The sequence below is a fragment of the Mangrovicoccus algicola genome, from assembly GCF_014903745.1.
Classification (GTDB): Bacteria; Pseudomonadota; Alphaproteobacteria; order Rhodobacterales; family Rhodobacteraceae; genus Mangrovicoccus; species Mangrovicoccus algicola.
On record NZ_JACVXA010000006.1, the window covers coordinates 1 to 57671 of the forward strand.

Below are 57671 nucleotides of genomic sequence, written 5' to 3' on the forward strand. Positions count from 1 at the left end.
GCGGCGGCAGGCGCCCCCCCGGGGAAGGCCCCTCCGCTGCACCCGCGCCCTGCGCCCGTCGGCGCCGCGCGGTCTCCAGCGCGCGGGCCAGTCGCGCGGCGCGGTCCCCGTCCTGCCCGCCATGCTCAGTCATCGCCGGTCTCCCCCGGCGGCGCCAGCTGCAGGATCGTCTGCCCCTGCAGGTCCAGATCGCGCGGATCGCGCAGCGCCAGCAGCAGCGTCGCCCCCGCCGCCGACAATCCGGCCAGCAGGTCGCGCATCGCCGCCGCCCCCGCCCCGTCCAGCCCCGCCAAGGGCGCATCCAGGACATAGAGCCGGGGCTCCTGCGCCATCAGCATCGCCAGGTCCATGCGCCGCCGCTCGGCCCGGCCGAGCGAACGCGCGGGCTGTTCGGCGAGCGCCAGGAGCCGCACCTGCTGAAGCAGCCGTTCGGCGCTGTCGAGCAGCTCCCAGTCCCCGGATCGGCGCGCGAAAAGGCCCGGTCCGCGCCCCAGGCGGCGGCGCAGCGCGAGGCAGACGTGATCCAGCACCGACAGCCCGCCCAGGACCGCATCTCCGGCCAGGCTGCGCGCAATGCCCGCCCGTGCCCGTGCCGGGGCGCCCAGCCGTCCGATATCCTGCCCGGCTAGGAACACCTGCCCCGGCGCGGCGCGGCGCTGTCCCGAAACCAGGTCGAGACAGGCCGTCTTGCCGGTTCCGGGCGGCCCGCAGACAAGCCCCGTTCCGCCGCTCTCGAGCGTCCAGCCGACGCGCCGCCCCGCCCCTGCTTGCGGCAGGTCCAGCCCGCGCAGTTCCAGCAGGGTCGTGGTCATGGCCGTCCTCTCCCTCCGGGCCCGTCCGGTTGCGGCACGGTCCTTGCCCGCCTCAGCGTTCCGCGTCGCGCGGCAAAGTTCAAGCCCCGGCGGGAATCGGCTGGTTCCCCCGTTCCGCGCAAGCGCCATGCCGTCGCCACCGGCGGAGCGATGCGTTTGTGCAACAATCGGCGCCAATCCCCGCACATAGATGTAGGGGAAGAGCCGAAGCCAGCCCTCAAGATGACCGATTCCGCCGCGACCGGCCTCCGGCGCCACCGAGAAAACCCGGATGCAAGCAACTAATTCTTCTGACACGCTGCAGGGCCTGTGATATTTTTGCGGAAAGGCAGGCGCTGACCGGAAAACCGGCGGCAACAAATCAGGCAGGTGACGTCAATGAAACGTCTGGAGCAGCGGACAGGCTGGGCCGCCGTGATAACGGCGCTCTCCATCGTGATCTACGCATCCCTTTCCATACCGGCGACCGCACGGCAATACGCGGATTTCGTGATGGATGCCCGAACCGGCGAGGTGTTGCATTCGCAGAACGCCGATACCCGGCTCCACCCCGCATCGCTGACCAAGATGATGACGCTCTATGTCACTTTCGAGGCGGTCGAACGCGGCGAGATCTCGCTAGACACGAAGGTGCGCATCACCAAGGCGGCGGCGGCGGAACCGGCGTCAAAGCTGTATCTCAAGGCCGGCAGCACCATCGCCCTGCGCTACCTGATCCGCGCGGCGGCGGTGAAATCCGCCAATGACGCCGCCCATGCCATCGCCGATGCGGTGGGCGGCTCGGTCCCGGCCTTCGCCGACCGGATGAACCGCACCGCCCGGGCGCTGGGGATGAAGAACACCACCTTCAAGAACCCCCACGGGCTGACCACCGCCGGGCACCTGTCCACCGCCCGCGACATGTCGATCCTGGGGCGGCACCTGTTCTACGACTATCCCGAATATTACAACCTGTTCTCGCGCATCACCACCGATGCCGGGCTGACCACCGTCGCCAATACGAACCGGCGGCTGCTGTCGAGCTATCGCGGCGCGGACGGGATCAAGACCGGCTATACCAATGCCGCCGGCTCGAACCTGACCGCTTCGGCGGAACGCGGCGGCGTGCGGATCATCGCGACGGTCTTCGGCGGATCCTCCTCGGCGGCGCGCAACAAGCGGGTGGCCGAGCTTCTGGACCTGGGGTTCCGCAAGGCCCCCAAATACGCCAAGGTCGTGAAACCCGCCAAGCCCAACTATGCGGTGGCCAGCGCCCGCACCCTGGTGCGCACCAGCGCCGTGCCGCAGCCGCGCCCGGCCTTCATCGTCGCCATGGCCGCCGCGCGGGACAATATCGTCATCGCCTCCGCCGAGATCGACGCCGCGCTGGCGGAGGCGCAGGACGCGCTCGAGGATGCGGCCCCCGCGACCCCGGCCATGCCCGAGGAATTCGTGGCCCGCTCCTACGTGCCCGCGCCGCGACCCGAGGACCTGCTGCCAGCCGCCGCCGGCACGGACGCGGCGACCCTGGCCGCCCGCGCGGCGCTGGAGCAGGACACGGTCGCCGAAGCGGCCGACGGCATTGCCCCCGCCGAGCCCGCCGCCGCCGAGGCCGCGGTGGAACTGGCCATGGCAGAGCCCGCCGCCGAGGCGGCCCCCGCGCGCCCGCTGCGGCTGGAGATCGCCTCGGTGCTGGGCAAAATCACCTCGCCCGCCAGCCCGGCCGAGGCCAGCACCGCCCCTGCGGGCACCGTCTCCGCGGCAGAGGCCCCCGCCCCGGTCGAACTGGCCGCCGCCGAGGCCGTGCCGGTCCCCGATCCGCGCCCGGCCGTGACCTTCTCCACCTCCGACATGGCCTTCGCCGCGCAGCAGGATGCCGCGGATGCGCCGGTCACCGTCTCCACCCGCCAGGGCCCGGACAGCTGGGGGGTCGCGGTCGGCCGCTATTCCACCCGCTGGCAGGCGGAGCGGGTGCTGCTGACCACCGCGCTGCAGCAGGTCGACCTCCTGGGCAAGGCCCGCCGCTCGGTCGTGTCCAAGCCCACCGGCTACGAGGTGCAATTCGTCGGGCTCAGCGAGGCGGAGGCGGAACAGACCTGCCAGCGCCTGAGCGCGCGCGACCAGAAATGCGCGCCTTTCGGATCGTGACCGGCAGGTCCTGACCCGGAAGGACCGCGACAAGCGGATGACGGCGGCGGCGAAGAGCAATCCTTCGCCGCCGCTGCCGTTCCGGTGCCCTTTTGACGGGCAGCCGGGACGCCCGCGCGGCGGCATTCCTTACCAAAGGTAAAATCGGGGTTTGTCGCACTGGTTTCATGAATCATCATTAACCCGTGCGTTGAAATCGGTGGGGGGGTCCCATTCGCGGCCGGAATGAACGCGGCGCGATCCGGAGCGGGTCGCGGGCGGCTTTCCTGCGCGATGCGGCCTGCTTCGCCATCAGGACATTCCAGCGAAGAAGGCGACCCCCGTCCATGACCGTGATCTATTCCGAAGGCTTCGAAACAGACGGCAACGGCACCCGCTATGCGACCTCGGCGGCCGAATTCACCGACGGATCCGGGGATTTCTTCCTGCGCACCGACGGCAGCGACATCGGCAGCTTCTACCAGGTGACGGGCGGCGAAGGCGGGTTCTACTTTGCCGGGATGGACCTGGACGGCGAAGGCGCCTCCGCCTCGCAGGCCCTGACCATCACCGGCATCGACATCTCGGGCTTCACCGATCTGGGCCTGTCGGTCATGGTCGCCGAGGATGATGACGGCGACAACCAGGACTGGGATGCCGACAGCCGGTTCAGCGTCGAGTATGCCATCGACGGCGGCGCCTTCCAGACCGCGCTGGCCTTCGTCGCCTCGGGCACCAATACCGAGCCGATGCAGGATACCGACCTGGACGGGATCGGCGACGGCCCTGCCCTGTCGGAGGCCTTCGCCGCCTTCGCCGCGGCCCTGACCGGCACCGGCAGCACGCTGGACCTGCGCTTCTCGATGAGCAATCTCGATGCGGGCGACGAGGATGTCGCCTTCGACGCGATCGAGATCACCGGCACCGCCGCCGCCACGGGCGCCGCGCAGCTCGAGATCACCGAGATCTGGCCGGGCAATGCCGAGGGCGGCAACCTGACCGCCGACTGGTTCGAGATCACCAATGCCGGCGATGCCGCCTGGGTCTCGGGCGTGGATTTCGACCTTTATTACGACGATGACAGCGCCGATGCCTCGGTCGCCGACCCGATCGAGGGGATCGGCCAGATCCTCGCGGGCGAAAGCGTCGTGGTCGTCCTGGGCAATGCCGCGGATGCCGCCGAATTCGCCGCGCTCTGGGGCGAGGTGCTAGACCTGTCGGGCGTGCAGATCGGCTATTCCGACGGTTCGGGCCTGGGCCAGGGCGGCGATGCGGTCACCCTGTTCGAAGACCGGGACGGCACGCTAAGCCAGATCGGCATGGAGGCCTATCCCGATGCTGATGCCGCGGCAGGCGGCTCCTGGGACGTGGCCAACGGCGCCTTCTCGAGCGCCGGAACGACCGGCGGCCAGGGCAGCCCCGCCGCCGCCACCGCGGTTAATGACGCGGGCGAGGCCGCCATCGGCACGCCGGGCAATGCCCCGCTGGCAGAGGCGCCGGAAACCGCCTTCACGCTGGAGCTGTTCCATGTCGCCGACCAGGAGGGATCGGCCGCCTCGGTCGCCGATGCGCCGAACCTCTCGGCCGTTCTGGCGGCGCTGAAGGCGCAGGACCTGGGCGAAGACGGCATCGAGGACAACACGCTGTTCCTGTCCTCGGGCGACGCGATCATCCCGGGCGTCTTCTACTCCGCCTCCGAGGCGGTCTTCGGATCGGCGGGCATTGCCGACATCCAGATCCAGAACGAGCTGGGCATCCAGGCGATCGCCTTCGGCAACCACGAATTCGACATGGGCACGACCTCCATCGCCGCGCTGATCTCGGGCGAGGCCAATGGCGATTTCTCGGCCCTGACCGGTTCGGCGCTGGCGGGTCTGGACTTCACCGGCACCGCCATGTCCTACCTGTCGGCCAACCTGGACTTCTCCACCGATCCCGCTATGGCGGCGCTGGAGGTCGCGGGCGGCGGCGCCTCGACCGGCGGCACCGTAACCTCCTCGGTGGTCTTCGACGTCAACGGCGAACAGGTGGGCGTCGTCGGCGCCACCACGCCGACCCTGGCCTCCATCTCCTCGCCGGGCACGGTCGGCGTCCATCCCGAATGGGCGGGCACCAACCCCACCGATGCCGAACTCGACGCGCTGGCCGCGCTGATCCAGGAAGAGGTCGACGCGCTGCTGGCGGACAACCCGGCCATGAACAAGGTCGTCCTGCTGGCGCATATGCAGCAGATCGGCATCGAACAGAGCCTGGCCACGCGGCTGGAGAATGTCGACATCATCGTCGCGGGCGGGTCCAACACCCGGCTCTTCGACGAGGATGACCGGGTCCGCGACGGCGACAGCGTCCAGGGCGAATACCCGCAATTCTACACCAATGCCGGCGGCACCCAGACCGTGCTGGTCAATACCGACGGATCCTACAAGTACCTGGGCCGTCTGGTCATCGATTTCGACGCCGAGGGCAACATCATCCCCGGCAGCTACGACGCGGCCGTCTCGGGCGCCTATGCCACCGACGATCAGGGCGTGGCCGATCTGGATGCCGCGGATCTGGTGGACCCGGAAATCCAGGCCATCGCCGATGCGATCGAGGCGCAGATCATCGCCACCGAGGGCAATGTCTTCGGCTATTCCGAGGTGTTCCTGAACGGCAACCGTTCCGGCGCGGAGGGCGACAGCGACGGGGTGCGCACGCAGGAGACCAACCTGGGCAACCTGACCGCCGATGCCAATCTCTGGGCCGCGCAGCAGGTCGATGCCGAGGTGGTCCTGTCGATCAAGAACGGCGGCGGCATCCGCGCCTCCATCGGCGAGACGATCGTGCCGGCCGGCGGCACCGAGGCGGTGCGCAGCGCCAATGCCGAGCTGGTCGATGGCGAAGGCAACGTGATCAAGGGCGAAGGCGGCATCAGCCAGACCGACATCCAGACCGCGCTGGCCTTCAATAACGGGCTGGTCATCATGACCCTGACCGTCGAGGAGATCGTGGGCCTGCTGGAACATGGCGTCAGCGCCCTGCCCGGCGTGGCCGGCGCCTTCCCGCAGCTGTCGGGCGTGGAATTCTCCTTCGATCCCGACCTGCCCGCGGGCAGCCGCATCGAGGATGCCGCGCTGGTCGATGCCGAGGGCAACGTCATCGCCGCGCTGGTCGTGGATGGCGAGATCCAGTCCCCGGCCGATACCTACAAGATCGTCACGCTCGACTTCCTGTCCCAGCCGGCCTTCGACTCGGCGGGCAACTTCATCGGCGCGGGCGACGGCTATCCCTTCCCCAACACCAATACCGACCCCGCCCTGGGCGAGCTGGGCGACCCGGAGGTCGTCGCGCGGGTGGGCCGCACCTCCTTCACCGAGGAGGGCGACCGCGACGGTGCCGCGACCTTCGCCGAGAACGGATCGGAGCAGGACGCGCTGGCCGAATACCTGGCCGCCCATCACGGCACGGCCGAGACCGCCTATGACGAGGCGGACGAGACCGCGGCCGGGGATGATCGCATCCAGAACTTGAACCACCGCGACGGCGACATCTTCCCCGGCCAGGCTTCGGATGCGCCCGCGATCTTCTCCTACGGGCAGGATTTCGACAGCGAGACGACCAACGGCGCCAGCTATGTCGATACCGGCAACCCCGCCGAGGATCACGCGCTGGAAAACAACGAGGGCCAGGCGCCGGTCAATTCCGTCGTCTCGGGGCTCGACAAGAACGGCCAGCTGGGCTTCACCGCCTCCTATATCAACACCCGCAATGACGTGGGCCTGACCGATGGCGACTATGTCGGCGTGGCCAATTACGCGGGCACGGTCGGCGCCTACACCTCGGGCAGCCAGGGCTACGAGATCCACGATGCCGACGGCGCGATGCTGCTGACCTTCGAGACTGTCGACACGTCCAACGCCGCCGAGGTCACCGTGTCGCTGGATGTCTTCGTGCAGGAAACCGGCTGGGAGGAAGATGACGTGATCCGCATCGGCGTCGATACCGACGGCGATGGCGAGATGGACCTGTTCCTGCTGGACACGACCGGCAAGGATGTCAACGATCTGGGGCTCGAAGGCCGCTGGACGACGCTGAGCGCGACGGTGCCCGCCGCGGCCGCGCAGGCGGCGCTGATGGTCTATGTCGACAGCGACAGTTCCTCGGAATCGGTCTATATCGACAGCGTGAAGATCGAGACCGCGCCGCTGAGCGAGTTCCGTTTTGCCCAGAGCTTCGAGAACGAGGCGGCGCGCGCCGGGCTCTATTTCGACCAGGGCGATGCGAATGCGGATCACGACCTGGAAAACCAGTCCGATGACCGCCGCCGCCTGGTCGACAGCGAAGCCTCCGGCATCGCCACGACGGGCGAGCTGGCCTTCAACGCCCGTTTCGAGGACACCCGGCCCAGCCGCGACGGCATGACCGATGGCAGCCCCACCGGCGTCAGCTTCAACACCGGCTTCACCGGCGGGATGTCCGACGGCGTCAACGGCTACCAGTTCAAGGATACCGACGGCAATTTCGTGCTGGAATTCGAGCGGATCGAGAATATCGCCTCGGATCTGGTCACCGTCTCGCTGGATGTCTTCGTCAACGAGACCGACTGGGAGGCGCGCGACCGCATCGCCATCGGCGTCGACCTGGATGGCGACGGGGTGATCGACCAGTACCTGGCCGACACGACCGGCAAGCTGGTCGACGAGGTGATGACCGAAGGCCAGTGGATCACCTATTCCGCCGATATCGTCGCCCCCGACAGCGTGCAGCTGATCGTCGAGCATGATGCCAACTGGAAGGCGGAATCGATGATGATCGACAATGTCGTCATCGAGGGAAAGACCGGCGTCGCGGGCATCCCCGCCGCCCCCGCCCCCGAGGCGCAGTCGGGCCTGGCCCACAGCATCGCCTCCGTCACCTCGATCATGGGCGGCGCCGAGATCGTCGCCAAGGTCCATGGCCATGACACCCTGGCCATCGCCAATGGCGCGGGCGTGACCTTCTACAACATGGCCGACATCGCCAACCCGACGGCGACCTACCAGCTGGACCCGCTGCTGATGGGCGCCGACAGCGCGGCCGTCACCTCGGTCGCCGCTGCCGGAACGGGCGCCACCGCCGCCGTGGCCTTCGCGGTCCCGGCCGCCGATGTCACCGCCAATGGCACGGTCTATGTCGGCAACTACGTCAACGGGCCCTATACCGCGATCGAGGTCGGCGCCCTGCCCGACATGGTCGCCTTCTCGGCGGACGGCAGCTACCTGCTGGTCGCCAATGAGGGCCAGTCGGCCGATGCCGACAACGCCCCGGACGTGCTGCCCAATCCCGACGGCTCGATCTCGCTGATCGCGCTGGAGCGCGACGGCGACGGGCTGCTGACCGGCGGCTACACGATGGAAAGCTACGACTTCTCCGACGCCTCGATCACCGCCGAGGCGCTGGCGGCGAAGGGCATCCGCATCAATCCCGAGGCGCCTTCGGTCGCGGCGGATATCGAGCCCGAATTCATCACCGTGATCGGCAACTCGGCCTATATCTCGCTGCAGGAGAACAACGCCGTCGCGATCATCGAGGACATCACCACCTTCACCGGCTTCACCATCGACAACCTCGTCACCGCCGGTGAGGTCGACCACCTTCAGCTGGGCTTCGGCATCGACACCTCCGACGAGGATGGCGGCGCCGATATCGCCACCGCCGATGTCACCGGCCTGGCCATGCCCGACGGGCTGGTCGCCTTCGAGATCGGCGGGGTCACCTGGTTCGCCGGCGCCTCCGAGGGCGATACCCGCGGCACCGACGAGACCCGCGCCAAGGATGCCAATGTCGATCCCGACGCCTATTCGGCCGAGGATCTGGCCGACGGCAACCTGGGCCGCCTGACCGTGTCCACCACCGATGGCGATACCGATGGCGACGGCGATATCGACCAGCTGACCGCCTTCGGCACCCGCTCCTTCGCGATCTACGACGCCGAGGGGACCCGGGTCTTCGACTCGGGCGACCTGCTGGGGCGGATCGTGCTGGCCGAACAGGGCGAGGAGCGCTATCCCGACGGGCGCTCCGACAACAAGGGCGTGGAGCCCGAATATGTCGAATTCGGCGAGGTGGACGGCACCCCCTATCTCTTCGTCGGGCTGGAACGCGCGCAGAGCGTCGTGGTCTTCGACATCACCGATCCCCAGAACCCGGTCTATGACAGCTTCATCGACCTGCCGGATGTGGACGAGCCGGAGGGGCTGAAATTCGTCCCCGCCGCCGACAGCCCCACCGGCCAGCCGCTCCTGATGGTGGCGGGCGAGGCCAACAGCACGCTGGCCATCGTCGAGCTGGGCTCGACCACGCCCGAGCTGAGCATCGGCGCAGTCCAGGGATCGGGCGCCGAAAGCGAGATGACGGGCCAGCAGGTGAAGCTCAGCGGCGTCATCGTCGGCAATTACACCGCCGAGGGCGAGCTGGACGGGGTCTATCTGCAATCCACCGCCGCCGGGGCGGATGGCGATGCCGCCACCTCCGACGGGATCTTCGTCTATCTGGGCGACAGCCTGGCCGATCTGCCGGAGCTGGCCGAGGGCGACCTGGTGACCGTCACCGGCACGGTGGACGAGTATTTCGGCCAGACCCAGATCGACACCGTCACCAGCCTGACCGTCGAGGCGGCGGACCAGCTGGACCAGGTCGAGGCCGCGGTGATCAGCCTGGACGGCACCGGCAGCTATCTCTCCGCCGAGGGCTACGAGGCGGTCGAGGGGATGCTGGTGACCATCGAGGACACGCTCTATGTCAGCGAATACTACCAGCTGGCCCGCTTCGGGCAGGTGACGCTGACCGAGGGCGGCCGCCCCTATACCTACACCCAGCAGAACGCGCCGTCGGTCGAGGGCTATGCCGCCTGGCTGGAGGAGCTGGCCGGACGGCAGATCATCCTCGATGACAGCGGCAATATCGACAATGCCTATACCGGCGACGATGCGGTCATCCCCTATCCCGAGGGCGGACTGTCGGTGGACAACTATTTCCGCGGCGGCGACAGCGTCACCGGCCTGACCGGGGTGATGAGCTGGAGCTGGGCGGGGGCCTCGGGCACCGATGCCTGGCGCCTGCGCCCGACCGAGGCGGCCCCGGTCAGCTTCGAGGCGGAGAACCTGCGCGAGGAGACGCCCGTCGATGTTGGCGGCAGCCTGAAAGTGGCCAGCTTCAACGTGCTGAACTACTTCACCACGCTCGATGACGGGTCGCAGTCGGTCAATGGCGATCCGCGCGGCGCCTCCAGCCAGGCAGAGCTGGACGCCCAGACCGCCAAGCTGGTCGATGCCATGCTGGGCATGGGGGCGGATGTCTTCGGCCTGGTCGAGATCGAGAACGAGTTCGGCGACCAGAACGGGGATGGCCGCTTTGCCGTCCAGTACCTGGCCGATGCGCTGAACGAGGCGGCGGGTGCCGAGATCTACAGCTGGGTCGATCCCGGCCAGGGCACGGTGGACAGTTCCGACGTCATCACCGGCGCCTTCATCTACGACACCACCACGGTGGAGGTGACGGCCGGCAGCACGGTGGCGATCCTCAACGACGCCACCAGCCCGCTGGAATTCGACAACGCGGTCTTCGACGGGATCAACACCAACCGCGCCTCGCTGGCCGTCAGCTTCACCGAGCTGGCCACGGGCGAGAGCTTCACGGCGGTGATGAACCACTTCAAGTCGAAGGGCACGGTCAATTCCGCCGAGGGCAATGCCGATGCCGGGGACGGCGCGGGCGCCAACAACGCGATCCGCCTGCAGGCGGCGCAGGCGCTCGATGCCTGGCTGGCCACCGATCCCACCGGTTCGGGCGACACGCGCAGCCTGGTGATGGGCGATCTCAATGCCTATGCGCAGGAAGACCCGATCACCTGGCTGGAAGAGAACGGCTATGCCGATCTTGCCCGCGCCTTTGCCGGGGAGGACGCCTACAGCTATGTCTTCGACAGCCAGCTGGGCACGCTGGACTATGCGCTGGCCAATGCCGACATGTTCGACTTCGTCACCGGGGCGACGGAATGGCACATCAATGCCGACGAGATCCCCGTCTTCGACTATAATGACGACATTCTCGACGGCGGTGAATCCTCCTACGAGGAAGAGCCCGGCGGCACGGATCTGGCGCTGGACGGCCCCTGGCGGACCTCGGATCACGATCCGGTTCTGGTCGGGCTGGACCTCACCGCGGATGCGCTGCTCTGAGCACGAGCGGTCCGGACAGCGAAAGGCGCCCCTCGGGGCGCCTTTTTTCATGACGGATCACATCGGCCGGGTCATCGGCCGGACGGCCGGGTCATTCCCAGTCCTGCAATCGCGCGACATAGCGCGCCAGCGTGTCGATCTCCAGGTTCACCGCATCGCCCGCGCGGATCCCGCCCCAGGTCGTGTGCGCCCTGGTATGGGGGATGATGTTGACGCCGAATTCGCAGCCTTCCACCTCGTTCACCGTCAGCGAGGTGCCATTGAGCGCGACCGACCCCTTGGAGGCGACGAAGCGCGCCAGCTCCGGCATCGCGCGCAGCCGCAGGCGGGTGCTGTCGCCCTCCTCGGCCAGCGACACGACCTCGGCGATCCCGTCGACATGGCCCGACACGATATGACCGCCCAGCTCGTCGCCCACGCGCAGCGCGCGTTCCAGGTTGATGCGGCTGCCCTGCTGCCACGGACGGCGCGCCAGGCTGGTGCGCGAGACGGTTTCGGCCGAGAGATCGGCGGCGAACCAGCCTGCCCCCGGATCGCCGCCGCGCCCGGTCACCGTCAGGCAGATGCCGTCGCAGGCGATGGAGGCGCCGATCTCGATCCCTGCCGGGTCATAGGCGGTGGCGATGCGCACGGCGAGGTCGCCGCGCTGCTCCAGGCCGACCACCTGGCCGATATCGGTGATGATGCCGGTGAACATGAGCGTCTCTCCTGATTTGGCCCGCCGCGCCGGGGCGGCGGCCGGTCCCCTGCCCGAGAGTTCCCATGTCCCGCCGCCGGAGCCAAGGGCTTCTGCAGCAGATCGCGCCTATGACCGCGATGCCGCACCGATTGCCGCGCCCGCACGCAACGGCTTGATCCGCAGGCCCGGTTGCGGCCATTCTGCGGCAAACAAGAACGGCATGGCGGCCAGCGGTCCGGCCATGCCCAGATCAGAGGTGGAGTGCCCGCAATGGCATGGACAGTGACGGCACGGGCCCTGCGCCTGGCCCTCTTGATGACACTCGGCGCGGCCGTGGCGGGCTGCGGGCTGCCGCGATCGGGGCCGTCCAAATCGGAAGTCATGAACAGTTCCGTCCAGCGCAACGGCTCGGCCTATGTCGTCCTGACCTCGCGGGGCATCGCCAAGGCCGCCAATTACGCGCCGGCCCTGGGTTTCTCCTCCGGGTTCCGCAGCACCGGCGTGGTGGGCTCGGACACGATCCGCGCGGGCGACACGCTGGGCCTGACGATCTGGGAGAATGTCGACCAGGGGATCCTCAGCGCCACGGGAGCCCCGACGCCGCTGAACTCCGTGCAGGTCGATGGCGACGGCTATATCTTCGTGCCCTATGCGGGACGCATCCGGGCGGCGGGGCTGACCCCCGAGCAGCTGCGCAACACCATCACCAACTCGCTGCAGATGCAGACCCCCGACCCGCAGGTCATGGTCGCGCGCGAGGCCGGGGACGGCGCCACCGTCTCGGTGGCCGGATCGGTGGGGGCGCAGGGCGTCTATCCGATCGAACGTCCGACCCGCACGCTCAGCTCCATGCTGGCCCAGGCCGGCGGGCTGACCATCGAATCCGAGATTGCCCAGGTGACCGTCCTGCGCGGCGACCAGCGCGGCACGATCTGGTTCAACTCGCTGTTCCAGGCGCCGCAGAACGATATCGCGCTGCGCGGCGGCGACCGCATCCTGGTAGAGGCCGACAAGCGGTCCTATACCGCCCTGGGGGCCACCGGCGCCCAGACGAGGATCAATTTCAACAGCCAGGAACTGACCGCGATGGAGGCCCTGGCCCAGGTCGGCGGCCTGCAATCGAACACCGCCGACCCGACCGGCATCTTCGTCCTGCGCGAAGAACCCGAAAGCGTCGCGCGGGTCGTGACCGGGGATCCCGCGCTCTACGGGCCGCAGCAGGTGGTCTATGTCCTGAACCTGACCTCGGGCGAAGGCCTGTTCGTCGCCAAGGACTTCCAGATCCGCAACGATGACACGATCTACGTGACCGAAGCCCCCTGGGCGCAGTTCAACAAGGCGATGTCCACCTTCTTCGGCAGCCTGAATACCGCCGCATCCAGCCAGCAGCTGGCAACCGGCTTCTGACGACCGGCGGGGCCCCGCGCCCCGCCCGCAGACCGGCCATCGCGCGCCCGGATCGCAGACGCGGTCCGGGCGTCTGCATATCCGGCCTGCCCCGTCGCCACCGCCCCCGTCGCCACCGCATGCCGCGCGGCCATGAAAAAACCGCGCATCCCCGGGGATGCGCGGTCTCGTGATCGGGTGCGGTGCCCCGTGGCCGGGACGGGGCCGGAGGCCGTCCTACTCGGCGGCTTCCTTCGCCTCGCTGCCGGCATCCGGCGCGGATTTGCGGCTCCGGCTGCGCTTGGGCTTGGGCGCATCGGCCGCGGCCTCGCCGCCCTCGGCAGGCGCGCCCTCTTCGGATTTCGGCTTGCGGGTCCGGCGGCGGCGCGGCTTGGCGGCGCCGTCCTCGGGCGTGTCCACCAGGCCGGTATCGGCCGCGGCAGAGGCTTCGCCGGTCTCCATGACGCCCATCGCGCTTTCGGCCGCGGGCTCCGCCGTCTCGGGACGCCCGGCATCCGCCTCGGCGGCAGAGGGCGCAAGATCAGGCTGCGGCTGCGCAGACCGGTCTGCCCCGAAATCGGTATCCGGCGCTGCGCCCCCGCGCTGGTCATCGTCGCGCGATGCATTGCGCTGGTCGTCCTCGCGGGTCTGCCCGCGCTGATCGTCATTGCGGTCGCGCTGGCGGAACTGCGGCTGCTGGCCGTTCTCGCGGTTCTGGTTCTGGTTCTGCGCTTCCTGGCTTTCGCGGCGCGCCTCGGTTTCGCGCTGCGCCTCGCCCAGCATGCGGGTATAGTGCTCCGCGTGCTGCTGGAAGTTCTCGGTCGCGACGCGATCATTGCCCAGCTGCGCATCGCGCGCCAGCTGAAGGTACTTGTCGATGATCTGCTGCGGCGTGCCGCGCACCTTCCCCTCGGGACCGGAGCTGTCAAACACGCGGTTGACGATATTCCCGACCGAACGGTTACGGTTCGACTTCGACCGTGATCGTGACTTCGAAGATCTCATTTTACTGCGGGTTCCAGCCTTGTTCGAATTGTCCTTGGCCAAACTTAAATCTTCTCGGCCGCCCGGGCCGGTACGTCTTGAGCTGTTTGGCTTGGGGCTGAGGGGAGCCGCGCGGGCTCCACTACTCGGCAGAACGTACTAAGCATGGCACCGCCGGGGAAACAAGCACAAAAGCGGATCGGTCACGTCAAATCTGCAAAAAATTGAAGATAATCCGCGCAATTTCCGTGAAATCACGGGCGGATCGCCGCCACGACGCGATCGCGTCCGTCCAGATCCGGCAGGATGCGGATGGCGGAAAACCCGGCCCCGGCGCAAAGATCCGCGACATCCGGTCCCTGGGCCGCGCCGATTTCCAGCAGCAGCCGACCGCCGCCGGACAGGCGCGCAAAAGCCTGCGGCAGGATCGCGCGATAGGCGGCCAGCCCGTCGATACCCGGCGACAGCGCCATGGCCGGTTCCCAGCGGGTCACGTCCGGCGCCAGCGCCGCCAGCTCCGCCTCGGCGATATAGGGCGGGTTCGACACGATCAGGTCGAAAGGGCCCTCCGCCCCGGCCGTCCAGTCGCCCAGCCGGAAGGCGGCACGCCCCGCCAGCCCCAGCGATGCGGCATTGCCCCGCGCCACGTCCAGAGCGGCGGCGGAGGCATCCGTGGCCACGCCCGTGGCATCGGGCCATTCCGCCAGCAGCGTCAGCAGGATGCAGCCCGAGCCGGTGCCGATATCGAGGATCCGCGCGGCCGGCTGCCTCAGCGCCTCGAGGATCAGCGCCTCGGTCTCCGGGCGGGGGTCCAGCACATCCGGCGTCACGCGGAAACGGCGGCCGAAGAAGTCGCGGCGGCCGAGGATCTGCGCCACGGGCTGGCGGGCCGCGCGCGCGTCCAGCATTGCCCGGAACCGTGCCTCGGCCCCCTCGGGCCAGGGGTCGCGCTCGGCCAGGACCAGCCGCGAGGGGGTCAGCCCCAGCGCCTCCGCCGCCAGGCGCCGGACGTCGCGCGCCGGATCGGCCACGCCCGCCGCCGCCAGCCGCGCGATGGCGGCGCGCATCGCCGCGCCCACGGTCGGGCTCATGAGTCCAGCTCGGCCAGCCGCGCCGCCTGGTCCGAGGCGATCAGCGCATCGGTGATCTCGGTCAGATCCCCCGCCATCACCTGCTCCAGCCGGTAGAGGGTCAGGTTGATACGGTGATCGGTGACCCTGCCCTGCGGGAAATTGTAGGTGCGGATCCGTTCGGACCGGTCGCCCGATCCGACCTGGCTCTTGCGGTCGGCGGCGCGGGCGCTGTCGGCACGCTGGCGTTCCAGGTCGTAGAGCCGCGCGCGCAGCACCTGCATGGCGATGGCGCGGTTCTGGTGCTGGGACTTCTCCGAGGAGGTCACGACGATGCCCGTGGGAAGATGGGTGATGCGCACCGCCGAGTCGGTGGTGTTCACATGCTGCCCGCCCGCGCCCGAGGCGCGCATCGTGTCGATGCGGATGTCGTTCGGGTCGATCTGGATATCGACCTCCTCCGCCTCGGGCAGAACCGCGACGGTGGCGGCGGAGGTATGGATGCGTCCGCCCGATTCCGTCTCCGGCACGCGCTGCACGCGATGGACGCCGGATTCGAATTTCAGCCGGGCAAAGACGCCCTCGCCGGTCACATGGGCGGTGACTTCCTTGATCCCGCCCAGTTCCGTCTCGGCCAGTTCCAGCACCTCGAAGCGCCAGCCCTGGCCTTCGGAAAACCGCTGATACATGCGCAGCAGGTCGCCCGCGAAAAGCGCCGCCTCCTCGCCGCCGGTACCGGGGCGGATCTCGATCATGGCCGGGCGCGCATCGGCGGCGTCCTTGGGCAGGAGCGCCAGCTGGAGCGCATGCTCCGCCTCGGGAAGGGCCGCCTTCAGACGCGGCAGCTCCTCCTCGGCGAGGCTGCGCATCTCGGGATCCTCCAGCATCTCGCGCGCCTCCGCCATGTCGGCGACCAGCGCGCGCCAGGCCAGGATCTGGCCGATCACGGGTTTCAGGTCGCTGTATTCGCGGGACAGGCGGACGATTTCCCCGGCCCCCGCGCCGCTGGCGAGCTTGGCCTCGAGGAACTCGAACCGGCCGAGGATCTGGTCGAGCTTGTCTTCGGGTATCATGGACCGGCAATGCCCGCGCCCGCGCGCGCCGTCAAGACCGGCTCGCCGCCCTCAGGCCAGCGCCTCCAGCCAGTCCAGCACCCGGCGCCGGTTGACCCCCAGGTCGTAGGAGCCGAAGCGCAGCCGCGAATAGACCGCAACCGCCGTGCCCTCGGAAACCGGCCAGGCGATGACGGAAATGTAGTCGGGGAACCCGAAAAGCCGCGAGCGCGCCACATAGGTGACATGGCGGTCGCTGGGGCTGCCGGCCAGGCGCGTGACCCCCGGCGTCGCCTCCGCCACCGCGTCCAGCCGCGCCATCACCTCTTCCGGCGCGCCCGCGAAACGCGGCGCCGGGCCATCGGAGGGATCGCCGTCGCGCAGCAGGTAGGCACCGTCCTGGCCCTGATCCTCCACATTGCGCGGATCGACATGCCAGACCTGCGGATCGCTGGGCGCGAGCCGGACATAAAGCGAGAACAGGACGGCCACGGCCAGTCCGATCGCCACGAAGATGGTCACGAGTCGCATGGATCACCCCCAGAATCTGGTCCAAGACTAGCCTGACATGGGGCCGGACCCGCAGAGGGGGCACCGGACCAATTGTCCCATCACCGACCAGAGCCCGACCGGAGCCCGCCATGACCCAGACCCGCGACCCGATCTTCGACACCGCGCCCGGCCTGCCGCGCCTGCTGGAGATCATGCGACGGCTGCGCGATCCGGAAACCGGCTGCCCCTGGGACATCGCCCAGGATTTCGCCACCATCGCCCCCTACACGATCGAGGAGGCCTATGAGGTGGCCGACGCGATCGAGCGGCAGGCCTGGGGCGAATTGCAGGGCGAGCTGGGCGACCTGCTGCTGCAGACGGTCTATCACGCGCAGATGGCCGAGGAGGCGGGGCTGTTCGGCTTCGACGATGTGGCCGGGACGGTGGCGCAGAAGATGATCGACCGCCATCCGCATGTCTTCGGCGACGAGAGCCGCGACAAGACGCCCGACCAGCAGACCGCCGACTGGGAGACGATCAAGGCCGCCGAACGCGCGAACCGCGCCCGCGGCGGCGTGCTGGACGATGTGGCGCTGAACCTGCCGGGGCTGACGCGGGCGGTGAAATTGCAGCGCCGCGCGGCGCGCGTGGGCTTCGACTGGCCCGCGACCGATCAGGTTCTGGCCAAGATCGCGGAGGAAAGCGCCGAGCTGGTGGAGGCGCGCGACGAGCTGAGCCAGGCGGAGGTGACCGAGGAGATGGGCGACCTTCTCTTCGTCATGGCGAACCTCGCGCGGCATCTGGGCGTGGAGCCCGAGGAGGCGCTGCGCGCCGCCAATGCCAAGTTCACCCGCCGCTTCCGCGCCATCGAGGCAAGGCTGGCCGAAAGCGGCCGCCGCCCGGCCGAGTCGGACCTGGCCGAGATGGACGCGATCTGGGACAGCGTCAAACATGCGGAAAAAGCCGGGTGACCATCTGACAGGCATTGATTGACTAATTTGGTCATGTTTAAGTCGCGGCACATTTCGCACCCGGAGTTCGATCATGCGCCTGACATCCCTGACCGCCCTTGCCGCTCTCGCCGGAGGCTCCGCCTTCGCGCAGGAGGTGAATGTCTATTCCTACCGCCAGCCCGAGCTGATCGAGCCGATCTTCGATGTCTTCACCGAGGAAACCGGGATCGCCGTCAATGTCGCCTTCCTCAATGCCGGGATGGTCGAGCGGCTCCAGGCGGAGGGCGAGCGCAGCCCGGCGGACCTGGTCTTCACCGTCGATATCGCGCGGCTGATGGAAATCGTGGAGGCCGGTGTGATCCAGCCGGTCGATTCCGACATCCTGACCGCGGACATTCCCGCCGCCTTCCGCGACCCGGAGAACCGCTGGTTCGCCGTGACCAGCCGCGCGCGCGTCGTCTATGCCGCCAAGGACCGCGTCGCCGATGAGGACATCACCACCTATGAAGACCTGGCCGATCCCAAGTGGAAGGGCCGGATCTGCACCCGCCCGGGCACGCATGAATACAATGTCGCGCTGGCCGGGGCCTACCTGCTGCATCACGGCGAGGAAGCGACCCGCACCTGGCTGGAGGGGCTCAAGGCCAACCTCGCGAAGAAACCCCAGGGCAATGACCGCGCGCAGGTGAAATCCATCTGGGCCGGCGAATGCGACATCTCGCTGGGCAACACCTATTACATGGGCCAGATGCTTGCCGATCCCGAACAGAAGGACTGGGCCGAGAGCGTGCGGCTCCTGTTCCCGGTCTTCGAGAATGGCGGGACGCATGTGAACATCTCGGGCGTCGCCATGACCAAGGCCGCGCCCAATCGCGACAACGCGGTGAAGCTGATGGAATTCCTGGCCTCGCCGGAGGGCCAGCAGCTTTATGCGGAACTGAACAACGAATACCCGATCTCGCCGGAGACGCCGCCCTCGGATCTAGTCGCGTCCTGGGGAAGCTTCACCCCCGACACGCTGGAGCTGAAGGACCTCGCGGCCGCCCGTCCGCCCGCGCTGCGCCTGATCGAAGAGGTCGATTTCGACGGCTGATCCCGGCCGCGGCCGCCTGCGGGACCCGCTTCGCGGCGGGTTTGCGCAGGTCTGCCACGGTTTCGCCATGCAATGACCCCGCCCATGCCCCGGGCTCTCCGCGACGATGCCATCCGCGGGGGGGACAAGGGGTCATCGCAAGGACGCGATGCAGAAGGTCCCGGGGCCGCGCATTCACAGCCCCCACGGGCAAGGCTCCGGGACCTCCAACCCTTTCCCCAGGCTCCCCGCAGACCCGCCCGCCCTGCCGCTCCGCCCGGGCCATGGCGCGCGCCGATCGCGCATCCTGCCGGCGGCTGCGCCGGAGGGCGCCGCGCAGCGGGCAGACCCCGAAGGTACCGCGGGGCCGCCCCCGTCTTCAGATGATCTCGTCCTCGTCGAACATCGAGGCGGCGTCCAGCTGGGCCGAGAGGCTCTCGATCCGGCGGACCGCGCCATCGGCCTCGACATCGGCGATATGGAACAGCGCGTCGCCCTCGTTGACGATCGGCAGGTTGGTGCGCCCGATGATCAGCCCGCCCGCCGTGGCGCGCAGCTCTGCCTCCGCCTCGCCGAACGGGTCGGAGATGATGCCCAGAAGATCGCCTTCCGCCACCATTTCGCCGCAGCTCTTGAAGGCGCGCATCAGCCCGCCGGCGGGCGCGCGCTCCCATTCGGTCTTGGAGGCGCGCAGGGGCGCCGCCGAGGGAATGGGCACGCCGCGCTTGGGAATCATCCCCAGCCCGTGCATCACGCGCAGCACCCCGGCGACCCCGGCGCGCGCGGACATCTCGTCGAAGCGCAGCCCCTCGCCCGCCTCGTAGAGCAGGATATCCACCCCCGCCGCCTGAGCGGCGGCGCGCAGGCTGCCCTCGCGCAGCTTGGAGCGGATCACCACCGGCGCGCCGAAGGCCTCGGCATGGGCGATGGTCTCCGGCTTGCCGGGGCTGACCCGGATCTGGGGCATGTTCATGCGGTGGATCGCGGCCGAATGCAGGTCGATCCCCAGATCGGCGCGGCCGACGATCTCGGTCATGAACAGATGCGACAGCCGCCCCGCCAGCGATCCGGTCTCCGATCCGGGGAAGGACCGGTTGAGATCGCGGCGGTCCGGCAGGTAGCGGGAATGGTTGAGGAAGCCGAAGGTGTTGACGATGGGGATCACCATCAGCGTGCCCGAGATCCGGTCAAGCTGCGGGCTGCGCAGGAGCCTGCGGGCAATTTCCACGCCGATCACCTCGTCGCCATGCACGGCGGCCGAGACGAACAGCACGGGCCCGTCCCTGCGGCCATGGACGACATGCACCGACATGCTGACGGGCGTATGGTCCGACAGGACGCTGACCGGCAGGTCGACGGTGCGGCGCGAGCCCGGCGGGATCCGCTGGCTGCCGATCTGGAAGGAGGGGCGGTTGGTCAAGGCATGTGTCCCGGAACTGGTCGGGACGAGCAAAGCACCCCGCCCGGCATCTGGCAAGATCCGGCAGGGCACGGCCGTCGCCGCGCCCCGCGATTGCCTCTCAGAGGGATTCGGAGGAGGGCAGCGCCGGGGCCAGCGACGTGCTGTTCAGCAACCCGCGCAGGAAGCCCAGATCCGGCACGGCGCTTTCGGTGACGCGGCGCGACAGGGTGACGACCTCGCCGTTCTCCAGCCCGTAGCGCTCGATATTCGAGACCGACCCGCCCTCGGTGAAGCGGATGGCGACCACCTGCCGCTCGATCGTCTCGGGCTTGCGCCAGGCATAGGTGGCATTGCGGGAGGCGACGAAATACCAGACATCGTCGCGACGGAAATCGTCCAGCGGCGGCGCCCCGACCTTTTCCTCGACGCTTTCGCGCGTGTCCGAGCCGGGCTCGATCTCGGCAAGCTGCATGTCGGTGGGGACATATCCGTAATCGTCGTACATGGTCGTGCAGGAGACCAGTCCCGACATGGCCACCGCCAGTCCGGCACCCCGCATTGCACTCGTGATCCGACCCATCGCCTGTACTTCCGTCCGTTCCGTTCCCGCAGGCGGCCCGGTCCGGCCGGCTTGCCCGCATGCTGCTGTCCGAGTTATCCAAGCCGGCGCGCCACTGCAAGGAAGGATCATGTCATGAGCGACAGCAGCGAAAGCCGAATCGACGGAACCCAGGTCGTCCTGTCCCGGCTGCCGCGCGAGGGCGCGGCTTTTTCCCTGCAGCCGTCGCCCGAGGTCCAGGAGGCGCTGCGCGCCGATCTGGGGCTGGACGGGCTGCGCAAGCTGCGCTTCGAGGGGCGGCTCCTGCCCGAGGGCAAGCGCGACTGGCGGCTGGAGGCGCATCTCGGCGCCACCGTCATCCAGCCCTGCACGGTCACCCTGGCCCCGGTCACCACGCGGCTGGAGGAGGACCTGTCCCGGCGCTATCTCGCGGATTGGCAAGATCCCGAGACGGGCGCGGAAACCGAGATGCCCGAAGATGATACGGCCGGTCCCCTGCCCCGGCAGCTGGACCTCGCCGAGGTCATGCACGAGGCGCTGGCGCTGGCCCTGCCGCTCTATCCCCGCGCCGAGGGGGCGGGATTCGCCGATACCGCCGTCACCGAACCGGGCAAGGCGCCCATGACCGACGAGGAGGCGAAGCCCTTCGCCGGGCTCGCGGCGCTGCGCGGAAAGCTTGCCGATGGCGGCGATGACGGGGATTCCGGCGAAGAATAGCCCCGCAGCGCGCCGGAACCACAAAAAACGGTTGCACTTCTGCCCGAGAAGAGTATTGAACCGGTCTCGTTTTCAGGGCTGGTCAGCCGCGGGCTCCGGCCCCGTTGCCGTCCCTATCCGCCGGGCCTGTGCGCCCAGAACGCAAACCAACCCGGGCACGCCCCGGCCCACCTGAGGTTGAGACATGGCCGTCCCCCAGAATAAAGTCACCAAATCCCGCCGCAACATGCGCCGTTCGCATGACGCGCTGACCGCCGGCAACCCCGCGGAATGCCCGAATTGCGGCGAGCTCAAGCGCCCGCACCACGTCTGCGGCGCCTGCGGCCACTATGACGACCGAGAAGTCGTCGCGGCTGCCGAGGAAGTCGATCTCGAAGACGACGCGGCATAAGCCACGGCCCCGATACAGGACATGACGAAGACGGCGCAGCCCGCGAAGGGCAACGGCGACTCTGGAAACATCGTCCTGTCCATTGACGCGATGGGCGGGGACAAGGGCCCCGCCATGGTCATGAGCGGCCTTCACAAGGCGCTGCAGCGCAATGCGCGGCTGCGCTTTCTCGTGCATGGCGACAGCGCCGTGCTGGAGCCGCTGGCCGCCAAGCATCGCCTCCTGCGGGAGCGGTGCGAGATCCGCCATGCCGCCGACGTGGTCACGATGGACTCCAAGCCGAGCCACGTGATGCGTCACGGCAAGGGGACCTCGATGTGGGCCGCCGTCGATGCCGTGCGCGACGGCGAGGCCCGCGCCTGCGTCTCCTGCGGCAATACCGGCGCGCTGATGGCGCTGTCGATGATCCGGCTGCGCAAGCTGCCCGGCGTCAACCGTCCCGCCATCGCCTGCCTCTGGCCCTCCCGCAATCCCGCCGGCTTCAACGTCATGCTGGATGTCGGCGCCGATATACGCGCCGAGGCGGAGGACCTGGTCCAATACGCCCTGATGGGCGCCTTCTATGCCCAGATCGCCCTTGAACTCGAGAAGCCGCGCATCGGCCTGCTGAATGTCGGCACCGAGGAGCACAAGGGCCGCGCGGAACTGAAGGTCGCCCATGACATGCTGCTCGAGGCCGCGCAGAGCGGCCTCTTCGAGTATGTCGGCTATGTCGAGGGCGGCGACATTCCCTCCGCCCGCACCGATGTCATCGTCACCGACGGGTTCACCGGCAACATCGCGCTCAAGACCGGCGAGGGCACGGCCCGGCTGGTCTCGGACCTTCTGAAACAGGCCTTCCGCCATTCCATCCTGTCCCGTCTGGCCTCGCTTCTGGCGCTGACCTCGCTGCTGCGGCTGCGCAGGCGCATCGACCCCCGCCGGGTCAATGGCGGCGTGTTCCTGGGGCTGAACGGCACGGTGGTGAAATCCCACGGCTCCTCGGATGCCACCGGCATCGAGGCGGCGGTGCGCCTGGCCCATGAGCTGGCGCGCGCGGATCTGCCCGGCCAGCTGGCGCATCGGGTTGCATCCGTCGAGGAGGCGCGCCAAGGTGCCGCACAAGTCGGGCAGCTATACGGTAACCAGAAATGACAAGACGCGCGATGATCCGGGGGGTGGGCCACTGCCTGCCCGAACGCATCGTCCCCAACAGCTATTTCGAGGGGCTGCTCGATACCTCGGACGAGTGGATCCGCACCCGCTCGGGGATCGAGCGGCGCCATTTCGCCGCCGAGGGACAGACCACCTCGGACCTGGCCGCAGAGGCCGCGCGGGCCGCGCTTGCCGATGCGGGGCTTCGGCCCGACGATATCGACGCGATCGTGGTCGCGACCTCCACCCCGGACCTGACCTTTCCCTCCTGCGCCACGATGGTGCAGGCGCAGCTGGGCATGACGCGCGGCTTCGCCTATGACATCCAGGCGGTCTGCGCGGGCTTCATCTTCGCGCTGACCAATGCAAACGGGCTGATCCTTTCGGGCCAGGCCGAGCGGGTGCTGGTCATCGGGGCCGAGACATTCTCGCGCATCATGGACTGGACCGACCGCGCGACCTGCGTCCTGTTCGGCGACGGCGCGGGGGCGCTGGTTCTGGAGGCCGCGGAGGGCACCGGAACCGTGGCGGATCGCGGCATCCTCGCCTCCGACCTCAATTCCGACGGGCGCTACAAGGACATCCTCTATGTGGATGGCGGCGTCTCGGGCACCCAGACCACCGGGCATCTGCGCATGCAGGGCAAGGAAGTCTTCCGCCACGCGGTCGAGAAACTGGCCCAGACCGCCCAGACATCGCTGGGAAAGCTGGGGCTGACCGGCGCCGATATCGACTGGATCGTGCCGCACCAGGCCAATCTGCGCATCATCAAGGGCACCGCCAAGAAACTGGACGTGCCGATGGAGCGGGTGATCGTCACCGTGCAGGATCACGGCAACACCTCTGCCGCCTCGATTCCGCTGGCCCTTTCGGTCGGCAAGGCCGAGGGCAAGATCACCCCCGGCGACCTGATCGTGGCCGAGGCGATCGGCGGCGGACTGGCCTGGGGGTCCGCCATCATCCGGTGGTAAACCCGCCAAAGCTCCAAGCCATTGAGTTCCGGGCATATTGACTCTCGATCAAAGCCGTTCCTATGGTCGGTGAACCGCAGACGGCAGATCAACGGGGGGACAGAATGACCGGAAAGACACTGACGCGGATGGATCTGAGCGAGGCCGTGTTCCGCGAGGTCGGCCTGTCGCGCAACGAATCGGCGCAGCTGGTCGAGGCCGTGCTGGCCCATCTCAGCGACGCGCTGGCCGGGGGCGACAGCGTCAAGATCTCCTCCTTCGGGACATTCAATGTCCGCGAGAAGGCGGCCCGGGTCGGGCGCAACCCCAAGACCGGCCAGGAGGTTCCGATCCATCCCCGCCGCGTGCTGACCTTCCGCCCGTCGCATCTGATGAAGGAACGGGTGGCACAGGGTAACCGCTCGGAAACCTGATCACGGTTAAGCACGGAACTGAATCGCACCGCCGGATGGCGGGGCCTGGCAAGATGTCGCGCCGATCCCCCGGGACCGGCCGGTCCTCGGGGTTCTGAGATGGAAAAGTCGCCGGACGCCTTCCGCACCATATCCGAAGTGTCCAAATGGCTGGACACGCCCACCCATGTGCTGCGCTTCTGGGAAAGCCGGTTTCCCCAGGTCGCGCCGGTCCAGCGTGCCGGCGGACGGCGCTACTATCGCCCCGAGGACATGCAACTGCTGGGCGGGATCAAGGAGATGCTGCATGTCCGCGGCCAGAGCATCCGCGAAGTGCAGCAGATCCTCGCCGAAAGCGGCAGCGCCGCCGTAACCGCGCTTTCCCCGCCGCTGGCGCGCGAGGCCGCGACCGTCCCCCCGGCGCCGCGCCTGACCTTCGCCGCCGCGGCCGACGATACGGAGCCGACACCGGCGGCCTCCCCGGCCCCCCCGGAGGACAGCCCCGGAGATTTCGCCGCGGCCTATGCCGCAGTCTCCGCCGACGAGGACATGCCGCAATCCGCCGGGCCGGAACAGGACGGCGCCGCATCCGAGGATCCCGACACCCTCGCGGCGGCCGAGGATGCCGACGCGCAGCCGGAAGGACACCCCCCCTCCGCGGAACCGCCATCACCGGGCGGTCCCGCCGATGCCGCGGCGTCGCAACCTGCGGCGGAAATGCCGGTGGAGGGCGTGTCCGGCCGCTCCGCCACGGCCCACGCGGATGGCAGGCCAGCGCCCCGGCCGTCCCCGGACCATGAATCGGAATCCAGCGCCGAAACGGCAGAGGAGGATGAACTCCCCTCCCCCGAAGATGGCGACGCCCCAGATCCAACCGCAGCCGGGGACGGGATGGCGCCGCTGGCCCCGTTTTCCCAGGAACACGATCTGGCACCTGCCGGCGCGACGTTGGCCGCCGCCGGAGATCTCGATGAAACCGGCCCCGTTGATCCGGAGACGGACGAACCGGTCGGCGATGACGGCCCCGTATTCGCGCATCGGCGATCGCAGGGAGAGGATCCGGCACAGGGGGAGGATGGGCCCGGGGATGACAATCCGACCGACGCCGCCCCGGATACCGGGAGCCCCGGGAAAGCCGGTTCCATGGAAGACACCGTGTCCCAGCCGCTTTTCGCGCGCCGCTGGCAGCGCTCGGCAGCCGCATCCGCGCCGGTCCAGTTCCCCGCGGCCGAGGAGGGCGGGTTCCGGTCGCGCCGCGCCGCGCCGCCGCAGGACCGTCCCCGCATCCAGGGTTTCTTCATCAACGAGCTCGACCAGGACATGCGCCCGCCCCCCGCCACCAGCGCGGAGCGGGACGAAACGGGGCCCGGCACCGGGTTCTCTGCACTGGATTCCCGTTCCGCCGAAGCCCCGGCAGGGGCGATCCCGGCCGCGCCGGCCGCGGGCGCACGTCCCGTGCTGCCGCGCGATCCCTCCGATCCCGCCCCGGGTGCTGCCTGCCTGCCTTCCGCCGCTTCCGGGCTTCGCGGCCTCGAGTCCGCTCTCTTGCGGGCGCGCCTCGGCGAAGAGGCCCTTGCCCGTCAGGCCCAGCGGCTGGCCGCCCTGCGCGACCGGATGCAGGCCGCATAGAATCGGCGAAAAAACTGTCTTTTTCGCCTTGCAGCTGCCGGAGAAAACAGTAGAAGAGCCAAACGGTCGGGCCATGGCGCAGCCTGGTTAGCGCGTCCGTCTGGGGGACGGAAGGTCGTGAGTTCGAATCTCGCTGGCCCGACCAAATAACCGCACGATACCCGATGTGGAGGATCCATGACCGCGCATACCGGACAGGGGGTTCTGCCACGTCAGGCGCTGGCCGATCTGGTCGAGCGGGGCGTCATCGCACCGCTGCAACCGCTGGTCGAGGGCCAGATCCAGCCCGCGTCGCTGGACCTGCGGCTCGGCCATACCGCCTACCGCCTGCGCGCCTCGTTCCTTGCCGGAAGGGACTCGCGCATTTCCGCCCGCCTTCCCGATTTCCTCATGCACCGCATCGACCTCTCCGATGGCGCCGTGCTGGAAAAGGGCTGCGTCTACCTCGTCCCGCTGATGGAGCGGCTGCGCATGCCGCCCGGGCTGGAAGGGGTCGCAAATGCCAAGAGCTCGACCGGGCGGCTGGACCTTCTGACACGGCTGGTCACCGATCACGGGACCGAATTCGACCGCATCCCCGCAGGCTATGACGGCCCGCTCTATGCCGAGATCTGCCCGCGCAGCTTTTCCGTGCTGGTGCGCCCGGGCATGCGGCTGAACCAGCTGCGCCTGCGCGCGGGCCGCGCGGTGCTGGAGGATGCCGAACTGGCGGCGCGCCATGCGGCCGAGCCGCTGGTCGATGGCGGCCCGGCGGTGATCTCGGACGGGCTGGGATTTTCCGTCGATCTCGAACCGGGTCCCGGCGGGCTGGTCGGCTATCGCGCCAAACCGCATTCGGGGGTGATCGACCTCGACCGGCTGGGCAGCTATCCGGTGCGCGAGTTCTGGGAAAGGCTGGAAACCGAGGACCGGCGGCTGATCCTCGATCCCGGGGCCTTCTACATCCTGGTCAGCCGGGAGTCGGTGACGATCCCGCCCGATTGCGCCGCCGAGATGGCCCCGTATTTCGCCATGGTCGGCGAATTCCGCGTGCATTACGCGGGGTTCTTCGATCCCGGTTTCGGGCATCACGAGGCGGGCGGGCATGGCGCGCGCGGCGTTCTCGAGGTGCGCTGCCACGAGGCGCCATTCGCGCTCGATCACGGGCAGGTCGTCGGGCGGCTGATCTATGAACGGATGACCGAACGGCCGGATCTGCTCTACGGGGCCGATCTGGCCTCGAATTACCAGGGACAGGGGCTGAAGCTGGCCAAGCATTTCGCCCCCGACCCCCATAGCGGACCGACCCCATGACCGAAGAACGTTTCTCGTCCCTGACCCAGCTGGGCGGCAGCACCGAATTGCCGGCCAGCCCCGAAACGGCCAGGCTGGAACGCGTGCCCAATGCCCGCGCCTCGATGGATTACGTGGTCCGTTTCACCTGCCCGGAATTCACCTCGCTCTGCCCGATGACCGGCCAGCCCGATTTCGCGCATCTGACGATCGACTACGTCCCCGACCAGTGGCTGGTGGAATCGAAGTCGCTGAAGCTGTTCCTGGGATCCTTCCGCAATCATGGCTCGTTCCACGAGGATTGCACGCTGATGGTCGCGGCGCGGCTGGTGGAGACGCTGGCGCCGCGCTGGCTGCGCATCGGCGGCTACTGGTATCCGCGCGGCGGCATCCCGATCGACGTGTTCTGGCAGACCGGGCCGGTGCCCGAAGGCGTCTGGATCCCCGATCAGGGCGTGCCGCCCTATCGCGGCCGCGGCTGAGGCTCAGACCGCCAGCGCCGCCAGTCCGATGCGCCGCCCCTCGCTGAGCAGCACGTTATAGGCGCGGCAGGCAGAGGGGCTGGCCATCGGCTCCACCCCGATCCCGGCCGCCTCCAGCGGCGTCTTCAGCGCGGCGGGCAGATAGGCCATCTCGGCCCCCGTGCCCAGCAGCAGCACGTCCAGCCCCTCGGCCCGATCCAGGATGTCGGCGAGGTCGCCATAGCCTTCCCAGCCCCGGCGCAGCCCCGGCAGGACCAGAAGCCCGCCGCGGATCACCTCGCCGCCGATGCGGAAGAATCCCGGGCCGTAGCCCTCGACCGGCGGGGTGTCGCGATAATCGATTTCGGTCAGGCGCATGCGCTTTCCTCCTGTCCCCTTCTAGCGCGGAACCGGCGCCAGGCGAAGCCCCCCGGCCTCACTCCAGCGGCAGGCCCAGCAGCACCGCCACCGCGATCAGCAGATAGGCGCTGCGCCGGTACAGGCGTTCGCGGGCCGGGTCGAACAGCGCCTGGCCCAGCCTGCAGCCTGCGGCATAGGGCAGAAGCTGCAGCAGGCCCAGCCCGATGGCCTGCGCGCTCAGCAGCCCCTGGAAGGCCAGCTGCGGCAGCAGCAGCAGCGACAGGAAGGTCAGGAAGACCAGCGTGTTCGCCCGGTTTGCCGCCGCGCTGCCCTGCCCGCCCAGATGGAACAGGATGACCACCGGCCCGCTCAGCCCGGTTGCGCCGCCCACAATCCCCGTCGCCGCGCCCACCGCCGCCCGCGCCAGCCGTCCCGGCACCGCGCGATAGCGCCAGCCGGTCATCAGTCCGGCCAGGGTCAGCGCGACGCAGGCCGAGGTGATCCAGCGCAGCGCCAGCGGATCGGTGCTGCGCAGCACCCAGATCCCCAGCGGCGCCGTCAGGAAGGCCGCTGCGACCATCAGCAGGGTCGGCCCCGGCTCCACCTGCCGGATGGCGCGGGGCACCACCGTCACCAGAGAGGCCAGCGCCGACAGCGACAGGCCCGCCACCGCCACCGACGGGTCGACCCAGACCGTTGCCAGCGGCATGTAGATCAGCGCCGCCCCGAAACCGGCGAATCCATAGACCAGCCCGGCGGCGAAGGTGACCAGCAGGACCGGAAGAAGCCCCGGCAGCGCGAGGGTCGCGTGGATCAGCTCTGTCATCGGGGCGGTCCTTGCAATGGCCCCCCTCGCCTAGCGGGGACACCGGGAGGCGTCCAGAGCCAGAGCGGCCGCGCCCGTCAGTCCAGCGCCTGCTCCAGTCCGGCGCGCACCGCCGCCTCGCTGTCCAGGGCCAGCGCCTTGCGCCCGGCAGCGGCGGCAATGGCCGGATGCCGGATGATCCGCACCGCCCCCCCGCGCGGGGCGGCAAGCACCTGCAGCAGATGCGGCGCCAGGTCCATGTCGCCCCACCAGCCGTGAAAGCGCGGATCGCAGCCGGGCGGGGCGCGATAGGCCAGCGTCACGGGCTGCACCCGCAGCCCGGGCAGGTCGCGCAGCGCGGCGAACATGGCACTGCGGAACCGCAGAACGCGGCGGCCGTCGCTGCTGGTCCCCTCGGGAAACAGCACCAGCCGATGCCCGGCCGCCAGCCGGTCGCGCAGCCGCGCCGCCTGGGCCGCCGCCTGCCGCCTGTCGCGCGCGATGAAGACGGTTCCGGTCGCCCGCGCCAGAAGCCCGATCCCCGGCCAGCCCGCGACCTCCGACTTGGCGACGAAATAGACCGGGCCGCGCGCGTTGAGCACGAAGATGTCCAGCCAGGACACGTGATTTGCCACGACCAGCCGCGCCGCCGGATCCTCCGGCCCCTCGACCTGCCACCGCAGCCCCAGCAGCCGCAGGACGATCCGGCAGACAGCGACCGTGACCCGGGGCGACAGCGGCCGGTCCTTGCGGCGCAATGGCCGCTCGAACAGCCGCAGCGCCAGGAGCAACCCCAGCCCCCCCGTCAGCACCAGCGCGATCGGCGGCACCCGCAGCATCACGCGGGCCCAATCCCGCACCCCGGCAGGCGGGCGCGCCACGGGCGGGTCCTGCGACTGCCAGGTGACGCCGTTCACGCGCCCAGCCCCTTGGTATAGATCGCCCGCTGGCGCGCATTCATGCGCGCCACGTCCAGCACCAGGCAGATATCGGTGGTGTTGAAATCGCGATCCACGAAGGCGCCGTCCCCGACGAAACCGCCGAGCCGCAGATAGGCCTTGATCAGCGCCGGGACCTCGCGCATGGCGGCCACCTTGTCGATCTCCGCCTCCGGCATCCGGTCCATCGGTTCGTAGACGCCGGGCAGCGTGCGCACCCGCAGATCCTCCGGGGCCAGGTGGCGGTGATGCAGCAGCGACAGCGGCGCCGCGAGCCGATCCGGGTCCGTGCCGTGGAAGCTGGCCGTGCCGAAGAGAATCTCGACCCCCTGCTCCAGCGTATAGGCGGCCAGCCCCGTCCAAAGGTGGAACATCGCCGCCCCGCCGCGATAATCGCGATGCAGGCAGGACCGCCCGAGTTCCAGCAGCCTGCGCCCCGACGCCTTCAGGACCGACAGGTCATACTCGCCGTCGCCGTAGAACCCGCCCGTGCGCTCGATGCGATCCCCCGGAAGCAGCCGGTAGACCCCGATCACCTGCTCCGCCGGGCTGCCGCCCCGCGCGAGATCAAGCACCAGCATGTGATCGAAGACCGGGTCGAACCGGTCGCGCTCCAGCCGGGCCTGGTGATCGGCCATCGGCCCGCCGGCGCCCAGTTCCTCGACGAACACCTCGTAGCGCAGCCTCTGCGCGGCACGGATCTCCTCCTCGCTGCGGGCAAGGCGGACCTGGAAATTCGGGGCGCGGGGGGGCACGGGCCCGGGGGAAGGCGGCAGCATCGCGGCTCCTACAAAATTACCACATTCGCCGCTGCGCAGCTGTCGTTGCTTGACGCGGGCAAATCTCTCTCCCTAAGGTTGAGCGGTGGGCCGCCGAAGCTCAGGGATCGATTTCAAGCTGCAGATCGACGGCCGTCCCTTCGATAACGACCTTGCCTGCATGTTCGAAATTAACCGTGATTTTACCATTTATGTTCGATTGAACCTGACCGAGCCCCCAATCGGGGCGGGTCGGATGACGAACCAGCATGCCCGGTTCCAGCAGTCCGTTCATCATGAGCGCCACCTCGGGAGGAAATACGTGGAATGTCCAATAATGCCCATGATCTGACTGCCTTGCTGGGGTCCCGCATCTGTCACGACCTGATAAGCCCGCTGGGCGCGATCGGCAACGGTCTGGAACTTCTGTCCATGACCGGCAGCGGCGGCGCCGAGATGGCCCTTATCGCCGAAAGCGTCGCCAATGCCAATGCGCGCGTGCGGTTCTACCGGGTGGCCTATGGTGCGGCAGCGGGCGATCACAGCATGGGCCGCTCCGAGATCGCCAGCATCCTGGAGGACGTCACCCGCGGCAGCCGCACGCGGATCGCCTGGAACAGCCCCGAGCCCGCGCTGCGCGCCGAGGTGAAGCTGGCCTTCCTCCTGATCCAGTGCCTGGAGACGGCCATGCCCTATGGCGGCGAGATCGTCGTGACCCGCGACGGCCCGGCATGGAGCATCCATGGCCGGGCCGAGAAGCTGAAGATCCTGCCGCAGCTGTGGCAGGGGTTGCAGGAAGAGGCCGCCGCCGCACCGGGCCTGCCGGAGATCACCCCGGCCCAGGTGCAATTCGCGCTGGCGCCGCAGACCATGCGCGCGCTGGGGCGCACGCCGCGGCTGCAGATCCGCGAAACCGACATCCTGCTCGGCTACTGACCCGGCCTGGCTGCGACCGGGCCGCGGGATCAGGCCCGCACCGTGCCATCCCCCGTCACGAGGTACTTGAAGCTGGTCAGCTGCGCCGCCCCGACCGGGCCGCGCGCATGCAGCTTGCCCGTGGCGATGCCGATCTCGGCGCCCATGCCGAATTCGCCGCCATCGGCGAACTGCGTGGAGGCGTTGCGCATCAGGATGGCGCTGTCGAGCCGCGCGAAGAACTCCGCCGCCACGCCGTCATCCTCGGTCAGCACGCAATCCGTATGGTTGGAGCCGTAGGTGCGGATATGGGCAATCGCCTCGTCCACGCCCTCGACGACCCGCGCCGCGACGATCATGTCCAGGAATTCGCGCCCGAAATCCCCGTCCTCGGCCGGGACCGTGCCCGGCACGGATTGCAGCGCGGGATCGGCGCGCACCTCCACGCCCGCGGCGACCAGATCCTCGATCAGGGCGGTTCCGTGGGCTTCGATGAAACCGCGGTCCAGCAGCAGGCATTCCACCGCGCCGCAGATGCCGGTGCGCCGCGTCTTGGCATTCATCACCACCCGGCGCGCCTTTTCGGGATCGGCGGCCTGATCGACATAGATATGGCAGATGCCCTCGAGATGGGCAAAGACCGGCACCCGCGCCTCGCGCTGCACCAGCCCGACCAGCCCCTTGCCGCCGCGCGGTACGATCACGTCGATATGGTCGGTCATGCGCAGCATCTCGCCCACGGCCTCCCGGTCGCGCACGGGCACCAGCTGGATCGCCTCCAGCGGTAGCTTGGCGGCGCGCAGCCCGGCCTGAAGGCAGGCATGGATCGCCCCCGAGCTGTGGAAGCTTTCGGACCCGCCGCGCAGGATCACCGCATTGCCCGATTTCAGGCACAGCGCCCCGGCATCGGCCGTCACGTTGGGCCGACTTTCATAGATCACGCCGATCACGCCGATCGGCGTGCGGACGCGGCGGATATGGATGCCCGAGGGCCGGTCCCATTCCTCCATGACCTCGCCCACCGGGTCGTCCTGGGCAGCGACGGCCCGCAGCCCGGCCACGATACCCTCGATGCGCGACTCGTCCAGCCGCAGCCGGTCCATCATCGCCTCGGTCAGGCCCTTTTCGCGCCCGTACTCCAAATCGAGGGCATTGGCCTGAAGGATCTCGTCGCGCCGGTTCCAGACCGCATCCGCCGCGGCGTCCAGCGCCCGGGCCTTGCGCTCTGGTCCCGCCGTGGCCAGTTCGAGTGCGGCGCCGCGTGCGCGCAGCCCCATCGAAGCCATCAGCTCGGACACCGTTTCAAGATCCTTCATAACACCATATCATCCCTGTGGATAAGCGCAGCTCTTCCCGAATAGCCCAGAATTTCGGCAATGTCACGAGATTGTCGCCCGGCGATGGCCCCGATCTCGGCCGAGGTATAGCGGCTCAGCCCGATGCCGATGCGGGTCCCGTCCCGCCCGCGGATCGTCACCGGCTCCCCCCGGCCGAAGGCGCCCGCGACCTCCGTCACCCCGGCCGGAAGCAGCGATTTTCCCCGCCCGAGCGCCTGCCGGGCCCCGTCGTCGACGATCACCTCGCCGCGCGGTTTCATGGCCAGAATCCATGCCTTGCGGGCCGTTGCCGGGTCCGTCTGGGCACGGAACCACGTCGAGGCGGCGCCCTCGGCAAGGGCCCGCAGCGGGTTGGGCCGCGCCCCCAGCGTGATGGCCATGTCGCAGCCCGCCGCCATGGCGGTGCGGGCCGCCATCAGCTTGGTGATCATCCCGCCCTTGGACAGGCCCGACACGCCCTCCCCGGCCATTGCCTCTATTTCAGGCGTCAGTTCCTCGACCAGGTCGAAGCGCCGGGCGCTCGGGTCCACCTGGGGATTGGCGGTATAGAGCCCGTCCACGTCCGACAGCAGCACCAGCTGGTCCGCCCCGGCCACGACCGCGACCTGGGCGGCCAGGCGGTCATTGTCGCCATAGCGGATCTCGTCCGTGGCCACGGTGTCGTTCTCGTTGACCACCGGCACCACGCCCAGGGTCAGAAGCTGGTTGAGCGTGGCGCGGCTGTTGAGGTAGCGGCGGCGGTCCTCGCTATCGGCCAGCGTGACCAGCACCTGTCCCGAATGCAGCCCATGGGCCGACAGCACCTCTTCGTAGGCGCGGGCCAGCTGCACCTGCCCGACCGCGGCCGCGGCCTGCGCCTGCTCCAGCGGCAGGGCTCCGTCGGGCAGCCCCAGCACCCGCCGCCCCAGCGCGATGGAGCCGGAGGAGACCAGCACCAATTCGGCCCCCTGTCCGCGCAGCCAGGCGACATCCGCGGCCAGGGTTTCCAGCCAGTCCCGGCGCAACCCGCTGGCGCGGTCGACCAGAAGGGCCGAACCGATCTTGACGACAAGCCGCCGCGCCCGGGTCAGGGACGCCATTTTTCCGGCTCTTCCTTCGACACCCTCTCGCGCAGGCGGTCGTCGTCGATCTGTCCGCGCACGGCGCGCAGCACCTCCTGCAGCCCCTCGCCGGTCACGCCGGAAAAGGCCAGGACCGGGCCGCCCGCGGCCTCTTGCAGCTCTGCCAGCCGTTCCGCCCGTTCCTCGTCATCCAGCGCGTCGATCTTGTTCAGCGCCGTCACCCGCGGCTTGCCCGCCAGGGCGCCGCCATACATGTCCAGTTCGGTGACGATGGTGCGGTAATCATCGGCCACCGTCTCGGAGGTGCCGTCGACGAGATGCAGCAGCACCGCGCAGCGTTCGACATGGCCGAGGAACAGGTCGCCCAGCCCGCGGCCCTCATGCGCGCCCTCGATCAGGCCGGGAATGTCGGCCATCACGAATTCGGAATTGTCGATTCCCACGACCCCCAGATTGGGATGCAGCGTGGTGAACGGGTAGTCGGCGATCTTCGGCCGCGCATTCGAGGTGGCGGCCAGGAAGGTCGACTTGCCGGCATTGGGCAGCCCCAGCAGGCCGGCATCGGCAATCAGCTTCAGCCGCAGCCAGATCGTGCGCTCCACCCCGGGCTGGCCGGGATTGGCATTGCGCGGCGCCTGATTGGTGGCCGTCTTGAAATGCAGGTTGCCCCAGCCGCCATTGCCGCCGCGGCACAGCACGACACGCTGGCCCAGCTCGGTCAGGTCGGCAATCACCGTCTCCTCGTCTTCCTCGAGGATCTCGGTTCCGACGGGGACGCGCAGCACGATGTCCTCGCCCGATTTGCCGGTGCGCTGGCGGCCCATGCCGCCCTGGCCGTTCTGGGCGAAGAAATGCTGCTGGTAGCGGAAGTCGATCAGCGTGTTCAGCCCGTCGACGGCTTCGACCACGACATCGCCGCCATGCCCGCCATCGCCGCCATCCGGGCCGCCGTATTCCACGTATTTCTCGCGCCGGAAGGACACGGCGCCGTTGCCCCCGGAACCGGAGCGCAGATAGACTTTGGCAAGATCGAGAAATTTCATCGGACAGTCCTGAAACGGAGGTTGAAGCGGCGATATCCCCTTCGCCGCGGAGTCTCAAGCCTCGGGGGTGGCGTTTTCGCGCGGCATGCACCGGCGCGCGGTTCAGCAGGGCCGGTCCGGCAGGGATGCGACGGGCGGCCGGGCGGGACCGCCGGGGGGCCAGTCGCCGGGCGCCAGCCTCAGGCAGACAAGCTCCACCGGCGCCCGCCAGTATTCGCTATGGACGACATCGCGGCCGAGCGCGCGGAAGCCCAGCCTGTCCAGCACCCGCGCCGAAGCGGCATTGCCGACGAGGTAATCCGCGCCGATCGCGCCGCCGCCCTCGGCGAAATGGCGCTCGATCATCGCCGCCGCCGCCTCGGTCGCGATCCCCTGCCCCCAGGCCTCGGGGCGCAGCCAGTAGCCCAGCGGCCCGCTGAGCGAGACCGCGCCCAGCGGCGCGCCCCCGCATTCGATGATGCGCCGCGCCTTCAGCCTCCGGCTCTGGAGAACCCATTCCGCGGCCTCGTCATGACCGTAGGGGCACGGCACGCCGCGCAGCCAGCGATGCACCTCGGGGCGGGCGATCTGGGCGGCGATCCACCCGGCATCGGCAGGCTGCGCCTGGCGCAGCACCAGCCGCCGGGTCAGGATCGGCCCGGTCATGTCAGGCGGCCGCGGCGAGCCTGCGCAGGTAGGTCCAGGTCGGCAGCATCCGGTTCTGCGCCAGGCAATAGGCCTCGGCATCGCCGATATATTCGAACCCGGCATGGGTCAGGACCCGGGCGCTCTGCGGATTGCCCTGGAAGACCGAGGCATAGACCGTGTCGAGCCCCAGCGGGTTCGACCCAAGCAGCGCCTCGACCGCCTCGGAAGCATAGCCGGCATTCCAGAAGGCCGGCCCGACCCAATAGCTGATCTCGGCCTTGCCGGTATCGATCCGCGTCAGGGTGACGACGCCCAGGAATTCGCTCAGCCCCGTGCGGCTGCCATCGAGAACCCAGGTCTCGTCGCCGCGATCTGGCGCGGTCGCGCGGGCGACATAGGCTTCCGCCGCGCCGGGCGGCAGCGGATGCGGGATCGCGGGCGTCATCTGCGCCACGCGGGCATCCCCGGCATATAGCGCCCAGAGCCCGGCATCCGAAATGCGGATCGGCCGCAGGTCGAAGCGCGTCGCCCCGATCGCGGGCAGCGGCGCAAGTGTCGTCTGTTCCATCCTGTCCTCCCAGGATCCGCCATGCGGATCGGCGCCGGCCATCGGCGCTCTCCCCCGCGCGGCAAGCTGGCGCAAAAATGTTAATGCCCGGTGCGTCCGGAACGCAAAAGGGGACCGGCGCTGCCGCCGGTCCCCTGCATTCCTGGTCAGCCGGGGTCCGGCTTACTCGGCGGCCTCGGCCACCGGCAGGACGGAAATGAAGGTGCGGCCCTTGAGGCCCTTGTGGAAGGTCACCTTGCCTTCGCTGGTCGCGAAGATGGTGTGATCCTTGCCCAGACCGACATTCTCGCCCGGCCACCACTGCGTGCCGCGCTGGCGGGCGATGATGTTGCCGGGGATGACGGCTTCGCCGCCGAATTTCTTGATGCCGAGGCGGCGACCGATGGAATCGCGACCGTTACGGGACGAACCGCCAGCTTTCTTGTGTGCCATGGGGTGGTACTCCTCGTGCTACGGTTATTCCGCCGCGGCCGGGGCGCCGGCGGGCAGGATTTCGGTGATCTTCACCTGGGTCAGCTTCTGGCGGTGACCGCGGGTGCGCTTCGACGAATGCTTCCGGCGGCGCTTGACGAAGGAGATGACCTTGTCGGCCTTCACCTGCTCGACAACCTCGGCCTTGACGACCGCGCCCGACACCAGCGGAGCGCCGATCACCAGCTCGTCGCCGCCGATCATCAGGATTTCGTTGAACTGGACGGTTTCGCCAGCGGAGGCGGTCAGCTTCTCGATGCGCAGAACGTCGCCGTTCTGGACCCGATACTGCTTGCCGCCGGTCTTGAGGACCGCAAACATGTGTCTACCCTTTTTCGGTTTCGCGTCCATGGGTCCCGCCCGGGGCGGCGTTCATGCGCGTTGCGCACCTTCGGACTGCGTGCCTTTCGGCTGAGAATCCCCGCCTCGTGACGGGAAACCGCCTGATGCCGCAAAACCCCCGGCCTGTCAAGCGCGGAGGGTCACAGATCCTGCGACAGCATCATCTGCCCCAGAGCCTGCCCCGTGGCGCGCGAGGTCTCGGCGAACATCTCGTCGAAGGCGGCGAAGAGCGCCGCGTTGAACACATGCCCGGCCTCGCTTTCGCTGAAGGCGATATAGGCCTCCATGTCGTCGGAGGCCAGCGGCGCATAGGCGAGCCCGGCGAAGGAATAGACCCAGTCGGTCGTGGCCTCGCGGATCTCGGGTTCCTGCGCCAGCGCATCTGCCAGCGGGTCCGGTGCCGCGCCGCCGCCCGCGCCCTCGTTCAGCCCCTGAAGGAAGGCGACGCTGGCATTCAGCGCCCCCACCACATTGGCATCGATCAGGCCGTTGACCTCGACGAAGCGTTCCAGCTGTCCGTAGAAGGGCGCCGCCCCGGAGCGCAGCGTCTCGACCCGTTCCAGGCTGGCCTCCTCCACGCCCTCCTCCAGAAGCGCGCGGCGGGCCGACAGCTCCAGCTCGACGATCCGTCCGCCCTGCTCGGACCCGAAGAAGGCCTCCACCCGCCCGGCGACATCATCGGACAGCGCAGTCTCCAGGGACGCGCCCAGCCGGTCTTCCCAGCGGGCGGGATCGTTGATTCCCGCCACGATGCGCGCCCAGGCTGTTCCGCCGCGCCCGTCCAGCAGGTCGCGATCCAGCTCGGCGCCGTGGCGGCGGCTCTCCTCGGCCATGATTTCCAGCAATTCGCCGATGCGCACCGTCTCGAGGATCTTCTCGGCCCCCAGCGCGGACTGGGCCGCCGCCCCCAGGGGCAGCGCGGCGACAATGGCGGCGGCGAACAGGCGTGCGATCATGGCGGAACCCTCCGGAAGCTCTCGGAAAACATATGCCCGCCGACGACGTCGCGGCAAGAAGCGGGGCGGCGGAAATTTTCTGCGATTCCCCCCCTTGCAGGTCCCGCGGCCTTTCTTTAAGCAGCCGGAACCTGCGCGGAGAGGTGCCGGAGTGGTCGAACGGGGCGGATTCGAAATCCGTTGACCCTCTCTGAGGGTCCCAGGGTTCGAATCCCTGTCTCTCCGCCAGTTACCCCCTTCGGACATTCCGCCGGAATGCCGATCCGGGGCATCCTCCTCAAGACCCTCCGCAGCGCATTATCCCGCCACGCCCGTGGCGATGCATGCCGATCCCTGACATCCGTCCCGGCCTTGCCCATGGACGCCACCCTCTCGCGGCGCCCGGGGCAGCGGGCGGAGTGGATCAGCCGATCGCCGCGCGGTAGAGATGCCAGGTCGCATGTCCGAGCACCGGCAGCGCCACCAGCAACCCCAGGAAGGCCGGCAGCATCGCCAGGAACAGCATGGCCGTGACCAGCACCGCCCAGCCCAGCATGGTGCGCGGATTTTCCATCACCGCCCGAAGGCTGGTGATGGTCGCGGTGACGTAATCGACTTCGCGATCCAGAAGCATCGGCATGCCGAAGACGGTCAGCGAAAACAGCACCCCGGCCAGGCCCGCCCCCGCCGCCGAGCCGATGCCCAGCAGCATCAGCCCGCCGGGCGACAGGAAGACCTCCCAGCTGGTGAAGACATTGACCATGGTCATCCGCCCCATGAACAGCGCGAAGAGCATATGCGCCAGCAGGACCCAGAACAGGAAGATCCCCATGACCAGCACCGCCAGGGACGGGATCTGTCGCCCCGCCTCGCGGCGCATCACGCCCAGGATGCCCGACCAGTCCAGCGCCGCGCCGCGTTCCAGCCGACGGCTGACCTCGTAGAGCCCGACCGCCGCGAAGGGCCCGATCAGCGGAAAGCCCAGGGCCGCCAGGATCAGCCAGTAGCTCTGCCCGGTGGCGATGGTGATCCAGTACATGGCCAGCCCGCCCAGCGCGTAGACCCCGCCGAAGAACAGCCCGTAAACCGGCGCGGCGCGGAAATCCTGCCAGCCGCGCAGGAGGCTGCGGCGCAGGTCCTCGGCATCCAGCGCGCGCAGCCGCGGCGCGCCATGCGGCAGGGGGCGCGCCCCTGCATCCAGCTCTGTCATGATGTCCTCCCCGTCATCGCGAACCGCGTGCCTTGACGCAGCGTCTGCGGGAATCGGGGAGGTTGTCAAATGCCGCCGCCCCGGCCGGGCCGCGGCGCTAGTCCTGCGCCCCGTCCGCGGCCCGGCCGCGGAAGCCGGTGGCGACGACGAACTTCTCGGAACTGTCGGAACGGCTGGCGGCCGGCTTGACATGCACCACCTTGTCGAAGCGCTGCTTCAGCGTGGCCTGCAGCCCCTGCTCCGCCCCGCCGGCCAGCACCTTGGCGACGAAGGTGCCGCCCGGGGTGAGCACGTCGAAGGCCAGTTCGGCCGCCGCCTCGACCAGCGCGATGATGCGCAGGTGGTCGGTCTGCTTGTGGCCCGAACTGGCGGCGGCCATGTCCGACATCACCACATCCGCCTCGCCGCCGAGCCAGCCCTTGACCAGGTCGTCCGCGCCTTCGGACAGGAAATCCAGCTGGTGCAGCTCCGCCCCCGCGATCGGCTCCACCTCCTGCAGGTCGACGCCCAGGATGGTGCCGACGCGCTTGCCGGATTTCTCGCCGAGCGCGTTGATGCGCTGCACCGCCACCTGGCACCAGCCGCCCGGCGCGCAGCCCAGATCGACCACCCGCGCCCCGGGCACCAGGAAGCGGTACTTGTCGTCGATCTCGGAGATCTTGTAGGCCGCACGCCCGCGGAACCCCTCGCGCCGGGCGCGCTGGACATAGGGGTCGTTGAGCTGGCGCTCCAGCCAGAGGGTGGAGCTGAGCTTGCGCCCGCGCGCCGTCTTCACCTTGACGCGCAGGTCGCGCTGGCCGCGGCCGCTGCTTCCGGGTTTCTTCGCCACGTTGGGTCCTTCAGATCGTCTGTCCGGCCGCCAGGGCCGGTTTCGGCGTCGCCGGTTCCAGCACGCCATCGGCGCGCATCTGCGCGTAAAGCAGCCCCTCGCGCAAGCCCCGATCCGCCGCCAGCAGGTGGTCGGTCGGCCAGGTCCGCAATAGCGCCTGCAGGATCGCGACCCCCGGCATGATCAGCGTGTGCCTGTCGCGCCCGATGCGCGGATCGCAGCGCCGCCCGGCAGGACCCAGCGACAGGTATTCGCGGATCACGCCGTTGATCTGGTCCGAGGTCATGTCCAGCCCGTCGACCAGCCCGCGGTCATAGCGTTTCAGCCCCAGGAAGGAGGCGGCGACGGTGGTGATCGTGCCGGAGGTGCCGACGATCTGGAACCCCTTGCGGTCATGGTCGCGGCCATAGGGCAGGAAATCCGAAAGATGTTCCTCGAAATGGCAGGACATCAGCGCGAAACAGCCGCAATCATCCTCCACGTCGATGAACTGGTCGCGCAGCGTCGCCACGCCCAGCGGCACGGAAATCCAGTCGACCACCCGCACCTGCCCGGTATCGCCGGTCAGCGACCCCCCATGCATGTCGAGGATCGCCTCGCGGCGGCGCACCGGCGCCACATCCGAAAGGTCGAGCCAGACAAGCTCCGTCGAGCCGCCGCCGATATCGACCACGAGCAGCTGCTCGGTCTCGGGCTTGACCAGCGGCGCACAGGAGATGACCGCCAGGCGCGCCTCCTCCTCGGCCGAGATCACGTCGATGGACAGCCCGGTCTCGCGGCGGACGGCCTCTATGAAAGCCTTGGAATTGCTGGCGCGCCGACAGGCCTCGGTCGCGACCAGCCGCATCCGGCGGACATTGTGCTGGGCCAGCTTGCGGCGGCAGATGCGCAGGGCGTTGATCGTGCGCTGGATGGCGGGCCGCGACAGGCGCCCCGACCCTTCCAGCCCGACCCCCAGCTGCACCGCCTTGGAGAAGCTGTCGATCACGTCGAGCGTCCCGGAGCGCGGCTGGGCCAGAAGCATGCGGCAACTGTTGGTCCCCAGGTCGAGCGCCGCATAGACCTCGTCCGGGTTTGCATGGGGAACCGGCGGCGCAGCAGTCCTGCGCGCCAGGCCGGATACCCCGGTGGTCTTGGGCGGCATCATTGCCTCCGATGTCACAGGTTGGTCACGAATCTAGCCACCAAAGGCCCACGTTGCAAGCGCGCAACGGGTCAACTGTCGCGTTATCGGCTGTATTCGCTTTGCAAATGCCGCCCCCTCGACCATGCCGCGTGCCGGGACAGCCCCGGGGACCGTCCCCCGCCGCGGCCCGCGGCGTCGGACCTCCGCGCCCGGGATCCGGCCATGCGCCCCGGGGCCATCCGCAGCGGCACCGCGAAACCGCAGGGCGCATCGCCAGCATTCGGCAGGATCGCCGCGGCGCGCCCGGCCCCGGCCGTCGAAAGGCCGCGACATGCGGCCGGGCCACCCGGCCGGGGGTCAGGAATGTTCCTCGGCCGCGGTCGCGGCGAGGGCGCGCGAATAGGCCTTCAGCGCGTCGAGGTGATGCAGCGCACCGACGATCTCGGGCTCGCCCGCGCCATCGGCGCGGATCACCGGCAGGATCGCGGTATCGCCCTGGTCGAATAGCGGCATGGCGCGGTGCAGCGTCTCGGACTGGTCGATGGCGATGCCCGCCCCCAGAAGCTCTTCCAGCGCGGCGCGGGGGGCGGCCGTGGGACTTTCGATCGGCCGCATCACCGCCGAGACCCGGAACATTGCCAGGATGTAGCGCTGCGGCCCGTCCGCCAGGCTGATCCCGCGCCGCTCCAGCTGGGTCAGGAAGAAGGACCGCGCCACCATGCGGCTGGCCAGCGCCGAGGACAGCGACACCGATGTCATCACGGCGATCCCCACCTGCCAATCGCCGGTCAGTTCGAAGACGATCAGCGTGGTGGAGATCGGCGCGCCCAGAACCGCCGCCGCCACCGCCCCCGTGCCCGCCAGCGCATAGACCCCCTCGCTGCCCGAGATGTCGGGAAAGACCGCGGTGGCGATATGGCCGAAGGCCAGCCCGGTCAGCGCCCCCATCATCAGCGAGGGCGAGAAGACGCCGCCGCCCATCCGCCCCGCGAAAGTGACCGAGACCGCCGCCGCCTTGACCAGCGCGAAGACCACCGCCGCGCCCAGTGTCAGCTGTCCGGTCAGGGCCGCCGCCGTGGTTTCGTAGCCCACCCCGATCACATGCGGGAACCAGATCGCCATCAGGCCCAGCATCGCCCCGGACACGCCCGGACGCAGCCAGCGCGGCATGCCCGTGGCCCCCTGCACGCGCCCGGCGACCTCTTCCGCAAAGAAGATCGAGCGCATCAGCACCACCGCCACCAGCCCGCAGACCAGCCCCAGCAGCAGGAAGGCCGGCAATTCCTCGTAGAAGTTCAGCGCGCCGGGCTCGGGCAGGCGGAATTCCGTGACATTGCCGTATTCCAGCCGGTTGACCACCGTCCCCGCGACCGAGGCAATGGCGATCGGGGCGAAGGCATGGACCGCGAAATGGCGCAGCACCACCTCCAGCGCGAAGAGCGCCCCGGCGATCGGCGCGTTGAAACTGGCCGAGACCGCCGCCGCGACCGCGCAGCCCAGAAGGTCGCGCCCGGTCATGCCGTCGGCGCGCAGCCGCCGCGACACCCAGGAGGAGATCGTTCCCGCCAGATGGACCACCGGCCCCTCGCGCCCGGTGGAGCCGCCGGTGGACAGCGTGACCAGCGAAGCGGCCGCCGAGGCCAGACCCTCGCGCATCTCCACCCGGCCTTCCTTCAGGGCCGCGCCCTCGATCACATCCGCCACCGAGCGGACCCGCCCGTCCGGCGTGAACCGGTGCAGGATCTGCCCGACGATCAGCCCGCCGATGACCGGCACGGCCAGCAGCCAGTACCAGGGCAGGGTCTCGGCGATGCTGTGCAGATGGACGTCATGGGTGGTGTAGACGAGGATCTGCAGCTGCTCGATCCCCTTGCGGAAGGCCAGCGTGACCATCCCCGAGGCGATGCCGACGAGAAGAGCGATGAACCAGAACTGCACGCGGTCCGGACCGCGGCGGCGCAGCACCTGCCAGCCCTCGCGGCAGGCGCCCCCCGCCTCTTCCAGCTGATCGCGCAGGAACCCGCGCTGCCCCGCCAAAGCCTCTCCTCCCGGTCCGGTGATCTCCGGATGGAGGGGACCAGAGCGGACACGCCGTGTAAAGGGACGGGTCTGTCGCATCATCCGCGCGCTTCCCCGGTGCGGAACCGCCTGATCGGGTTGATGAATCGGGCCACCCATGCGATTCGGGACGACATGGCCCTTGCTTCTCTCGCGACAAGTGGGAATGACGCAACGTCAATGCAGATGCGGGATTTTCGGCGAAGTGTCGCTTTTTGACCAAATGCAAGCTTTTTTGGATGACCGGTTGCGGCACCCGATGTAAGGTGGCCACATAAGCAGAGCAGTCGCGGTACGAAAAGTCCGCAGGACAACAGACAGGCAGACAGAGATATGACCCTTAATCTCGTGATGCCCGACCAGGACGAGCTGAAGCCGAAGATCACGGTTTTCGGCGTCGGTGGGGCTGGCGGCAACGCCGTCAACAACATGATCGAAAAGCAGCTTGAAGGCGTGGAATTCGTGGTCGCGAATACCGATGCCCAGGCGCTGTCGCAAAGCAAGTCCGTGGCCCGGGTCCAGATGGGCGTCCGCGTGACCGAGGGACTTGGCGCCGGTGCGCGGCCCGCCGTGGGGGCGGCGGCCGCGGAGGAGACGATCGAGGAGATCGTCGATCACCTGGTCGGCAGCCACATGTGCTTCATCACCGCGGGGATGGGCGGCGGCACCGGCACCGGCGCCGCGCCGATCATCGCGCAGGCCGCGCGCGAGCTGGGGGTCCTGACCGTGGGCGTGGTCACGAAGCCCTTCCAGTTCGAGGGCTCCAAGCGGATGCGCAAGGCCGAGGAGGGCGTCGAGGCGCTCCAGAAGGTCGTCGACACGCTGATCATCATCCCCAACCAGAACCTGTTCCGCCTGGCCAACGAGAAGACCACCTTCACGGAAGCGTTCTCGCTGGCGGATGACGTGCTGTACCAGGGCGTGAAGGGCGTCACCGACCTGATGGTGCGCCCGGGCCTGATCAACCTCGACTTCGCCGATGTCCGCGCCGTCATGGACGAGATGGGCAAGGCGATGATGGGCACCGGCGAGGCCTCGGGCGAGGATCGCGCGATCCAGGCGGCCGAGAAGGCGATTGCCAACCCGCTCCTGGACGAGATCAGCCTCAAGGGCGCGAAGGGCGTGCTGATCAACATCACCGGCGGCGCCGACATGACGCTGTTCGAACTCGACGAGGCGGCCAACCGCATCCGCGAGGAAGTCGATGCCGATGCCAACATCATCGTCGGCTCGACGCTGGATGACACGCTGGACGGCGCGATGCGCGTTTCGGTCGTGGCGACCGGCATCGACGCGGTCGCCAAGACCGAGGAAGTCCCGACCCCGCGCCGCCGCCTGGCGGAGCCGCTGACCCAGCAGGTCTCGGTGGAGCAGGAGGGCGAGGCCGCCGCGCTTGACCAGCCCGTGCCGGCCGTCGCCGCCGACACGGCCCGCGAGGAACCGACCCTGTTCCAGGACCTGGACCCGCAGGTTCCGGCCGCCCAGGCCGAGGATGATGACGGGCTGCCGCCGCCCGCATACGATCCCGAACGTGCCATGGCGGCGCCGGTGCCGCCGCAGGCCCCGGCCGCCACCCGACCTGCAGGGGCCGGAACGCCGACCCCCGAGGCGCTGGCGCGGCTGCAGGCCGCCGTGCGCAAGGACCCGGCCGCCGCGCAATCCCGTCCCGCCGCGCCCCAGGCCCCGCAGGCCGACAAGTCGCGCTTCGGCATCAACTCGCTGATCAACCGCATGACCGGCCATTCCGGCGCGGATCACGGACGCCCGGCCGCGGCCGCAGGCAACCGCCAGGTCCAGGAAGAAGCGGTCGAAACCGACGAGGAAGCCGACCGGATCGAGATCCCGGCCTTCCTGCGCCGCCAGGCCAACTGAGCCCCGGCGGATCGGAACGGACAGCAAGGGGTCGGCCGCAGGGTCGGCCCCTTTCCTTTTGCCCCGGCCCCGGCGCGATGCGCCCGGCCGCAACGCGAAACGGCCGGGCGATTGCCCGGCCGTTTGCAGTTTCAAGGATGTGACCGCCGGGCGGCCCCGGCCTCAGGCGCGGCGACGCGCCAGCGCGCCGATCCCGGCCAGGCCGCCCAGCAGCAGCATGGCGGAAGCGGGCAGCGGAACGGGCGACGGCTGGATCGAGACATCATAGCTGAAGCTGTTGGTCGCCGCGTTTTCCCATTCCAGGATGACGTAGAACAGCCCCGAGGTCAGATCGGTCGACAGATCCAGGTATTGCAGCGTGCCTGCCGGGGTCGTCAGCATGGTGCTTTCGGCCTTGGCGTCATCGGCGCTGATGGTGGCATCCTCCGAGATATAGGCCGTGATCGCGCCGTAAAGCGCCGTCTCGGAGAAGTTGAGCGTCAGGTTGACGTTCTGCCCGCTGCTGGCCGGATCATAGTTGAACCCCAGCACGGCGCTGGTATCGCCCCCGGCCTTCTGGGTCCGCACATCGACGGAGGCAATGTCGCCCGGCGCCAGAAGCGTGCCGTAGACATCGCCGTCGGCGATGGAGGATTCGTAGACCGGCGACTGTACATCGAAGACGGTGGCCGCGCCGGCAGCGCCGGCGGAGAGGCCGAGAGCGGCTGCGAGGGGTACGAGGGCGCGTGAAAAAGTCATGACTTGAACTCCAAAAAGGTCTGCTGGCGATAAATGTCGCCAAACCACCCTATAGATCAAAGTTACTTTTACTTCATAGTTAATAAGTGAGGTAATTCCGGGACTTACCCGCCCGGATACATGGCCCATATCCCTAAGGATATGGGCCGCGGCACCGCCTTTGCGCGCGGGCGCCTCCACCGCCGCGATCGGGTCCGTCCGGTCGCCTCTGCCGGGATCAGCCGCGCGAATCGGCGATCAGCCTCAGCACCTCGGATGCGGCCTGCGGGATGTTCGTGCCCGGCCCGAAGATGGCCTTCACCCCGGCATCCCGCAGGAACTGGTAGTCCTGGGCCGGGATCACGCCCCCGCAGACCACCAGGATATCGCCCGCCCCCTCGGCCCTCAGCGCCGCGATCAGCTGCGGCGCAAGGGTCTTGTGCCCCGCCGCCTGGGACGAGATGCCGACCACATGGACATCGTTGTCGATGGCGTCCTGCGCCGCCTCCGCGGGGGTCTGGAACAGCGGGCCCACATCGACATCGAAGCCGATATCGGCAAAGGCCGTCGCGATCACCTTGGCACCGCGGTCATGCCCGTCCTGCCCCATCTTGACCACCAGCATCCGCGGGCGGCGGCCCTCCTTCGCGGCGAAGGCCTCGATCTCCCTCTGGATGGCCGCGAAGCCCTCGTCCCCGTCATAGGCCGATCCGTACACCCCTGCCAAAGTCTTCACCTCCGCCCTGTGCCGTCCGAAGACCTCCTCCATCGCCATGGAGATCTCGCCGACGGAGGCGCGCGCCCGCGCCGCCTCCACCGCCGCCTCCAGCAGGTTGCCGCCCTCCCGGGCGCGCCGCGCCAGTTCCGCCAGCGCCGTGCTGCAGGCGGCCGCATCGCGCGTGGCGCGCAGCCGGTCCAGCCGCGCCACCTGCGAGGCCCGCACGGCGGTGTTGTCGATATCGAGGATGTCGATCGGGTCTTCGCGGTCCTTGCGGTACTTGTTGACCCCGACGATCACCTCCTCGCCGCGATCGATCATCGCCTGGCGGCGCGCGGCGGTCTCCTCGATCCTCAGCTTGGGCATGCCCGAGGCCACCGCCCTGGTCATGCCGCCCATCGCCTCGACCTCTTCGATCAGCGCCCAGGCCTTGTCGATCAGCGCGGCGGTCAGGCTTTCCACGTAATAGCTGCCCGCCAGCGGATCGACGACATCGGTGATGCCGGTCTCCTCCTGCAGGATCAGCTGGGTGTTGCGCGCGATCCGGGCCGAGAATTCCGTGGGCAGCGCGATCGCCTCGTCCAGCGCATTGGTGTGCAGCGACTGGGTGCCGCCGAGCGCCGCCGACATCGCCTCATAGGCGGTGCGGATGACGTTGTTATAGGGGTCCTGCTCCTGCAGGCTGACCCCCGAGGTCTGGCAATGGGTGCGCAGCATCAGGCTGCCCGGCTTCTTCGGGGCGAACTCGGTCATCACCCGGTGCCACAGCGTCCGCGCGGCACGCAGCTTGGCGGCCTCCATGAAGAAATTCATGCCGATGGCGAAGAAGAAGGACAGCCGACCGGCGAAGGCATCCACATCCATCCCCCGCGCGATGGCGGCGCGCACGTATTCGCGCCCGTCGGCGATGGTGAAGGCCAGTTCCTGCACCAGGTCGGCGCCGGCCTCCTGCATGTGATAGCCCGAGATCGAGATGGAGTTGAACTTCGGCATCTCGGCCGAGGTGTATTCGATGATGTCCGCGATGATCCGCATCGAGGGCTCGGGCGGATAGATATAGGTGTTGCGGACCATGAACTCCTTGAGGATGTCGTTCTGGATGGTCCCCGACAGCACCGCGCGGTCATGGCCCTGCTCTTCGCCGGTGACGATGAAATTCGCCAACACCGGGATCACCGCGCCGTTCATGGTCATCGAGACCGAGACCCTGTCCAGCGGGATGCCGTCGAAGAGGATCTTCATGTCCTCGACGCTGTCGATCGCAACGCCCGCCTTGCCGACATCGCCCTCCACCCTGGGGTGGTCGCTGTCATAGCCGCGATGGGTCGCCAGGTCGAAGGCGACGGAGACGCCCTGCTGCCCCGCGGCCAGCGCCTTGCGGTAGAAGGCGTTCGACTCCTCGGCGGTGGAGAAGCCGGCATATTGGCGGATCGTCCAGGGGCGGCCCGCATACATCGTCGCCCGCACGCCGCGGGTATAGGGCCCCTCGCCCGGCAGGCTCCCCATATGCGCCAGCCCGGCAATGTCCGCCTCGGTATAGAGCGGCTTGAGCCGGATGCCTTCCAGCGTCTCGCGCTCCAGCGTCTCGAGGGCGCGCCCGCGCAGCTCCGCCTCCGCCAGCGCCTGCCATCGCTCCAGCTTGTCGCTCATGTCTCTCTCCCCAGCATCGCCGCGGCCGGACCCGCCCTGCCGGGCGGCCGGCGACGGCGGGTCATTCGAATTCCAGGATCACCTCATCCACGGCCAGGCTGTCGCCCGGGGCGCAATTGACCTTGCGCACGATCCCGCGCCGTTCGGCCCTCAGCGTGTTCTCCATCTTCATCGCCTCGACCACGGCCAGCGCCTGCCCCTCCTCGACCGCGTCGCCCTCCGCGACCTCCAGGCGGGACAGAAGCCCCGGCATCGGGCAGAGCAGCATCCGCGACGTGTCCGGCGGCAGTTTCTCGGGCATCAGCCGCGCCAGTTCCGCGGCGCGCAGCCCGCGCGGGCAGGCCGTGACCTCCGCGCCGCGCCAGCGCAGCCGCCAGCCCTGGCCGGTCGGCGCGACCTTCACCGTCAGGCTGCGCCCGTCGATCTGCGCCCGCGCGAGGCTTCGGCCCGGCATCCAGTCCAGCACCATGGCACAGCCATCCTCGAAGGTGATCCGCCCGCCCTCGCGCTGGACGATGCCCAGTTTCGCATGCTGCCCGCCGATCGCCACCTCCCAGTGCCGGGCCATGGGACGCGGCGCGGCGCGCAGCTGGCCGGTGATGGCCGACTTGCGGTCGAACTCGACGGCCGACAGCCCCAGCGCCACGCGGGCCAGCATCGTCAGGGCCGACGCCTCCAGGGTGACGCCGCCGAAGCCCCGGGGATATTCCTCCTCGATGAAGGCGGTGGTGATCTCGCCCGCCACGAAGCGCGGATGATCCATCACCGCCGCCACGAAGGGCAGGTTGTGGCCGATCCCCTCCACCTCGAAGGCGTCCAGCGCATCGCGCATCGCCTCGATCGCGGCGGCCCGCGTCGGCGCCCAGGCACAGAGCTTGGCGATCATCGGGTCGTAATGCACCGAGATTTCGGCCCCTTCATAGACCCCGGTATCGTTGCGCAGGACCGCCCCCCCCGGCGCCTCCCCCTCCGGCGGCGGACGGTAGCGCGTCAGCCGCCCCGTGGAGGGCAGGAAACCGCGATAGGGATCCTCGGCGTAAAGCCGGTTCTCGATCGCCCAGCCGTCGATGCGCACATCCTTCTGCCCGAAGGACAGCGCCTCGCCCTGGGCCACGCGGATCATCTGCTCCACCAGGTCGATGCCGGTGATCAGTTCGGTCACCGGGTGTTCCACCTGCAGGCGGGTATTCATTTCGAGGAAGTAGAAGTTCCTGTCGCCATCGACGATGAATTCCACCGTCCCCGCCGAGGCATAGCCCACGGCGCAGGCCAGGGCGCAGGCCTGTTCGCCCATCGCCTTGCGGGTCGCCGCATCCAGGAACGGGCTGGGCGCCTCCTCGACCACCTTCTGGTTGCGCCGCTGGATCGAGCATTCGCGTTCATTGAGATACAGGCAGCTGCCGTGCCGGTCGGCCAGGACCTGGATCTCGATATGGCGCGGCGCGGTCACGAATTTCTCGATGAAGATGCGGTCATCGCCGAAACTTGCGGCCGCCTCGCTCTTGGAGGCGCGGAACCCCTCGCGGGTTTCCTCGTCATTCCAGGCGATGCGCATCCCCTTGCCGCCGCCGCCCGCCGAGGCCTTGATCATCACCGGATAGCCGATCCCGGCCGCGATCCTCACCGCCTCCGCGGCATCCGCGATCAGCCCCATATGGCCCGGCACGGTGGAGACCCCCGCCTTGTCGGCCAACTTCTTGGACGTGATCTTGTCGCCCATCGCCTCGATCGCGCCCGAGGGCGGCCCGATGAAGGCCACGCCCGCCTGCTCCAGCGCCTCGGCGAAGGCCTTGTTCTCGCTGAGGAACCCATAGCCCGGATGGACGGCATCGGCGCCGGTTTCGCGCACCGCGTCCAGGATCTTGTCGATCACCAGATAGGACTGCGCCGCGGCGGCGGGACCGATATGCACCGCCTCGTCGGCCATCTGGACATGCAGGGCATTGGCATCTGCATCGGAATGCACCGCGACCGTGCCGATCCCCATCCGGCGCGCGGTCTTGATGACGCGGCAGGCGATCTCCCCGCGATTGGCGATCAGGATCTTCTTGAACATGTCTCACTCCGCAGAACAGGAAAAACCCGCCGCGGGGCAGGCCCGCGACGGGTTCCGTCGATATCGGTCACGCGGAGCGTCCGCGCGCGGATCAGTTGTTCGGGCAGGTGCCCAGGCTGCGGCAGGTCGCGCCCGCGGCGCCGCCGATCAGCGCGCCCGTCACGGGGTCGCCGGTAATCACCTGTCCCGCCGCGCCGCCGATCACGGCACCGGTCGCGGTACGTTCCAGGTCCGACCCGCCGCAGGCGCTCAGCGCCATCAGACCGCAGGTCCCGAGGATCAAGGTCACTTTCTTCATCTTCCGCCTCATTCGCTTTGTTGGCGCCGCCCAGCTGGGCACGCTCCTGTACAGTAACGCAGTTGCCGGGGAAAAAGTTTCCTATGTCCTGCGACGCAGCGGCAACAGGCGCCGTTCCGCTCATCCGCGCGATGGGATGCGACGCGCCGGGATTCCGCGCAGGACGGGTCATCTCGCGCGCTCCGGTCATAGCGGGATGTTGTCGTGTTTCTTGTAGGGCCGCTCCACCCGCTTGCTGCGCAGCGCCGCGAAGGCCCGGGCCACGCGGCGGCGGGTCGAACGCGGCATGATCACCTCGTCGATGAAGCCCCGTTCCGCCGCGATGAAGGGATTGGCGAAGCGCTCCTCGTATTCCTGCGTGCGCGCCGCGATGCGCGCCGCGTCGCCCAGTTCCGAACGATAGAGGATCTCGGTCGCGCCCCTGGCCCCCATCACCGCGATCTCGGCGGTGGGCCAGGCATAGTTCACATCCGCCCCGATATGCTTGGAGGCCATGACGTCATAGGCGCCGCCATAGGCCTTGCGGGTGATGACCGTCACCATCGGCACCGTGGCCTGGCCATAGGCAAAGAGCAGCTTGGCGCCGTGCTTGATCACCCCGCCATATTCCTGCGCGGTGCCGGGCAGGAAGCCGGGAACATCCACCAGCGTCAGGATCGGGATGTTGAACGCGTCGCAGAACCGCACGAACCGCGCCGCCTTGCGGGCGCTGTCGATGTCGAGACAGCCCGCCAGCACCATCGGCTGGTTGGCCACCACGCCGACGGGAGACCCCTCGAGGCGGATGAACCCGGTCAGGATATTTTTCGCGAATTCCTCCTGGATCTCGAGGAACTCGCCGCAATCGGCGATCTTCGTCACCAGCTCCCGCATGTCGTAGGGCATGTTGGGATTGTCGGGCACCAATGTGTCGAGACTGGGCTCGATCCGGTCGGGATCGTCGATGGCGGGCAGGCAGGGCGGCGCCTCGCGCGCCGAGAGCGGCAGGAAATCGACCAGCCGCCGCACTTCGGCCAGCGCCTCCATGTCGTTGTCGAAGGCCCGGTCGGCCACGGAGGAGACCCGCGCATGGGTGGCGGCCCCGCCCAGCTCCTCGGCCGTGACCACCTCGTTGGTGACGGTCTTCACCACGTCGGGGCCGGTGACGAACATGTAGGAGCTGTCACGCACCATGAAGATGAAATCGGTCATGGCCGGCGAATAGACCGCCCCGCCCGCGCAGGGGCCCATGATGACGGAAATCTGCGGGATCGCGCCGGAGGCGGTGACGTTGCGCTTGAACACATCGGCATAGCCGCCGAGCGAGGCGACGCCCTCCTGGATGCGCGCGCCGCCGGAATCGTTCAGCCCGATGACCGGCGCCCCGTTCTGCACCGCCTTGTCCATGATCTTGCAGATCTTCTGGGCATGGGTCTCGCTGAGCGACCCGCCGAAGACGGTGAAATCCTGGGCGAAGACATAGACCATGCGGCCGTTGATGGTGCCCCAGCCGGTGACGACGCCGTCGCCCGTGACCTTCTGGTCCTGCATGCCGAAATCGGTGCAGCGATGGGTGACGTAGGTATCGTATTCCTCGAAGGACCCCTCATCCAGAAGCAGCTCCAGCCGCTCGCGCGCGGTCAGCTTGCCCTTGGCATGCTGCGCGTCGATCCGGCGCTGTCCCCCGCCCAGCCAGGCCTCCTCGCGGCGCGCCTGAAGCTTTTCGAGTATATCTTTCATCGTGACCCCTCGCGCGATGTGCCTGCCCCGCGGCGGCGCGCGCCGCCTCCTCCGCATGCCCCGCGCGCCGCGGGACCGCCTGGCCGGACGCTGCCATCGCCGGGGCATGGCGGGAAGATCTGGACATGTGCGATTGCAAATGTTTGTTTATTGTAAACTGTGAATTGCAAACTTGCGACATCGTTCTTGCCGGGGAGGCGCGGGTCCGTGGAAGGCAGAAAGCTCTTTGCCGGGGCGCGGCTGCGCAATCTGCGCCAGGCGGAAAACCTGACGCAGCGGCAATTCGCCGAAAGGCTTGGCATCTCGACAAGCTACGTCAACCAGCTGGAAAACAACCAGCGCCCGCTCTCCGCCGGCGTGATCCTGGCGCTGGTCGACGGGTTCGGCGTGGATATCGCCCGCTTTGCCGCCGATGACGGCGACCGGATCGTCAACGACCTGCACGAGGCGCTGTCCGACCCGATCTTCGCCGAACGCCGTCCCTCGCGCCAGGATCTGAAGATCGCGATCACCAATACCCCGGATTTCGCCCATGCCTTCCTGACGCTGCAGCGCGCCTATCAGGCCGCCAAGGACCGCATGGCCTCGCTCGATGACGCGTTGCAGCACGAACAGATCGACGCCCTCCCCCTGCCCTATGAGGAGGTGCGCGATTTCTTCAACTATGCCAACAACTACATCGACTGGCTGGATCGCGGGGCGGAGGCGCTGGCCACCGAGATCGGCCTGGAGGGCGGCAACCATCTGAAGCTGGGCACCGAACGCCTGCGCGGCACCCACGGGATGAGCGTGGTGTTCGAGCGCGGCACGATGGATCCCGACATCTACCGCATCCATGATCCCGGCGCAGGCCGACTGCTGGTCAATGCCGATGCGCCGCGCGCCACGCAGAGTTTCCAGATCTGGCAGCAGATCGCGCTGGCCGAGGAACATGACGCGATCGAACGGATCCTGGACGAGGCGCGGTTCCGCAGCCGCGAGGCCCGCTCCATCGCCCGGATCGGGCTGGCCAATTACTTCGCCGGGGCCGCGATGCTGCCCTATGGCCGGTTCCTTTCCGCCGCGCGCGGGCTGCGCCATGACATCGAGCTCTTGGCCGAACGTTTCGGCGCCTCGCTGGAACAGGTCGCCCACCGGCTGTCGACCCTGCAGCGCCCCGGGGCGCGCGGCGTGCCGTTCTTCTTCCTGCGCGTCGACCGCGCCGGGACCATCACCAAGCGCCATTCCGCGACGCGGCTGCAATTCGCGCGCTTCGGCGGGGCCTGTCCGCTCTGGGGCGTGCACCAGGCCTTCGAGCGCCCGGGCGAGATCGTGCGCCAGCTGGCCGAGACCCCCGACGGCGAACGCTACATCAGCATCGCGCGCACCATCACCAAGCGCGGCACCGGGTTTCGCGCCCCGATCCGGCGCTATGCCATCGCGCTTGGCTGTCCGGTCGCCCATGCGCCCGAGACGGTCTATTCCGACGGGCTGGCGATCGACCGGGCGGAGGATTACGACCTGATCGGCAGTTCGTGCCGCATCTGCGAACGCCGCCGCTGTCCGCAGCGGTCCGTGCCCCCGATCCATGGGCAGATCTCGGTCGATGCCCGGGTGCGCCGGGTGGTGCCCTTCGAAATCTCCTGAGCCCGCACCCGTTAACCCGGGCGCAAGGCTCCGGCGCCTAGCCTCGGCGGGATGGCAGGCGGCGGAGGGGCGCGGATGGCGCGACGGAAGAAAACGGTCGGCAGGAAGAAGACGGCCGGAAAGAGGAATTCCACCGGCCCGATGCTGGCGCGGGCGCAGGCCCTGGCCGCCCGCGACCTGCCCGGGGCTGTCCTGACCTGGGGACGGGTGCTGGACCGCGATCCCGGCAATGCCCGCGCCCTGGCCGCCCTGCGCGGGCTGGACGTCGCGCAGCGGCGCGCGCTGATCGGGGATTGCCGCGCCCTGGTGCGCAACGGCGCCACGGCGCATGCGCTGGCCCTGTCGGGCATCCTGGCACGCGCCTGTCCCGCCGACCCCGCCCTTGCCGCCTTCGAGGCGCGGGCGCTATGCGTCGCGGACCGGCCCCGGGACGCGCTGGACCGGCTGGCACCGCTGCTGGCGCGCCATCCCGACCACCCCGGGCTGTGCTGCAGCCACGGGATCGCGCTGGCTTTCGCGGGGGATCATGCCGGGGCGGCCGCCGTGCTTGGCGGGCTGCAGGACAGCGGAGCGCTGGATGCCGAGGCAATCAACGTGCTGGGCAGTTCGCTGGCCTTCCTGGGCCGGATGGAGGAGGCGCAGGAGGTCCTGCTGCGGGCCGCACGCAGGGGCGCGCTGGCGGTGGCCGGGCTCTACAACCTGTCGCGCCATGCCGATCTCACGCGGGAACCGGAGGTAATCGCGCAGCTTCAGGCCGCGCTGGCCGATCCCGCCCTGCCCCGCAGCGACCACGAGATGGCCGCCTACGCCCTGGCACGTCTGGCCGAGCAGCTGGGCGAGACGGACGCGGCGTTCCGGTGCCTTGCCCTGGCGAATGCGCTGAAACCCGATGCGGAGATCGCGCGATACATGGCGATGATCCGCGCCACGGCCACCCGCGCCCCGGCCCTTGCCGCCGCCATGACCGCACCCGCCTGCGCACCGGCTGAGCCGTGCCCGGTCTTCATCGTCGGCATGCCGCGATCGGGCACCACCCTGGCCGAGCAGATCCTGCTGCGCCACAGCCGGGTCGCCTCGATCGGCGAAAGCCCGCGTCTGGCGGAGGTCTATACGCAGCTTCGCGACAGCGGCGCGCGGATCGATGCCGACAGCTTTCGCGAGGCCTACCTGCAGGCCATTCCCCCCGACTGCCGCGGCGCGTCGGTGGTCCTCGACAAGATGCCGCCCAACGCCTTTCTCTGCGGCCTGGCGCTGAAGGCGATCCCCGGCGCCCGCGTGATCCATTGCCGCCGCCACCCGATGGCCACCGGCTTCTCCGCCTTCCGGCTTCGCTTTGCCGAAGGCTACGGCTATGCCCATCGCTTCGCCACGATCGCCGAGTTCTACCGCCTGACGGAGGGCGCGATGGCAGATTGGCGCCGGAGCTTCCCCGACCGGATCATGGCACTGCCCTATGAACCCCTCACCGAGGCCCCCGCCCGCTGGATCGCGGCGATGCTCGAATTCTGCGGTCTCGAACGGGAAGACGGGCTGACCGAGTTCCGCGGCAGCTCTGCGACGGTGCGCACCGCAAGCCTGGGCCAGGTACGCCGCGGCATCTATCGGGGCAGTTCCGAGGGCTGGAAACCCTATGCCGACCACCTCGCACCGCTGATGGCAGAGCTGATCGGCGAGATCGCCGAATATGAAGTCGAGATCGAGCAGATGATCGCCAGCCAGCGCCATCCGGTCAGCGGCGCCGCCTGAGCAGGGCACCGCAGGCGGCATGGCGACGCGAAAAGATCGCCGCGGCCGAAAGGCGCGGGAGGCCGCTGCTTCGCCGCGCCTGGCTGCCACCGCCGATTGCACGGACCGCAGGCGGCAACACGGATTCGGACCGCCGCCTTCCGCCTGCAACACCCCGGCAGGGCCCGGTTCGGCACCGTGTGCCGTCGGCGCCCTGCGCCTGTTGTTTCGGCGCAATGCGACCCCCCGGCAGTCACCACGCGACCGCACCCTCCGTCCAGACGCGCCCCGTTCGCCGACCGGCTCGGGGGATGCCCCGCGGAGCCCGGGCGGGTCCGGGACAGGCATGGCGACGCGCCGGAACGGGGCACGGGGCGGGGACGCACCGCCGCTTTCGCAAAACGGCGAGGCGACACCCGTTGCGCCGCTGCGCCCCGCCCGGTCGTGACCGGCGCCTGACGCGGCGCACGCCGGGTTTCGGCACGGTTAACGCTTTGCGGCCACGATCCGCGGCGTCCCGGCCGGGCCGGGCAGATTGCGAAACCGCCCCGCCCTCACCCAGGCGCCCCCCCCGCCCAAGGAGCTCAAGATGACCGACAAGTTCGATACCCATTCCCCCAGCCTGACCGCTCCCGCGAGCGGAGCGGATCCCGTGATCCCCAGCGACACGGCCAGCCTGCCCGTCGCATCGCGCGCCATCTATGTCGGCGGCGGCGGCGCGCTGGCCGTGGAACTGGTCGGAAGCCCCGAAGACGCCGTGGTGACGTTGCAGAACGTCCAGGCCGGCATGGTCTATCCCCTGCGCGTCCGCAGGGTGCGCGCCACCGGCACCACCGCCACCGGCCTCGTCTGTTTCTGGTAGATCCCGCCCTGCCAGGCGACCATCGCGCGCTCCGCCCCGGCGGGGCCCGCAGCAACGACACGCGGCAAAGCCCGTCCCTGCTCAATGCATCCGGTTGGCGAATTGCGCCTGCACGGTTCTGGTCAGGTCATTGAGCGAGAAGGGTTTCGGCAGGAAGACCGAGTTCGGGATGCGGCTCTTGTGGTCGGCCAGGGCATCCTCCGCATAGCCGGACACGAAAACGACCCGGGTGTCCGGCCGCGTCCTGAGGGCCTGGGTCACCCAGCTGGGCCCGTCCATGCCGGGCATGACCACATCCGTGACGAAGACATCGACTTCCAGGTCGTCATCCGACAGGGTCTCCAGCGCCTCCTCGGCATTTTCCGCCTCCAGCACCGTGTAGCCGCGCAGACGCAGCGCCCGCGAGGCAAAGGCGCGCACGGGTGCTTCATCCTCCACCAGCAGCACGACGCCTTCCGCCTGGATCGCCTGTTCCTGCACGTCGGGCAGGGACGGCTCCGCCGGGGCGGGGTCGCGCGGCACATAGGCCGGGAAATACAGGATGAAGCTGGTGCCGCGGCCCAGTTCGCTTTCCACGAAGATGAAGCCGCCGGTCTGCTTGACGATCCCGTAAGCGGTCGACAGGCCCAGGCCGGTGCCCTCGCCCGTGCGCTTGGTGGTATAGAAGGGTTCGAAGACCTTGGTCATCTTGTCCGGCGAGATCCCGACGCCGTGATCCATCACCTTCACCACCGAATAATCCCCCGCCGGGATGGCTGCGCGGTTGCGGCGAAGCTCGCGATCGAGCGTCTGGGCCTCGGTCTCGATGGTGATGCGGCCGCCGTCAGGCATGGCATCGCGCGAATTCACCACCAGGTTCATGATGACCTGTTCCAGCTGGCGCTTGTCGGCCCGGATGGGCGCGAGGTTCGGATCGTGCATCAGCTTCAGCGTGATCTTCTCGCCGACGAGCCGGTTCAGCAGATGCGTCAGCTCCGACAGGGTATCGCGCAGGTCGACCACCTCGGGCTGGAGCGTCTGCTTGCGCGAGAAGGCGAGCAGCTGCCCGACCAGCGAGGCGGCGCGGTTGGTGTTCTGATGGATCTGGACGAGATCGGCATATTCCGGATCGCCCTGCTCATGCCGCAGCAGCAGCAGGTCGCAATGGCCCGAAATCGCGGTCAGCAAGTTGTTGAAATCATGCGCCACGCCACCGGCAAGCTGACCGATGGCCTGCATCTTCTGGCTCTGGACGAACTGCGCCTCCAGGGTCTTCAGCTCGGTCGCGTCATTGAGCACGGCGATCAGATCCGCCTGTTCCCGGTCCGGCAGAG

The 57671-nt window shown here is 68.9% G+C and carries 48 protein-coding genes, 2 tRNA genes and 1 pseudogene (1 of these 51 running past the window's edge); 20 read left to right on the forward strand and 31 right to left on the reverse strand.

Annotated elements, in window-relative coordinates:
- Positions 1-125: 125 nt before the first annotated feature.
- Entirely contained in the window at positions 126-812 is a 687-nt protein-coding gene (locus ICN82_RS02780; RefSeq protein ID WP_193179353.1) for an ATP-binding cassette domain-containing protein, read from the reverse strand.
- Between the two features lie 378 nt (positions 813-1190).
- Between ICN82_RS02780 and ICN82_RS02785 the strand changes: the two genes are divergently transcribed.
- Entirely contained in the window at positions 1191-2939 is a 1749-nt protein-coding gene (locus tag ICN82_RS02785; RefSeq protein WP_407943742.1) for a serine hydrolase, read from the forward strand.
- Positions 2940-3265: 326 nt separating this feature from the next.
- A complete protein-coding gene (locus ICN82_RS02790) occupies positions 3266-11116 on the forward strand; it encodes an ExeM/NucH family extracellular endonuclease (RefSeq protein ID WP_193179359.1) in 7851 nt (2616 codons plus the stop codon).
- 91 nt (positions 11117-11207) lie between these two features.
- Here the strand turns inward: ICN82_RS02790 and ICN82_RS02795 are convergent, their stop codons facing one another.
- Positions 11208-11813, reverse strand: coding sequence for a riboflavin synthase (locus ICN82_RS02795; protein ID WP_193179361.1), 606 nt, complete (start codon positions 11811-11813; stop codon positions 11208-11210).
- A gap of 252 nt (positions 11814-12065) precedes the next feature.
- Between ICN82_RS02795 and ICN82_RS02800 the strand changes: the two genes are divergently transcribed.
- Positions 12066-13202, forward strand: a complete 1137-nt coding sequence (locus ICN82_RS02800; RefSeq protein WP_226898245.1) for a polysaccharide biosynthesis/export family protein — start codon at positions 12066-12068, stop codon at positions 13200-13202.
- Between the two features lie 216 nt (positions 13203-13418).
- On the opposite strand, the gene ICN82_RS02805 is transcribed toward ICN82_RS02800, so the two are convergent.
- The 4 genes from ICN82_RS02805 to ICN82_RS02820 form a co-directional block, all read right to left on the reverse strand.
- The gene (locus tag ICN82_RS02805; protein WP_193179381.1) at positions 13419-14186 is read right to left on the reverse strand and encodes a DUF4167 domain-containing protein; all 768 of its coding nucleotides are present in this window, start codon (positions 14184-14186) and stop codon (positions 13419-13421) included.
- 233 nt (positions 14187-14419) lie between these two features.
- Complete coding sequence (prmC, locus tag ICN82_RS02810) at positions 14420-15256, reverse strand: peptide chain release factor N(5)-glutamine methyltransferase (RefSeq protein WP_193179391.1); 837 nt, start codon at positions 15254-15256, stop codon at positions 14420-14422.
- Positions 15253-16308 carry a peptide chain release factor 1 gene (prfA, locus tag ICN82_RS02815; protein ID WP_193179393.1) on the reverse strand — a complete coding sequence of 352 codons (1056 nt, stop codon included), beginning with the start codon at positions 16306-16308 and terminating at the stop codon, positions 15253-15255. Before prfA ends, prmC begins: the two co-directional genes overlap by 4 nt.
- Before the next feature lie 51 nt (positions 16309-16359).
- A complete protein-coding gene (locus ICN82_RS02820; RefSeq protein WP_193179395.1) occupies positions 16360-16818 on the reverse strand; it encodes a DUF1499 domain-containing protein in 459 nt (152 codons plus the stop codon).
- 110 nt (positions 16819-16928) lie between these two features.
- On the opposite strand from ICN82_RS02820, the gene mazG reads away from it, so the two are divergent.
- Positions 16929-17750, forward strand: coding sequence for a nucleoside triphosphate pyrophosphohydrolase (mazG, locus tag ICN82_RS02825; RefSeq protein WP_193179403.1), 822 nt, complete (start codon positions 16929-16931; stop codon positions 17748-17750).
- Positions 17751-17823: 73 nt separating this feature from the next.
- Positions 17824-18825, forward strand: coding sequence for a Fe(3+) ABC transporter substrate-binding protein (locus ICN82_RS02830; protein ID WP_193179405.1), 1002 nt, complete (start codon positions 17824-17826; stop codon positions 18823-18825).
- 358 nt (positions 18826-19183) lie between these two features.
- Here ICN82_RS02830 and ICN82_RS02835 read toward each other — a convergent pair whose 3' ends face one another.
- Positions 19184-20224, reverse strand: coding sequence for a succinylglutamate desuccinylase/aspartoacylase family protein (locus ICN82_RS02835; RefSeq protein WP_226898246.1), 1041 nt, complete (start codon positions 20222-20224; stop codon positions 19184-19186).
- A gap of 100 nt (positions 20225-20324) precedes the next feature.
- The gene (locus tag ICN82_RS02840; RefSeq protein WP_226898247.1) at positions 20325-20765 is read right to left on the reverse strand and encodes an outer membrane protein assembly factor BamE; all 441 of its coding nucleotides are present in this window, start codon (positions 20763-20765) and stop codon (positions 20325-20327) included.
- A 135-nt stretch (positions 20766-20900) separates the two neighbouring features.
- On the opposite strand from ICN82_RS02840, the gene ICN82_RS02845 reads away from it, so the two are divergent.
- The 9 genes from ICN82_RS02845 (at position 20901) to queF (ending at position 27753) form a co-directional block, all read left to right on the forward strand.
- Positions 20901-21482: a YceD family protein gene (locus tag ICN82_RS02845; protein ID WP_193179409.1), complete on the forward strand. Its 582-nt coding sequence runs from the start codon at positions 20901-20903 to the stop codon at positions 21480-21482.
- Between the two features lie 184 nt (positions 21483-21666).
- A complete protein-coding gene (gene rpmF / locus ICN82_RS02850; protein WP_108261419.1) occupies positions 21667-21873 on the forward strand; it encodes a 50S ribosomal protein L32 in 207 nt (68 codons plus the stop codon).
- Between the two features lie 21 nt (positions 21874-21894).
- Positions 21895-23007 (forward strand): phosphate acyltransferase PlsX, encoded by a 1113-nt coding sequence (plsX, locus tag ICN82_RS02855; RefSeq protein ID WP_193179411.1) that lies wholly within the window; start codon positions 21895-21897, stop codon positions 23005-23007.
- A complete protein-coding gene (locus ICN82_RS02860) occupies positions 23004-23978 on the forward strand; it encodes a beta-ketoacyl-ACP synthase III (protein WP_193179413.1) in 975 nt (324 codons plus the stop codon). The genes plsX and ICN82_RS02860 overlap by 4 nt, the downstream gene beginning before the upstream one ends.
- Positions 23979-24082: 104 nt before the next feature.
- On the forward strand, positions 24083-24391 hold the full coding sequence (gene ihfA, locus ICN82_RS02865; protein ID WP_193179415.1) for an integration host factor subunit alpha: 309 nt from the start codon (positions 24083-24085) through the stop codon (positions 24389-24391).
- A gap of 99 nt (positions 24392-24490) precedes the next feature.
- Complete coding sequence (locus ICN82_RS21240; RefSeq protein WP_226898248.1) at positions 24491-25999, forward strand: MerR family transcriptional regulator; 1509 nt, start codon at positions 24491-24493, stop codon at positions 25997-25999.
- Between the two features lie 67 nt (positions 26000-26066).
- A tRNA-Pro gene (locus tag ICN82_RS02875) sits at positions 26067-26144 on the forward strand.
- A gap of 32 nt (positions 26145-26176) precedes the next feature.
- Entirely contained in the window at positions 26177-27292 is a 1116-nt protein-coding gene (locus ICN82_RS02880; protein WP_193179417.1) for a 2'-deoxycytidine 5'-triphosphate deaminase, read from the forward strand.
- Positions 27289-27753, forward strand: a complete 465-nt coding sequence (queF, locus tag ICN82_RS02885) for a preQ(1) synthase (RefSeq protein WP_193179419.1) — start codon at positions 27289-27291, stop codon at positions 27751-27753. The genes ICN82_RS02880 and queF overlap by 4 nt, the downstream gene beginning before the upstream one ends.
- A gap of 3 nt (positions 27754-27756) precedes the next feature.
- On the opposite strand, the gene ICN82_RS02890 is transcribed toward queF, so the two are convergent.
- The 5 genes from ICN82_RS02890 to ICN82_RS02910 form a co-directional block, all read right to left on the reverse strand.
- A complete protein-coding gene (locus tag ICN82_RS02890; RefSeq protein WP_193179421.1) occupies positions 27757-28110 on the reverse strand; it encodes an Mth938-like domain-containing protein in 354 nt (117 codons plus the stop codon).
- Between the two features lie 58 nt (positions 28111-28168).
- Positions 28169-28918 (reverse strand): sulfite exporter TauE/SafE family protein, encoded by a 750-nt coding sequence (locus tag ICN82_RS02895; RefSeq protein ID WP_193179423.1) that lies wholly within the window; start codon positions 28916-28918, stop codon positions 28169-28171.
- A 77-nt stretch (positions 28919-28995) separates the two neighbouring features.
- The gene (locus ICN82_RS02900; protein ID WP_330998952.1) at positions 28996-29814 is read right to left on the reverse strand and encodes a lysophospholipid acyltransferase family protein; all 819 of its coding nucleotides are present in this window, start codon (positions 29812-29814) and stop codon (positions 28996-28998) included.
- On the reverse strand, positions 29811-30614 hold the full coding sequence (locus ICN82_RS02905) for a GNAT family N-acetyltransferase (RefSeq protein ID WP_193179425.1): 804 nt from the start codon (positions 30612-30614) through the stop codon (positions 29811-29813). Before ICN82_RS02905 ends, ICN82_RS02900 begins: the two co-directional genes overlap by 4 nt.
- A 100-nt stretch (positions 30615-30714) precedes the next feature.
- Positions 30715-30888 (reverse strand): DUF3553 domain-containing protein, encoded by a 174-nt coding sequence (locus ICN82_RS02910; RefSeq protein WP_193179607.1) that lies wholly within the window; start codon positions 30886-30888, stop codon positions 30715-30717.
- Between the two features lie 32 nt (positions 30889-30920).
- On the opposite strand from ICN82_RS02910, the gene ICN82_RS02915 reads away from it, so the two are divergent.
- Positions 30921-31529: a histidine phosphotransferase family protein gene (locus ICN82_RS02915; RefSeq protein WP_193179427.1), complete on the forward strand. Its 609-nt coding sequence runs from the start codon at positions 30921-30923 to the stop codon at positions 31527-31529.
- A 29-nt stretch (positions 31530-31558) separates the two neighbouring features.
- Here ICN82_RS02915 and ICN82_RS02920 read toward each other — a convergent pair whose 3' ends face one another.
- From ICN82_RS02920 to ICN82_RS02955, 8 genes and pseudogenes are all read right to left on the reverse strand, one after another.
- A complete protein-coding gene (locus ICN82_RS02920) occupies positions 31559-32824 on the reverse strand; it encodes a glutamate-5-semialdehyde dehydrogenase (protein ID WP_193179429.1) in 1266 nt (421 codons plus the stop codon).
- Positions 32821-33924 (reverse strand): glutamate 5-kinase, encoded by a 1104-nt coding sequence (gene proB / locus ICN82_RS02925; RefSeq protein ID WP_193179431.1) that lies wholly within the window; start codon positions 33922-33924, stop codon positions 32821-32823. The genes ICN82_RS02920 and proB overlap by 4 nt, the downstream gene beginning before the upstream one ends.
- Complete coding sequence (gene obgE / locus ICN82_RS02930) at positions 33912-34949, reverse strand: GTPase ObgE (RefSeq protein WP_193179433.1); 1038 nt, start codon at positions 34947-34949, stop codon at positions 33912-33914. Before obgE ends, proB begins: the two co-directional genes overlap by 13 nt.
- A 102-nt stretch (positions 34950-35051) precedes the next feature.
- Positions 35052-35594 (reverse strand): GNAT family N-acetyltransferase, encoded by a 543-nt coding sequence (locus ICN82_RS02935; RefSeq protein ID WP_193179435.1) that lies wholly within the window; start codon positions 35592-35594, stop codon positions 35052-35054.
- Between the two features lies 1 nt (position 35595).
- Complete coding sequence (locus ICN82_RS02940) at positions 35596-36144, reverse strand: GNAT family N-acetyltransferase (RefSeq protein WP_193179437.1); 549 nt, start codon at positions 36142-36144, stop codon at positions 35596-35598.
- Between the two features lie 162 nt (positions 36145-36306).
- Positions 36307-36576 (reverse strand): 50S ribosomal protein L27, encoded by a 270-nt coding sequence (rpmA, locus tag ICN82_RS02945; protein WP_193179439.1) that lies wholly within the window; start codon positions 36574-36576, stop codon positions 36307-36309.
- Positions 36577-36609: 33 nt separating this feature from the next.
- Positions 36610-36936, reverse strand: a pseudogene (gene rplU, locus ICN82_RS02950) (50S ribosomal protein L21); the annotation flags it as partial.
- A 161-nt stretch (positions 36937-37097) separates the two neighbouring features.
- Complete coding sequence (locus tag ICN82_RS02955) at positions 37098-37913, reverse strand: hypothetical protein (protein ID WP_193179441.1); 816 nt, start codon at positions 37911-37913, stop codon at positions 37098-37100.
- Between the two features lie 137 nt (positions 37914-38050).
- On the opposite strand from ICN82_RS02955, the gene ICN82_RS02960 reads away from it, so the two are divergent.
- Positions 38051-38141: transfer RNA gene (locus ICN82_RS02960), tRNA-Ser, on the forward strand.
- Between the two features lie 175 nt (positions 38142-38316).
- On the opposite strand, the gene ICN82_RS02965 is transcribed toward ICN82_RS02960, so the two are convergent.
- The 4 genes from ICN82_RS02965 to ICN82_RS02980 all read right to left on the reverse strand — a co-directional run bounded on the left by ICN82_RS02965 (position 38317) and on the right by ICN82_RS02980 (position 43094).
- Complete coding sequence (locus ICN82_RS02965; RefSeq protein ID WP_193179443.1) at positions 38317-39102, reverse strand: DUF2189 domain-containing protein; 786 nt, start codon at positions 39100-39102, stop codon at positions 38317-38319.
- Between the two features lie 97 nt (positions 39103-39199).
- The gene (locus ICN82_RS02970; protein WP_330998953.1) at positions 39200-39931 is read right to left on the reverse strand and encodes an RlmE family RNA methyltransferase; all 732 of its coding nucleotides are present in this window, start codon (positions 39929-39931) and stop codon (positions 39200-39202) included.
- Between the two features lie 10 nt (positions 39932-39941).
- Complete coding sequence (locus tag ICN82_RS02975) at positions 39942-41078, reverse strand: Ppx/GppA phosphatase family protein (RefSeq protein ID WP_456238065.1); 1137 nt, start codon at positions 41076-41078, stop codon at positions 39942-39944.
- A 336-nt stretch (positions 41079-41414) separates the two neighbouring features.
- Entirely contained in the window at positions 41415-43094 is a 1680-nt protein-coding gene (locus ICN82_RS02980; protein WP_226898249.1) for a chloride channel protein, read from the reverse strand.
- A gap of 354 nt (positions 43095-43448) precedes the next feature.
- Between ICN82_RS02980 and ftsZ the strand changes: the two genes are divergently transcribed.
- Positions 43449-44987 carry a cell division protein FtsZ gene (ftsZ, locus tag ICN82_RS02985; protein ID WP_193179447.1) on the forward strand — a complete coding sequence of 513 codons (1539 nt, stop codon included), beginning with the start codon at positions 43449-43451 and terminating at the stop codon, positions 44985-44987.
- 162 nt (positions 44988-45149) lie between these two features.
- Here ftsZ and ICN82_RS02990 read toward each other — a convergent pair whose 3' ends face one another.
- The 5 genes from ICN82_RS02990 to ICN82_RS03010 form a co-directional block, all read right to left on the reverse strand.
- The gene (locus ICN82_RS02990; protein ID WP_193179453.1) at positions 45150-45725 is read right to left on the reverse strand and encodes a VPLPA-CTERM sorting domain-containing protein; all 576 of its coding nucleotides are present in this window, start codon (positions 45723-45725) and stop codon (positions 45150-45152) included.
- A 217-nt stretch (positions 45726-45942) separates the two neighbouring features.
- The gene (scpA, locus tag ICN82_RS02995) at positions 45943-48072 is read right to left on the reverse strand and encodes a methylmalonyl-CoA mutase (protein ID WP_193179461.1); all 2130 of its coding nucleotides are present in this window, start codon (positions 48070-48072) and stop codon (positions 45943-45945) included.
- 61 nt (positions 48073-48133) lie between these two features.
- A complete protein-coding gene (locus ICN82_RS03000; protein WP_193179463.1) occupies positions 48134-50128 on the reverse strand; it encodes an acetyl-CoA carboxylase biotin carboxylase subunit in 1995 nt (664 codons plus the stop codon).
- A gap of 91 nt (positions 50129-50219) precedes the next feature.
- A complete protein-coding gene (locus ICN82_RS03005; protein WP_193179471.1) occupies positions 50220-50426 on the reverse strand; it encodes a glycine zipper family protein in 207 nt (68 codons plus the stop codon).
- Positions 50427-50612: 186 nt separating this feature from the next.
- Entirely contained in the window at positions 50613-52145 is a 1533-nt protein-coding gene (locus tag ICN82_RS03010) for an acyl-CoA carboxylase subunit beta (RefSeq protein ID WP_193179473.1), read from the reverse strand.
- A gap of 207 nt (positions 52146-52352) precedes the next feature.
- Between ICN82_RS03010 and ICN82_RS03015 the strand changes: the two genes are divergently transcribed.
- From ICN82_RS03015 to ICN82_RS03025, 3 genes are all read left to right on the forward strand, one after another.
- Entirely contained in the window at positions 52353-53771 is a 1419-nt protein-coding gene (locus ICN82_RS03015) for a helix-turn-helix domain-containing protein (RefSeq protein WP_193179475.1), read from the forward strand.
- A 75-nt stretch (positions 53772-53846) separates the two neighbouring features.
- Positions 53847-55517, forward strand: coding sequence for a tetratricopeptide repeat-containing sulfotransferase family protein (locus tag ICN82_RS03020; RefSeq protein WP_193179477.1), 1671 nt, complete (start codon positions 53847-53849; stop codon positions 55515-55517).
- Positions 55518-56085: 568 nt separating this feature from the next.
- Positions 56086-56358, forward strand: coding sequence for a spike base protein, RCAP_Rcc01079 family (locus ICN82_RS03025; RefSeq protein WP_193179479.1), 273 nt, complete (start codon positions 56086-56088; stop codon positions 56356-56358).
- An 81-nt stretch (positions 56359-56439) separates the two neighbouring features.
- Here the strand turns inward: ICN82_RS03025 and ICN82_RS03030 are convergent, their stop codons facing one another.
- On the reverse strand, positions 56440-57671 hold the 3' portion of the coding sequence (locus ICN82_RS03030; protein WP_193179481.1) for an ATP-binding protein. It continues 1120 nt past the right edge of the window; 1232 of the gene's 2352 nt are visible here — the last part of the coding sequence; its start codon lies off the right edge, out of view; it ends in the stop codon at positions 56440-56442.

Bases quoted from the DNA above. Each gene is read 5' to 3' on its own strand.
- ICN82_RS02795 (WP_193179361.1), bottom strand. From the start codon at position 11,813: ATGTTCACCGGCATCATCACCGATATCGGCCAGGTGGTCGGCCTGGAG.
- ICN82_RS02860 (WP_193179413.1), top strand. From the start codon at position 23,004: ATGACAAGACGCGCGATGATCCGGGGGGTGGGCCACTGCCTGCCCGAA.
- scpA (WP_193179461.1), bottom strand. From the start codon at position 48,072: ATGAGCGACAAGCTGGAGCGATGGCAGGCGCTGGCGGAGGCGGAGCTG.
- ICN82_RS02935 (WP_193179435.1), bottom strand. From the start codon at position 35,594: ATGACCGGGCCGATCCTGACCCGGCGGCTGGTGCTGCGCCAGGCGCAG.
- ICN82_RS02790 (WP_193179359.1), top strand. From the start codon at position 3,266: ATGACCGTGATCTATTCCGAAGGCTTCGAAACAGACGGCAACGGCACC.
- ICN82_RS03025 (WP_193179479.1), top strand. From the start codon at position 56,086: ATGACCGACAAGTTCGATACCCATTCCCCCAGCCTGACCGCTCCCGCG.
- ICN82_RS21240 (WP_226898248.1), top strand. From the start codon at position 24,491: ATGGAAAAGTCGCCGGACGCCTTCCGCACCATATCCGAAGTGTCCAAA.
- ihfA (WP_193179415.1), top strand. From the start codon at position 24,083: ATGACCGGAAAGACACTGACGCGGATGGATCTGAGCGAGGCCGTGTTC.
- ICN82_RS02965 (WP_193179443.1), bottom strand. From the start codon at position 39,102: ATGACAGAGCTGGATGCAGGGGCGCGCCCCCTGCCGCATGGCGCGCCG.
- ICN82_RS02780 (WP_193179353.1), bottom strand. From the start codon at position 812: ATGACCACGACCCTGCTGGAACTGCGCGGGCTGGACCTGCCGCAAGCA.
- ICN82_RS02805 (WP_193179381.1), bottom strand. From the start codon at position 14,186: ATGAGATCTTCGAAGTCACGATCACGGTCGAAGTCGAACCGTAACCGT.
- ICN82_RS02895 (WP_193179423.1), bottom strand. From the start codon at position 28,918: ATGACAGAGCTGATCCACGCGACCCTCGCGCTGCCGGGGCTTCTTCCG.
- ICN82_RS02845 (WP_193179409.1), top strand. From the start codon at position 20,901: ATGAGCGACAGCAGCGAAAGCCGAATCGACGGAACCCAGGTCGTCCTG.
- ICN82_RS02915 (WP_193179427.1), top strand. From the start codon at position 30,921: ATGTCCAATAATGCCCATGATCTGACTGCCTTGCTGGGGTCCCGCATC.
- queF (WP_193179419.1), top strand. From the start codon at position 27,289: ATGACCGAAGAACGTTTCTCGTCCCTGACCCAGCTGGGCGGCAGCACC.
- ICN82_RS02940 (WP_193179437.1), bottom strand. From the start codon at position 36,144: ATGGAACAGACGACACTTGCGCCGCTGCCCGCGATCGGGGCGACGCGC.
- ICN82_RS03010 (WP_193179473.1), bottom strand. From the start codon at position 52,145: ATGAAAGATATACTCGAAAAGCTTCAGGCGCGCCGCGAGGAGGCCTGG.
- prfA (WP_193179393.1), bottom strand. From the start codon at position 16,308: ATGATACCCGAAGACAAGCTCGACCAGATCCTCGGCCGGTTCGAGTTC.
- ICN82_RS03000 (WP_193179463.1), bottom strand. From the start codon at position 50,128: ATGTTCAAGAAGATCCTGATCGCCAATCGCGGGGAGATCGCCTGCCGC.
- obgE (WP_193179433.1), bottom strand. From the start codon at position 34,949: ATGAAATTTCTCGATCTTGCCAAAGTCTATCTGCGCTCCGGTTCCGGG.
- rpmA (WP_193179439.1), bottom strand. From the start codon at position 36,576: ATGGCACACAAGAAAGCTGGCGGTTCGTCCCGTAACGGTCGCGATTCC.
- ICN82_RS02880 (WP_193179417.1), top strand. From the start codon at position 26,177: ATGACCGCGCATACCGGACAGGGGGTTCTGCCACGTCAGGCGCTGGCC.
- plsX (WP_193179411.1), top strand. From the start codon at position 21,895: ATGACGAAGACGGCGCAGCCCGCGAAGGGCAACGGCGACTCTGGAAAC.
- ICN82_RS02990 (WP_193179453.1), bottom strand. From the start codon at position 45,725: ATGACTTTTTCACGCGCCCTCGTACCCCTCGCAGCCGCTCTCGGCCTC.
- ICN82_RS02955 (WP_193179441.1), bottom strand. From the start codon at position 37,913: ATGATCGCACGCCTGTTCGCCGCCGCCATTGTCGCCGCGCTGCCCCTG.
- ICN82_RS02905 (WP_193179425.1), bottom strand. From the start codon at position 30,614: ATGCTGCCGCCTTCCCCCGGGCCCGTGCCCCCCCGCGCCCCGAATTTC.
- ICN82_RS03020 (WP_193179477.1), top strand. From the start codon at position 53,847: ATGGCGCGACGGAAGAAAACGGTCGGCAGGAAGAAGACGGCCGGAAAG.
- ICN82_RS02920 (WP_193179429.1), bottom strand. From the start codon at position 32,824: ATGAAGGATCTTGAAACGGTGTCCGAGCTGATGGCTTCGATGGGGCTG.
- ICN82_RS02800 (WP_226898245.1), top strand. From the start codon at position 12,066: ATGGCATGGACAGTGACGGCACGGGCCCTGCGCCTGGCCCTCTTGATG.
- ICN82_RS02840 (WP_226898247.1), bottom strand. From the start codon at position 20,765: ATGCGGGGTGCCGGACTGGCGGTGGCCATGTCGGGACTGGTCTCCTGC.
- ICN82_RS02910 (WP_193179607.1), bottom strand. From the start codon at position 30,888: ATGAACGGACTGCTGGAACCGGGCATGCTGGTTCGTCATCCGACCCGC.
- prmC (WP_193179391.1), bottom strand. From the start codon at position 15,256: ATGAGCCCGACCGTGGGCGCGGCGATGCGCGCCGCCATCGCGCGGCTG.
- proB (WP_193179431.1), bottom strand. From the start codon at position 33,924: ATGGCGTCCCTGACCCGGGCGCGGCGGCTTGTCGTCAAGATCGGTTCG.
- ICN82_RS02830 (WP_193179405.1), top strand. From the start codon at position 17,824: ATGCGCCTGACATCCCTGACCGCCCTTGCCGCTCTCGCCGGAGGCTCC.
- ftsZ (WP_193179447.1), top strand. From the start codon at position 43,449: ATGACCCTTAATCTCGTGATGCCCGACCAGGACGAGCTGAAGCCGAAG.
- ICN82_RS03005 (WP_193179471.1), bottom strand. From the start codon at position 50,426: ATGAAGAAAGTGACCTTGATCCTCGGGACCTGCGGTCTGATGGCGCTG.
- ICN82_RS02820 (WP_193179395.1), bottom strand. From the start codon at position 16,818: ATGCGACTCGTGACCATCTTCGTGGCGATCGGACTGGCCGTGGCCGTC.
- rpmF (WP_108261419.1), top strand. From the start codon at position 21,667: ATGGCCGTCCCCCAGAATAAAGTCACCAAATCCCGCCGCAACATGCGC.
- ICN82_RS02785 (WP_407943742.1), top strand. From the start codon at position 1,191: ATGAAACGTCTGGAGCAGCGGACAGGCTGGGCCGCCGTGATAACGGCG.
- mazG (WP_193179403.1), top strand. From the start codon at position 16,929: ATGACCCAGACCCGCGACCCGATCTTCGACACCGCGCCCGGCCTGCCG.
- ICN82_RS02890 (WP_193179421.1), bottom strand. From the start codon at position 28,110: ATGCGCCTGACCGAAATCGATTATCGCGACACCCCGCCGGTCGAGGGC.
- ICN82_RS02975 (WP_456238065.1), bottom strand. From the start codon at position 41,078: ATGATGCCGCCCAAGACCACCGGGGTATCCGGCCTGGCGCGCAGGACT.